Source organism: Roseivirga pacifica, from assembly GCF_900111145.1.
Classification (GTDB): domain Bacteria; phylum Bacteroidota; class Bacteroidia; order Cytophagales; family Cyclobacteriaceae; genus Roseivirga; species Roseivirga pacifica.
Genome location: NZ_FOIR01000002.1, coordinates 1,326,443 through 1,384,113 on the forward strand (window position 1 = coordinate 1,326,443; position 57,671 = coordinate 1,384,113).

The 57,671-nt window shown below is 40.2% G+C and carries 54 protein-coding genes and 1 tRNA gene (1 of these 55 cut by a window edge); 22 read left to right on the forward strand and 33 right to left on the reverse strand.

Going from position 1 to position 57,671, the window contains the following annotated elements; translation table 11 throughout:
* Positions 1-145: 145 nt before the first annotated feature.
* From BMW98_RS14535 to BMW98_RS14560, 6 genes are all read left to right on the forward strand, one after another.
* Positions 146-826, forward strand: coding sequence for a metal-dependent hydrolase (locus BMW98_RS14535; RefSeq protein WP_090259308.1), 681 nt, complete (start codon positions 146-148; stop codon positions 824-826).
* 3 nt (positions 827-829) lie between these two features.
* Entirely contained in the window at positions 830-1,597 is a 768-nt protein-coding gene (locus tag BMW98_RS14540; protein ID WP_090259309.1) for a ParA family protein, read from the forward strand.
* Positions 1,598-1,609: 12 nt separating this feature from the next.
* Positions 1,610-2,527 (forward strand): ParB/RepB/Spo0J family partition protein, encoded by a 918-nt coding sequence (locus tag BMW98_RS14545; RefSeq protein WP_090259310.1) that lies wholly within the window; start codon positions 1,610-1,612, stop codon positions 2,525-2,527.
* A complete protein-coding gene (locus BMW98_RS14550; RefSeq protein WP_090259311.1) occupies positions 2,527-3,096 on the forward strand; it encodes a DUF5683 domain-containing protein in 570 nt (189 codons plus the stop codon). The genes BMW98_RS14545 and BMW98_RS14550 overlap by 1 nt, the downstream gene beginning before the upstream one ends.
* Positions 3,093-3,809 carry a 4-hydroxy-tetrahydrodipicolinate reductase gene (gene dapB / locus BMW98_RS14555; protein WP_090259312.1) on the forward strand — a complete coding sequence of 239 codons (717 nt, stop codon included), beginning with the start codon at positions 3,093-3,095 and terminating at the stop codon, positions 3,807-3,809. Before BMW98_RS14550 ends, dapB begins: the two co-directional genes overlap by 4 nt.
* Positions 3,810-3,909: 100 nt before the next feature.
* Positions 3,910-5,064, forward strand: coding sequence for a 6-bladed beta-propeller (locus tag BMW98_RS14560; protein ID WP_090259313.1), 1,155 nt, complete (start codon positions 3,910-3,912; stop codon positions 5,062-5,064).
* On the opposite strand, the gene ung is transcribed toward BMW98_RS14560, so the two are convergent.
* The gene (gene ung / locus BMW98_RS14565; protein WP_090259314.1) at positions 5,065-5,727 is read right to left on the reverse strand and encodes a uracil-DNA glycosylase; all 663 of its coding nucleotides are present in this window, start codon (positions 5,725-5,727) and stop codon (positions 5,065-5,067) included.
* A gap of 74 nt (positions 5,728-5,801) precedes the next feature.
* Here ung and apaG point away from each other — a divergent pair, with 74 nt between their 5' ends.
* Both apaG and BMW98_RS14575 read left to right on the forward strand, forming a co-directional pair.
* Positions 5,802-6,188: a Co2+/Mg2+ efflux protein ApaG gene (gene apaG / locus BMW98_RS14570; protein ID WP_090259480.1), complete on the forward strand. Its 387-nt coding sequence runs from the start codon at positions 5,802-5,804 to the stop codon at positions 6,186-6,188.
* Between the two features lie 186 nt (positions 6,189-6,374).
* On the forward strand, positions 6,375-7,142 hold the full coding sequence (locus BMW98_RS14575; protein ID WP_162844718.1) for an O-methyltransferase: 768 nt from the start codon (positions 6,375-6,377) through the stop codon (positions 7,140-7,142).
* On the opposite strand, the gene BMW98_RS14580 is transcribed toward BMW98_RS14575, so the two are convergent.
* Positions 7,131-7,727, reverse strand: a complete 597-nt coding sequence (locus tag BMW98_RS14580; protein ID WP_245733601.1) for a methyltransferase domain-containing protein — start codon at positions 7,725-7,727, stop codon at positions 7,131-7,133. The genes BMW98_RS14575 and BMW98_RS14580 overlap by 12 nt on opposite strands.
* A gap of 100 nt (positions 7,728-7,827) precedes the next feature.
* Between BMW98_RS14580 and BMW98_RS14585 the strand changes: the two genes are divergently transcribed.
* The 3 genes from BMW98_RS14585 to pulA all read left to right on the forward strand — a co-directional run bounded on the left by BMW98_RS14585 (position 7,828) and on the right by pulA (position 12,189).
* Positions 7,828-8,739, forward strand: a complete 912-nt coding sequence (locus BMW98_RS14585) for a hypothetical protein (protein ID WP_090259316.1) — start codon at positions 7,828-7,830, stop codon at positions 8,737-8,739.
* A gap of 152 nt (positions 8,740-8,891) precedes the next feature.
* Positions 8,892-10,181 carry an MFS transporter gene (locus tag BMW98_RS14590; protein WP_090259317.1) on the forward strand — a complete coding sequence of 430 codons (1,290 nt, stop codon included), beginning with the start codon at positions 8,892-8,894 and terminating at the stop codon, positions 10,179-10,181.
* A 10-nt stretch (positions 10,182-10,191) separates the two neighbouring features.
* Positions 10,192-12,189, forward strand: a complete 1,998-nt coding sequence (pulA, locus tag BMW98_RS14595) for a type I pullulanase (RefSeq protein WP_222843649.1) — start codon at positions 10,192-10,194, stop codon at positions 12,187-12,189.
* 50 nt (positions 12,190-12,239) lie between these two features.
* Here the strand turns inward: pulA and BMW98_RS14600 are convergent, their stop codons facing one another.
* On the reverse strand, positions 12,240-13,028 hold the full coding sequence (locus BMW98_RS14600; protein WP_162844717.1) for a PhzF family phenazine biosynthesis protein: 789 nt from the start codon (positions 13,026-13,028) through the stop codon (positions 12,240-12,242).
* A complete protein-coding gene (locus BMW98_RS14605) occupies positions 12,985-13,890 on the reverse strand; it encodes a DMT family transporter (protein WP_338060840.1) in 906 nt (301 codons plus the stop codon). Before BMW98_RS14605 ends, BMW98_RS14600 begins: the two co-directional genes overlap by 44 nt.
* Before the next feature lie 165 nt (positions 13,891-14,055).
* On the opposite strand from BMW98_RS14605, the gene BMW98_RS14610 reads away from it, so the two are divergent.
* Complete coding sequence (locus tag BMW98_RS14610; RefSeq protein WP_090259320.1) at positions 14,056-14,931, forward strand: outer membrane beta-barrel protein; 876 nt, start codon at positions 14,056-14,058, stop codon at positions 14,929-14,931.
* On the opposite strand, the gene BMW98_RS14615 is transcribed toward BMW98_RS14610, so the two are convergent.
* Positions 14,912-15,580 carry an ABC transporter ATP-binding protein gene (locus BMW98_RS14615; RefSeq protein WP_222843650.1) on the reverse strand — a complete coding sequence of 223 codons (669 nt, stop codon included), beginning with the start codon at positions 15,578-15,580 and terminating at the stop codon, positions 14,912-14,914. The genes BMW98_RS14610 and BMW98_RS14615 overlap by 20 nt on opposite strands.
* A gap of 118 nt (positions 15,581-15,698) precedes the next feature.
* On the opposite strand from BMW98_RS14615, the gene sucC reads away from it, so the two are divergent.
* The 4 genes from sucC (at position 15,699) to BMW98_RS14635 (ending at position 19,272) form a co-directional block, all read left to right on the forward strand.
* Entirely contained in the window at positions 15,699-16,910 is a 1,212-nt protein-coding gene (sucC, locus tag BMW98_RS14620; protein ID WP_090259321.1) for an ADP-forming succinate--CoA ligase subunit beta, read from the forward strand.
* Between the two features lie 13 nt (positions 16,911-16,923).
* Positions 16,924-16,997: transfer RNA gene (locus BMW98_RS14625), tRNA-Arg, on the forward strand.
* Positions 16,998-17,133: 136 nt separating this feature from the next.
* Positions 17,134-18,063, forward strand: a complete 930-nt coding sequence (locus BMW98_RS14630; RefSeq protein WP_090259322.1) for a hypothetical protein — start codon at positions 17,134-17,136, stop codon at positions 18,061-18,063.
* Between the two features lie 273 nt (positions 18,064-18,336).
* Complete coding sequence (locus BMW98_RS14635) at positions 18,337-19,272, forward strand: hypothetical protein (RefSeq protein WP_090259323.1); 936 nt, start codon at positions 18,337-18,339, stop codon at positions 19,270-19,272.
* 84 nt (positions 19,273-19,356) lie between these two features.
* On the opposite strand, the gene BMW98_RS14640 is transcribed toward BMW98_RS14635, so the two are convergent.
* The 28 genes from BMW98_RS14640 to BMW98_RS14775 form a co-directional block, all read right to left on the reverse strand.
* Positions 19,357-21,246, reverse strand: a complete 1,890-nt coding sequence (locus BMW98_RS14640; RefSeq protein WP_090259324.1) for a polysaccharide biosynthesis protein — start codon at positions 21,244-21,246, stop codon at positions 19,357-19,359.
* Entirely contained in the window at positions 21,246-22,385 is a 1,140-nt protein-coding gene (locus BMW98_RS14645; protein ID WP_090259325.1) for a DegT/DnrJ/EryC1/StrS family aminotransferase, read from the reverse strand. The genes BMW98_RS14640 and BMW98_RS14645 overlap by 1 nt, the downstream gene beginning before the upstream one ends.
* Positions 22,372-22,980 carry an acetyltransferase gene (locus BMW98_RS14650; protein ID WP_090259326.1) on the reverse strand — a complete coding sequence of 203 codons (609 nt, stop codon included), beginning with the start codon at positions 22,978-22,980 and terminating at the stop codon, positions 22,372-22,374. The genes BMW98_RS14645 and BMW98_RS14650 overlap by 14 nt, the downstream gene beginning before the upstream one ends.
* On the reverse strand, positions 22,977-23,582 hold the full coding sequence (locus BMW98_RS14655) for a sugar transferase (protein ID WP_090259327.1): 606 nt from the start codon (positions 23,580-23,582) through the stop codon (positions 22,977-22,979). Before BMW98_RS14655 ends, BMW98_RS14650 begins: the two co-directional genes overlap by 4 nt.
* Positions 23,575-24,741, reverse strand: a complete 1,167-nt coding sequence (locus BMW98_RS14660; protein ID WP_090259328.1) for a glycosyltransferase family 4 protein — start codon at positions 24,739-24,741, stop codon at positions 23,575-23,577. Before BMW98_RS14660 ends, BMW98_RS14655 begins: the two co-directional genes overlap by 8 nt.
* A complete protein-coding gene (locus BMW98_RS14665) occupies positions 24,734-25,732 on the reverse strand; it encodes a polysaccharide deacetylase family protein (RefSeq protein ID WP_139177589.1) in 999 nt (332 codons plus the stop codon). The genes BMW98_RS14660 and BMW98_RS14665 overlap by 8 nt, the downstream gene beginning before the upstream one ends.
* On the reverse strand, positions 25,722-26,924 hold the full coding sequence (locus BMW98_RS14670) for a hypothetical protein (protein ID WP_090259330.1): 1,203 nt from the start codon (positions 26,922-26,924) through the stop codon (positions 25,722-25,724). The genes BMW98_RS14665 and BMW98_RS14670 overlap by 11 nt, the downstream gene beginning before the upstream one ends.
* Positions 26,924-27,817: a GNAT family N-acetyltransferase gene (locus tag BMW98_RS14675; protein ID WP_090259331.1), complete on the reverse strand. Its 894-nt coding sequence runs from the start codon at positions 27,815-27,817 to the stop codon at positions 26,924-26,926. The genes BMW98_RS14670 and BMW98_RS14675 overlap by 1 nt, the downstream gene beginning before the upstream one ends.
* Before the next feature lie 8 nt (positions 27,818-27,825).
* Positions 27,826-28,932 carry a glycosyltransferase gene (locus tag BMW98_RS14680; RefSeq protein ID WP_245733603.1) on the reverse strand — a complete coding sequence of 369 codons (1,107 nt, stop codon included), beginning with the start codon at positions 28,930-28,932 and terminating at the stop codon, positions 27,826-27,828.
* A gap of 127 nt (positions 28,933-29,059) precedes the next feature.
* Positions 29,060-30,166: a glycosyltransferase family 4 protein gene (locus BMW98_RS14685; RefSeq protein ID WP_090259332.1), complete on the reverse strand. Its 1,107-nt coding sequence runs from the start codon at positions 30,164-30,166 to the stop codon at positions 29,060-29,062.
* Positions 30,163-31,284 carry a glycosyltransferase family 4 protein gene (locus BMW98_RS14690; protein ID WP_222843651.1) on the reverse strand — a complete coding sequence of 374 codons (1,122 nt, stop codon included), beginning with the start codon at positions 31,282-31,284 and terminating at the stop codon, positions 30,163-30,165. The genes BMW98_RS14685 and BMW98_RS14690 overlap by 4 nt, the downstream gene beginning before the upstream one ends.
* Before the next feature lie 3 nt (positions 31,285-31,287).
* Positions 31,288-31,785: an LbetaH domain-containing protein gene (locus tag BMW98_RS14695; protein WP_090259334.1), complete on the reverse strand. Its 498-nt coding sequence runs from the start codon at positions 31,783-31,785 to the stop codon at positions 31,288-31,290.
* The gene (locus tag BMW98_RS14700) at positions 31,782-32,552 is read right to left on the reverse strand and encodes a glycosyltransferase family 29 protein (protein ID WP_090259335.1); all 771 of its coding nucleotides are present in this window, start codon (positions 32,550-32,552) and stop codon (positions 31,782-31,784) included. Before BMW98_RS14700 ends, BMW98_RS14695 begins: the two co-directional genes overlap by 4 nt.
* Position 32,553: 1 nt before the next feature.
* Positions 32,554-33,177 (reverse strand): HAD family hydrolase, encoded by a 624-nt coding sequence (locus BMW98_RS14705; protein ID WP_090259336.1) that lies wholly within the window; start codon positions 33,175-33,177, stop codon positions 32,554-32,556.
* On the reverse strand, positions 33,155-33,850 hold the full coding sequence (locus BMW98_RS14710; protein WP_090259337.1) for an acylneuraminate cytidylyltransferase family protein: 696 nt from the start codon (positions 33,848-33,850) through the stop codon (positions 33,155-33,157). Before BMW98_RS14710 ends, BMW98_RS14705 begins: the two co-directional genes overlap by 23 nt.
* Positions 33,850-35,391 carry an aldolase catalytic domain-containing protein gene (locus tag BMW98_RS14715; protein ID WP_222843652.1) on the reverse strand — a complete coding sequence of 514 codons (1,542 nt, stop codon included), beginning with the start codon at positions 35,389-35,391 and terminating at the stop codon, positions 33,850-33,852. The genes BMW98_RS14710 and BMW98_RS14715 overlap by 1 nt, the downstream gene beginning before the upstream one ends.
* Before the next feature lie 40 nt (positions 35,392-35,431).
* Positions 35,432-36,532 carry a glycosyltransferase gene (locus tag BMW98_RS14720; protein WP_090259338.1) on the reverse strand — a complete coding sequence of 367 codons (1,101 nt, stop codon included), beginning with the start codon at positions 36,530-36,532 and terminating at the stop codon, positions 35,432-35,434.
* The gene (locus BMW98_RS14725) at positions 36,522-37,184 is read right to left on the reverse strand and encodes a CatB-related O-acetyltransferase (protein WP_090259339.1); all 663 of its coding nucleotides are present in this window, start codon (positions 37,182-37,184) and stop codon (positions 36,522-36,524) included. Before BMW98_RS14725 ends, BMW98_RS14720 begins: the two co-directional genes overlap by 11 nt.
* Positions 37,185-37,190: 6 nt before the next feature.
* Complete coding sequence (locus BMW98_RS14730) at positions 37,191-38,300, reverse strand: TDP-N-acetylfucosamine:lipid II N-acetylfucosaminyltransferase family protein (RefSeq protein ID WP_090259340.1); 1,110 nt, start codon at positions 38,298-38,300, stop codon at positions 37,191-37,193.
* Positions 38,297-39,736, reverse strand: a complete 1,440-nt coding sequence (locus BMW98_RS14735) for an MOP flippase family protein (protein WP_090259341.1) — start codon at positions 39,734-39,736, stop codon at positions 38,297-38,299. Before BMW98_RS14735 ends, BMW98_RS14730 begins: the two co-directional genes overlap by 4 nt.
* 3 nt (positions 39,737-39,739) lie before the next feature.
* The gene (gene rffA, locus BMW98_RS14740; protein WP_090259342.1) at positions 39,740-40,852 is read right to left on the reverse strand and encodes a dTDP-4-amino-4,6-dideoxygalactose transaminase; all 1,113 of its coding nucleotides are present in this window, start codon (positions 40,850-40,852) and stop codon (positions 39,740-39,742) included.
* A 9-nt stretch (positions 40,853-40,861) separates the two neighbouring features.
* Positions 40,862-41,497 (reverse strand): NeuD/PglB/VioB family sugar acetyltransferase, encoded by a 636-nt coding sequence (locus BMW98_RS14745; protein WP_090259343.1) that lies wholly within the window; start codon positions 41,495-41,497, stop codon positions 40,862-40,864.
* On the reverse strand, positions 41,497-42,177 hold the full coding sequence (locus BMW98_RS14750; protein WP_090259344.1) for a WbqC family protein: 681 nt from the start codon (positions 42,175-42,177) through the stop codon (positions 41,497-41,499). Before BMW98_RS14750 ends, BMW98_RS14745 begins: the two co-directional genes overlap by 1 nt.
* Complete coding sequence (locus BMW98_RS14755; protein ID WP_090259345.1) at positions 42,174-43,946, reverse strand: HTTM domain-containing protein; 1,773 nt, start codon at positions 43,944-43,946, stop codon at positions 42,174-42,176. Before BMW98_RS14755 ends, BMW98_RS14750 begins: the two co-directional genes overlap by 4 nt.
* Before the next feature lie 49 nt (positions 43,947-43,995).
* Entirely contained in the window at positions 43,996-46,389 is a 2,394-nt protein-coding gene (locus tag BMW98_RS20545; RefSeq protein ID WP_090259346.1) for a polysaccharide biosynthesis tyrosine autokinase, read from the reverse strand.
* Positions 46,389-47,222: a polysaccharide biosynthesis/export family protein gene (locus tag BMW98_RS14765; protein WP_090259347.1), complete on the reverse strand. Its 834-nt coding sequence runs from the start codon at positions 47,220-47,222 to the stop codon at positions 46,389-46,391. Before BMW98_RS14765 ends, BMW98_RS20545 begins: the two co-directional genes overlap by 1 nt.
* Positions 47,219-48,064, reverse strand: a complete 846-nt coding sequence (gene kdsA / locus BMW98_RS14770; protein WP_090259348.1) for a 3-deoxy-8-phosphooctulonate synthase — start codon at positions 48,062-48,064, stop codon at positions 47,219-47,221. The genes BMW98_RS14765 and kdsA overlap by 4 nt, the downstream gene beginning before the upstream one ends.
* The gene (locus BMW98_RS14775; RefSeq protein ID WP_090259349.1) at positions 48,065-48,598 is read right to left on the reverse strand and encodes a KdsC family phosphatase; all 534 of its coding nucleotides are present in this window, start codon (positions 48,596-48,598) and stop codon (positions 48,065-48,067) included. It lies immediately after the preceding gene.
* Positions 48,599-48,717: 119 nt separating this feature from the next.
* Here BMW98_RS14775 and BMW98_RS14780 point away from each other — a divergent pair, with 119 nt between their 5' ends.
* The 6 genes from BMW98_RS14780 to BMW98_RS14810 form a co-directional block, all read left to right on the forward strand.
* A complete protein-coding gene (locus tag BMW98_RS14780) occupies positions 48,718-51,138 on the forward strand; it encodes a penicillin acylase family protein (RefSeq protein WP_090259350.1) in 2,421 nt (806 codons plus the stop codon).
* The gene (locus tag BMW98_RS14785; RefSeq protein ID WP_090259351.1) at positions 51,135-51,494 is read left to right on the forward strand and encodes a hypothetical protein; all 360 of its coding nucleotides are present in this window, start codon (positions 51,135-51,137) and stop codon (positions 51,492-51,494) included. Before BMW98_RS14780 ends, BMW98_RS14785 begins: the two co-directional genes overlap by 4 nt.
* Positions 51,491-53,392 carry a phosphoglycerate dehydrogenase gene (gene serA, locus BMW98_RS14790; RefSeq protein ID WP_090259352.1) on the forward strand — a complete coding sequence of 634 codons (1,902 nt, stop codon included), beginning with the start codon at positions 51,491-51,493 and terminating at the stop codon, positions 53,390-53,392. Before BMW98_RS14785 ends, serA begins: the two co-directional genes overlap by 4 nt.
* Before the next feature lie 137 nt (positions 53,393-53,529).
* Complete coding sequence (locus tag BMW98_RS14795; RefSeq protein WP_090259486.1) at positions 53,530-55,251, forward strand: amidohydrolase; 1,722 nt, start codon at positions 53,530-53,532, stop codon at positions 55,249-55,251.
* A 916-nt stretch (positions 55,252-56,167) separates the two neighbouring features.
* Entirely contained in the window at positions 56,168-56,887 is a 720-nt protein-coding gene (locus BMW98_RS14805) for a hypothetical protein (protein ID WP_090259354.1), read from the forward strand.
* Positions 56,888-57,025: 138 nt separating this feature from the next.
* A protein-coding gene (locus BMW98_RS14810; protein ID WP_090259355.1) for an MFS transporter crosses the window boundary here: on the forward strand, positions 57,026-57,671 show its 5' portion. Its footprint extends 536 nt past the window's final position; the window shows 646 of its 1,182 coding nt (coding positions 1-646); its start codon is at positions 57,026-57,028; its stop codon lies beyond the right edge, outside the window.

The window sequence follows — 57,671 nt, forward strand, 5'->3', positions numbered from 1 at the left end:
CCTTTTTCATCAGCAAAGAACTGCCACTCAACTGCTAATGAAAGCTTAATAAATACATGTTGATTAGAGATCAAATCTCATGCAATATCTTTGAGTGATTCTTATATCTTTGTACTTATCGGCAAGTAAAAAATCATCTCAACTTATGCAATTTACTTACTACGGACACTCTTCATTTTTAATTGAAACAATGGGCAAAAAGCTACTTTTCGACCCATTTATCAGCCCAAATGAAAAGGCAAAAGACATAGATATTTCGAGCATAAAGCCCGATTACATCTTGCTTAGCCACGGTCATGGCGACCACGTGGCCGATGTAGAAACCATTTACAACCAATCTGAAGCAACCATTATATCTACTTTCGAAGTAGCAAGTTGGTTTGGCAATAAAGGCTTAGAACGCAACCACCCTATGAATCACGGTGGCAGTTGGACTTTCGATTTTGGTACAGTAAAATTGGTAAATGCAGTACATTCAAGCTCAATGCCCGATGGTAGCTATGGCGGAAATCCGGCAGGCATTGTTGTTCAAAACGAAGAGGGATGCTTTTACTATGCGGGCGATACCGCTTTAACTAAAGACATGGAGTTGATTGGCGAAGAATTCGACTTAAACTTTGCGATCTTACCAGTTGGCGACAACTTTACCATGGGCGTAGCAGATGCCATGAAAGCCAGCAAAATGATTAAATGCGATAATATTATTGGTGTACACTTCGACACTTTTCCATATGTTGCCATAGACCACACAGAGGCTCAGGCCTTGGCTAAAGCAGCAAATACTCAACTAAAACTCCCTACCATAGGAGAATCACTTTCACTGTAACACATGGGCAAAATAATTGCAATAGCAAATCAAAAAGGTGGAGTTGGTAAAACAACAACCGCTATGAACCTAGCCGCCAGTTTGGCCGTGCTAGAATACAAAACACTTGTAGTGGATGCCGACCCGCAGGCAAATACAACCTCGGGCTTGGGGCACAACCCAAGAGAGGTAACCAATAGTATTTACGAATGTATGGTAGGTAAATGCACCATTGACGAGTGCTTGCTCGAAACGGACCTACCTTCCCTTACTCTGGTTCCTTCTCACATCAACTTAGTAGGTGCCGAAGTAGAAATGGTAAGCCTGAATAATCGTGAGGAGAAAATGCGCGAAGTACTCAATAGCGTGCAAGACAATTACGATTTTATTCTAATCGACTGTGCTCCTTCGCTAGGTTTAATTACTATTAACGCCCTAACAGCTTCAAATTCAGTAATCATTCCGGTTCAATGTGAATATTTTGCACTCGAAGGGCTCGGAAAATTGCTTAATACAATTACCATAATTCAAAAACGCTTAAATTCGGGGCTTGAAATTGAAGGGATACTACTAACAATGTATGACGTACGTCTGCGCTTGTCTAATCAGGTGGTAGAAGAAGTACACACGCACTTCAAAAACATGGTTTTTGAAACCATCATCCCTCGAAACGTAAAATTAAGTGAGTCGCCAAGTTTTGGTGCCCCAGTAATTGTACACGATGCAGAAAGTAAAGGAGCATTGGCGTACTTAAACTTGGCTAAAGAAATTGGCGACAAAGTAAAAGCATAAGAATACTATAGCATGGCAGCAGCAAAAACTCCAAAAAAGAAGAACGCATTAGGTAGAGGATTAGGAGCACTTTTGGAGGACTCTTCCCCATCATCGGAGAAAGAAAGCACTTTTTCAGGTGCTGCTGTTGGTTCTATAAATGAAATTCGCTTGGATCAAATCCAGGTAAACCCTTTTCAGCCACGTATTCACTTTGACAGAACAGCGCTTGAAGAACTTTCTGAATCCATTAAGGTTCAGGGAATCATTCAGCCGATTACTGTTCGAAAACTAAGCGAAAACGAATACCAGTTAATCTCAGGGGAAAGAAGGTTTCAGGCTTCAAAACTGGCGGGCTTAGAAACTATTCCCGCTTACATCCGCACAGCCGATGACCAGCAAATGCTGGAAATGGCGCTGATTGAAAACATTCAGCGTGAGAACCTTGATGCCATTGAAATTGCCTTGAGTTACCAGCGTTTGCTGGAAGAGTGTGACCTAAAGCAAGAGCAATTAGGTGAGCGCGTGGGTAAAAACCGTACTACGGTTAATAACTATTTGCGTTTGCTAAAGCTCCCTCCTGCTATTCAGGCTGGTATTCGCGATAAAAAGATTTCAATGGGGCATGCTCGTGCCATCATTAATATTGAAGATGTAGATAAGCAGCTGCACATTTACAACAAAGCTGTAAATGAGGAACTTTCTGTAAGAAAAGTAGAGCAATTGGTACGCGATTTGATGTCCAAGTCGACTGAAACGAAGGAAAAACCAGAACCAAAAGGCTCTAGCTCTCACCGCTCTTACGAGGTACAACAAGTAGAGCAAAAGCTATCTTCTCACTTCGGCACCAGAGTAGGCATAAAAACCGACTCGCAGTACCGTGGCGAGATCAAAATTCCGTTCGTTTCTACTGAAGACTTGAACAGAATTTTGGAGATTATCGATTTATAATGCGCTTTTTATTTTCTGCTATTTTACTAACTGCCCTTGCAACTACTGCTTGGGCTCAAACTGGTGACACCCTACAAACCAATAGAGGTTTTGTTGGTGGTGAAGTAGTAAAACCAAGCAAAAATCAAAAATACTACGATCCCAAAGTAGCCACTAAGCGCTCTGCGATCATCCCCGGCTGGGGGCAAATTTATAACGACAGTTGGTGGAAAGTACCCATTCTGTACGGTGGGTTTGGTGTAGCCGCTTATTACATAGACTTCAATAACGATTTATACCACGAATACTTAGACCTTTATAACGAAGAGATAGCAAAGGACGACCCTAACGAAGATTTTGTAAGGGTCTACAGCCGCAGGGCAGACACATGGCGCAAAAACCGCGACTTGGTGATACTGACAACTGTGGGCATTTATGCGCTGCAGATTATAGACGCATCGGTTGATGCGCACTTAAAAGGTTTTAATGTAGACGAAAACCTTGCACTGAACATAAAACCTAAAGTTGGCGTTATTAGCAACGGAACGCCATACATAGGTATGGGCATTACACTCCCAATAGGCAAATGAGAATATTACTTTTAGGATACGGCAAAATGGGTCAGTTGATCGATAAACTGGCCACTGAAGATGGACATACAATTGTGGGCAAAATCCACATTGACAACAGAGATGAGTTGAAAAGCATTACCCGCAACGAAGCTGATGTAGCCATTGACTTTAGCCAACCAAGTGCAGCCGTAGAAAATATAAAATGGTGTATTGACCAAGGAATACCTGTAGCAGTTGGCACTACTGGCTGGCTAGAGCAAAAAGAAGCGGTAGATAATTACTGTCTTAAAAATCATGGCACCTATTTGTACGCTTCTAACTTTAGTATTGGCGTAAACCTTTTCTTTAAGCTGAACGAGCAATTGGCCAAGCTAATGAACAGCCAAGAACAATACGCAGTTACCTCTAAAGAAATACATCATACCCAAAAACTTGACTCGCCAAGCGGTACATCTATTACCATTGCCGAAGGCATTATCAATAACTTAGGCAGAAAGACAAAATGGGTGAATAATGAAAGTGATAAAGCCGAAGAGCTAGAGATCATTTCAGAGCGCATTGACCCTACCCCAGGCACGCACCAAGTCACTTATTCTTCAACAGTCGATTCTATAGATATTACGCATACGGCCCACTCTCGCGAAGGCTTTGCCCGTGGCGCTATAGCAGTAGCACAGTGGCTTACACACCAAAAAGGTGTAAAGCAAATGAGCGATTTTATCGATCAGTAAAACGCAACTTCAACAAGAAATCACCAAAACCCACAGACAACTCTGTGGGTTTTGTGTTTTTAATAGATACTCATTATCATATAAAAATTAAACACACGGCATGCCCTATCCTATCCCCCCTAAAACCCTTTTTATTATTCTTGCGCTTTCCATTTGCAAGAACATCAATGCTCAGGAGAATAACTTTCAGCATTATCAAATCGACATTCATGGTAAGAGGCATGATTTCTTTGAGTTTATTGAACATGTGGAAATTATTCCTTTAGAAGAAACTGAACAATCATTACTAAGCCGGGTTGAAGCGTACTTCCCCACACCAAATGGCATTGGAATAATAGACAGAAAGAATAATCAGGTACAACTCTTTAACAAAGCTGGCAAGTACCTGAACACCATTAACAGGTTTGGAGAAGGCCCTGAAGAATACCGAAATTTGGTCGCATCTGTTTGGGTAGAAAATAATAAGATAAAACTATTCAGTAGTCTGTCTCGGTCAGTTCTAACTTTCAATTTACAGGGAACCTACCTTAAAACAACACCTGTAAATTATCCTGAAGAAATCTGGGGCGGAAGTTTAACTCCATACAATCACGGATATGTAGTTCAGATGTTAGATAGATCCAAAGCCAAAAGATCGAATTATGAACTAATGTTTCTAGATAAAAATCTCAAAGACTTGAGTTTTGCTTCACCTCGGCCTAACCCTCATCCCTTTCCCGTAAACATGGGAAATAGATTCAGTTACATCAACCAACAACTGATTTGGAAGAAACGGTTAAGCGATTCCATTTTCTTTATTAAAGAAAATAAGCCTATACCCTTGATGAGATTTGACTTTGGCGAAGATTGGACATGGAATAACCCTAATGCTAGATCGAAAATGAAATTAGCCTTCCACGAAATTTGGCGAGAAGAAGCTAAAGTATGGGAAGTTCTTTCTAAGGTAAATGAGCAATATGTTCTTACCACTTATAAATACACCGTTACCAAAGACGACAAAGGACTGATTGATAGAAAATCAGGTAAATTTTACCGTTTGGATACCCGAAAAGAAGACGGAGAGAATTTTAACCTATACTTTTTGGAATGGGAAAACGATAGACTCACAACATCTCTACAAGCCTATGATGTAGAAGAGTTTCTAGAAAACCTAGGTGAGGATCAATACAGCATTGCCGGTGGATTGAAGTACGAAGACTTTGCTTTTTCAGAAAACCCTGTCCTTCTGAGAATTAAGTTTAAAGTTCCCGACTAATCACCACTCAACCTCCTCTTTACCCAATTCTTTAAGGTAAGCATTAGCTTCGCTAAAGTGCTTGCTACCAAAAAAACCTCTATAAGCCGACAGCGGTGATGGGTGTGGCGATTTCAGCACCAAGTTTTCTTGCTTATTTACTATGCTAGCCTTTTTCTGGGCATAGCTTCCCCAGAGCATGTAAACCAACCCCTGCTTTTCGGTAGCTAGCTTTTGCACTACTGCATCGGTAAAGGTTTCCCAGCCCTTGTTTTGGTGCGAACCTGCTTGGTGCGCCCGCACGGTAAGCGTGGCATTAAGTAACAAAACGCCTTGTTCGGCCCAGCGATCGAGCGAACCATTTGGCGGCATATCCTTACCCAAATCCTCTTTTATTTCTTTGAAAATATTGACCAATGAAGGCGGAAAAGGCACTCCTTCATGCACGGAAAAACAAAGGCCATTGGCTTGGCCTGGCCCATGGTAAGGGTCTTGTCCAAGAATCACCACTTTTACCTTATCGAATGAACATTTATCAAAGGCACGAAAAATATCTTTACCCTTTGGATATATGGTATGCTTGCTATACTCACTTTTCACAAAGTCTGTCAAGGCATTGAAATAAGGCTTTTCGAACTCTTCCTTCAATACATTCTGCCAGCTTTCCTCAATTTTAACGGTCATTCAATTTTCGTTTTCAGGTCTAGTATATTTCAAACTAATCTATAACTTTAAATCACAGAAAAGAACCACTAGTGATAGTAACTGCCATTACCGCGGGAATTAAAGTCAGTGTAGAGACCAACTACCAACCGGAGTACTCAAGTCCGGCACAATATCACTATGTGTTTACCTACAAAATTACAATAGAAAACGATGGTGACTACACCATCAAACTACATCGTAGGCATTGGTTTATTCACGATGCAAACAACACTGTACGCGAAGTAGAAGGCGAAGGTGTGGTTGGCCAACAGCCGATACTCGAGCCGGGCGAAAAACACCAGTATGTTTCTGGCTGTAACCTACGTTCGGGCTATGGCAAAATGTACGGCACTTACCTTATGGAAAAAGTTGTAGATGGTAAGCAATTCGAGGTGGCCATACCAGAATTCACCATGGTTGTGCCTTACTTGTTTAATTGATTATTACCCCTATTACATTTCTAGGAGTTTTGATGATGGGTAGCGCCAGTTTTGGTGTCCTCACCAAAAACCTTCTGCTGAAGACATCCACAATCGTGATTTAATACTTTTCAACAAAAGTCCTTTTGCTCATGCTAGGTAATAACTGGCTAAGTGCTTTACTTCACACCTTATTCAAAAAACGCCTTGTTTCAATTACTAGCTTACATTAACTATTGGTTACGCCAAGTAGACGACCATTCGCTACACTCACCTTTTTTGTTCAGGTTCTACAATGAATTGATTAAGCAAGAACACAAAGTTGATGAGCAGATTGAGTCTTTAAGGGACAAGCTTAAGCAAAACACCGAATCAATCACCCTGCAGGATTTTGGTGCCGGGTCGCGCGTTTCAAACAGTAAAGAAAGAAACATAAGCCAAATTGCCAGGCATGCCAGTACACCCTCCAGCTTCTCGGTTTTCTTGCGCGAATTAATCGATTACATAAAACTGGAAACCGTGGTTGAACTCGGTACTTCGCTCGGATTAAACACGCTGTATCTCTCTGCTAACACAAGAACAAAGGTTTTCACCTTCGAAGGAGATCCATCAATAGCCAAGCTTGCTCAGCAAAATTTCGATGAGTGCAAGCGTAGTAATATTGAGCTCATCCAAGGGAATATTGATGATACTTATCAGGAAGTTTTACCTCGGATGGCCAGAATAGACTTAGCCTACTTGGATGCCAACCATCGCTACGAGCCAACACTAAAGTACTTTGACCTATCTCTGGAAAAGTGCCATGATAAATCCGTAATCGTTTTAGACGACATTCATTGGTCCAAAGAAATGCAACGCGCATGGGATGAACTAAGACAAAGACCTGAAGTTAGTCTATCGCTCGACCTTTTTGAAGCAGGCATACTCTTTCTGGACCCCGAGCTTCCAAACGAGCATTACATCCTAAAATTCTGACTTGGGAGTCAGCTTAATAAAAAGCTCATTACCGGCTCGTGGTGGAATTGAATTATGCGCCTCCTCCATTGTTTCAATATCAAAATAAGGATTGAAGAGCGTTTCATATTCATCTTTACTCCCTCCAAAAGGTGGTTCATTCTCATTTAGGGGAATATTGAACAGCAAGCCCACTAGCCTGCCCTTCGGCTTTAACAATCCAAGTATTTGCTGCACATAAGCCGGCCTAAACACAGGGTTCAGCGCACAGAAAAAAGTCTGTTCAAGTATTAAATCAAAAGCACCTTGGTAGGCAAAGAAATCGGCTTTAATCAGCTGTTCTGTTGGAAAATCAGGTACGCGTACCTTCAAATTACTCAATGGTTCGGCCGCCAAATCAACCACAGTCACGTTTATAAACCCATTGTTCCATAAATATTCGGCTTCGTAAGCATTGCCTGCCCCAGGAATTAATATGTGCAGACTCTTATCTTCGAGCTGATCAATATATTCCTTTAAAGGAGTAGATACATAGCCAATATCCCATCCGGTAGTTTCATTCAAATACCTACCCGACCAGAATTTCTCATCTAATTCGTTCATCATAAAGCGTTTTCCAAACGTTGAATAATTAGAAAAAGTTTTAGTACTTCGCCCCATATTCAATCTCGGCCACGTTATATTACTGGCTCAACTAAATTTTGAAATGACAGAGACGCCCGAAAATAAGAAAAGAGATCAAATCAGAATTATCTTAATCGTTGCCATTGTGGTGATTGCCCTAGGTGCCGGTGCCAAAATCTACATGGATTATACGGCCAAAGCAGCTTTGCAAACAGAGTATGAAGAAACAAAGCTCAGATTAGGCAATCAACTTGATAGCATTTCAACACAATTGAACGATCGCATTCTGGAAATCTCAAAATTGGGTGGGGACATTGACTCTTTGGTTGTGTTAAAAGACTCAATCACCTCTCAACGCGACCAATTACAAAGAACCAGAAGGGCCAACAAAGCGCTTATTCAGCGCCTCGACAGAAAAGTAACAGGCTACCAAGAATTGCTTGTTGCCAAAGATGAAGAAATAGCCGAATTGAAAGAGCTTAACACAAAACTGCTTTCAGAAAACAATGTATTGAAGGAAGAGCAGAATGAGTTGAATGCAACCATCAATAAAGCGGAGCAAAAGCAACAAGAATTGCAGCAACAAATTTCACTCGCAGCCAAATTGAAAGCCGAGAATATCAGCTTCTACAACATAAACAGCAGAGGCAAAGAACGTGAAGGCGATTTCCGTAGCCGACAAGCAGAAAAAGTAAAAGTCACCTTTAACCTAGCCGAAAACGATGTGGCGCCTGTCGCAGGTCATCAAATTATGATTCAGGTGATTGACCCGGCAGGCAACGTTATTTTTGATGTAGCAAGAGGCTCTGGTTCGTTCCAAATCGATGGAAAGGAGTTCTTCTACACCGCTATGCAAGAAATTGTGTTCGACAACTCTAAACAAGCCCTTAGCTTTGTTTACGACAAAGGCTCTGAATTCGAAAAAGGCGACCATAAAATCATCATCTGGTCCGACACCTACGAAATTGGCCGCACTAGCTTTAATGTAAAGTAGGCTAATTAGTCATTAGTTAACAGGTGAGTTCATTCAACCAACTTGTTAAACTTTGAACACAGAACCATGAACCACCCCTAATGCAAACGTTCGCATTTCAGATTGGATAGGAAAGCAGTAACTTCAAAGGCGTTAATTCATAACCCTACGAAATGCTCTCCTATCAGAAGAATTTAAGCCCATCGTTTTTTGCAACGTTGAGTTTACCAGCAACAGCCATGGGCTTTGCGTTATCCGTTCAAATTGCCGCCCTAAGCTGGATTCTCAACTCCAAATTTGGCTTTAATCTTAAAGAAATCGGCTTTGTGTGGTTGGCGGGTCCAGTCGCTGGTATACTTGGCCAAGTGATTATTGGACTAATAAGCGATAATGTCTGGTTTTGGGGCGGAAGAAGAAGACCCTTCATTTTAATAGGCGGTGTGATTGCTGCCCTCATGTTACTTGCCCTGCCAAATATTGGAGTTATAAGCGATGCCCTCGGGTTTGAAGAAGTAATTGGCGTAGCAATAGCAGTAGCCCTTTCTCTGGACCTGGCCATCAACATTAGCTTTAACCCTACCCGATCGCTAATTGCAGATGTTACTCCGGAAGGAACCATACGCACCAAGGGTTACACTTGGATGCAAACCATTTCTGGTTTTTTTGGTGTTGTGGCCTACCTTATTGGTGCTTTTGTAAGCAACTACACCCTTATTTATTTGGGAGCTATTCTCGTATTCATTTTCTCGGTATTCCCTACCCTATTCATAAGCGAACCAAAAAAATTAGACGAAACAGAAGAGGGGGAAGTAAAAGCAGGTAACACGGAAACGAACCTGCCCAAGTTTTTAAAAATCTGTTTTGCCCACGCCTTTACATGGGTTGGTGTACAAACCATGTTCATTTACACTTTCTCTTTTATAAAGGAAAACATTATGGGCTTTGGCACCACCGAAACGGTATCGCAAGCTCAAAACGATGAGATCGGATTCATCACAGGTATTTCATTCGCCATACTCAACACAGTTGGCTTTATACTGCCTGCCCTAGTTTTAGAACCTATTACTAAGAAAATCGGCAGGGTTAAAACCCACACCGTATGCATTGCCTTAATGGCCGTTGGTTATTTGCTCATTATCTTTTTCGGGCATAGTCAAACAGCACTTTTTGTACTAATGGCAGTTGTTGGTATTGGCTGGGCTGCTGTTGTAAGCCTGCCCTTCGCCATTATGTCTGAAACTGTAAACCAGCGAAAAATGGGTTTATTTATGGGGCTTTTCAACTTATCTGTAGTTATTCCCCAACTCATGTCATCTACCCTTGGCCGCTTTATAGATGCACAACCGAATAAGAATAGCATATTTATTATCAGTGCCGTATGTCTTGGTGTTTCAGCACTGCTCTGGACACTTGTGAAAGAAAGTAAATCAATCGAAAAGGAAATTATAGCCGAGAAGGCATAGCATTATGAAAATGAAAGCATTCAAAACTATATTAGGTTTAACCCTGCTATTTATGGCCATGGCTTGTAACACTACCCCAAAATATGAAACGCTAGAAGATTACCCCATTTATGATGGTAATGATTTAGGCATGACATATACGCCAGCATCAACACAGCTCAAAATTTGGTCACCTGCCGCTCAAAGTGTAAAGGTTAAGCTTTACGAAAAAGGCGATGGCGACAACTTAATTGATGAATTCAAGATGAAGCGCGACAAGCAAGGGGTTTGGTCTTACAAACTGAAGGGAGACCATGCTGGAGAATACTACACCTATCAGGTACAGCAAAACGGCCAATGGCTGCAAGAAAAGCCCGATTTATATGCTGTTGCGGTTGGTGTAAATGGTCAACGTTCAATGATCATCGACTTAAAGAACACCAACCCTGAGGGCTGGGAAGAAGACCAAAAACCAGCTCTAGCCAATTACAATGACATTATTATTTACGAGCTTCAAATTCGGGATGTGAGCATTTCTCCAAATTCTGGAATAACCCAAAAGGGCAAATATGCAGGGCTTGTTGAGACCGGCACTAAAAGTCCAGAAGGCCTTTCCACTGGGCTCGATCATATCAAAGACCTAGGCGTAACGCATGTGCATTTACTGCCTACATTCGATCATCGCTCAATTGACGAAACCAAGCTTGATGAGCCTCAATACAATTGGGGGTATGATCCGCTGAACTACAACGTGCCTGAAGGCAGTTTTTCAACCAATCCATACGATGGGGCTGTACGTATTAAGGAGTTCAAACAAATGGTAAAAACGCTGCACGAAAATGGCATCCGCGTAATTCTAGATGTAGTGTACAACCATACCGGGCAAACAGAAGATTCCAATTTCAACCAGCTGGTCCCTGACTACTACTACCGTCAAAATGCCGAAGGTGGTTTTTCTGATGCTTCAGCATGTGGAAATGAAACCGCCTCAGAACGCGCAATGATGCGCAAATACATCATCGAATCAGTAGCCTATTGGGCAAAGGAATATCACCTAGACGGCTTCCGTTTCGATTTAATGGGTATTCACGATATTGAAACCATGAACGAGGTGAGCCGAACGCTCCGCGAAATTGACCCAAGCATTTTTGTTTATGGTGAAGGCTGGACTGCCGGCAGCTCTCCGCTTCCGCAAGAAGAACAAGCACTGAAAGCAAACACCTATAAACTAGAACAAGTAGCCGCCTTTAGCGATGACCTGAGAGATGGTCTAAAAGGTAGCGTTTTCGAAGAAAAAGAAGGCGGTTTTGTCAGCCAAACCACAGGCTTGAAAGAAAGCATAAAGTTTGGCATTGTAGCGTCTACACAGCATCCCCAAGTTAATTACGACTCGGTTAACTACTCCAATGCACCGTGGGCCGCAGAGCCTTACCAAACCATTAGCTATGTTTCTTGCCACGACAATAATACGCTGTGGGACAAGCTTTTGCTTTCTCGCCCTGATGCTTCAGAGGCCGATCGCATTAAAATGCACAAGCTGGCCGAAACCATTGTACTGACCTCCCAAGGCGTGCCATTTATTCATGCTGGTATGGAAATGCTACGCAGCAAAGATGGTGTAGAAAACTCATATGAATCACCAGATGCTATCAACCAAATAGACTGGTCGAGAAAAGCACAGTATAAAGAGGTTTACGAATACTATAAAGGAATAATCGCCTTACGAAAAGCGCACCCTGCCTTTAGAATGACCAGCACCAAAGACATTCAATCAAACCTTGAATTCTTAGACTATGCAGGCGACAATTTTATTGGTTATAGACTGAAAAACAATGCCAATGGCGATCAGTGGGAAGAAATTCTGGTATTGCTCAATGGCGCTGACACGAACAAGACCATCAGTTTACCAGCCGGTAATTGGACGCTAGTGGCCGATGGCTCAAAAGTATCGGAAAAAGGGCTTAGAAAGCTTAGCTCGAAAACCTTAACCGTTCCAGGAATCACAGCTTACATTTTAAAGAAAGATTAATAAACAATATCAAGGCCTCGCTCAGAGCGAGGTCTTGACTTAATTCAATATCAAATGGCTATCTCGGTTTGAAAAACCGAAACGGCATGACCTTTAAGCACTACCCTATCTCCTTTTAATTCCGTTTGCATTTGCCCACCACGTGCCGAGGCTTGTCGAGCATTGAACTTGGACTGATCAAGCACTTCAGCCCAGTAAGATGTAAGAATGGTATGCATAAACCCAGTAACAGGGTCTTCCTTTATTCCTAGGTTCGGAGCAAAATAACGCGATACAAAATTGAAGTTAGCCGATTCAGATTTAGCCGAGGTGATCAATCCATTCTTTGCAAGCTTAGCCACTTTTTGTTCTTCGGGATCAAAGTCTAAAAGCGCCTCTTCCGATTTAAAGACAAATATCATTTCACCAGGCACCGTAAGCACTTGCTCCAAATCGACACCAAACAAGCTATTCATTTCATCAACCAATTCTGGTTTAGCCTGTGGCTTATTGGCCGGAAAATTCATCGACAGCATGCCGTCCACATAACTCACATAAAGTGGGCCGCTCAGCGTATTGAACTGAATGTTTTTTTCCTTCGGCCAATATCCTTCTTCAAACAAAACATAGGCTGTGGCCAAGGTTGCATGCCCACATAGCGGCACTTCTGCAGCAGGCGTAAACCAGCGCAAGTCACAGTAATCCTCTCCAATTTTCACATAGGCTGTTTCGGAAAGATTCATTTCCATGGCCAGCAACTGCATTTGTTGCTCGGTAAGTGCTCTCTCCACAATGCAAACCGCTGCCGGGTTTCCCTTAAACTTTTCCTTTGTGAACGAGTCGATCTGATAGAGCTTCATTTTCCTGCTTTTCCTGTTTGTTTTTGTAAACCACATTGAGCACCACGCCCAACATTACGGCTGTCATACCCAAATAGGTGAGCAAATTAAAGGTTTCTCCAAACAACACATAGCCAAAACCCAGTGCATAGATGATTCCCACAAAATTGATATTGGCTACTTTCGATAGCGACTCACTCTGGTAAGAAAGTGTCATAAAATATTGGGCAAACTGGGTAAGCACGCCAATGGCTATAAGCAAAAGCCACTCCCACCCTTGTGGCATCACCCAATTGAAATAGGAATACGTACCAACTATTGGCAGAGTAACTAAAGGAAAATAGAAAATAATAACCAGCGGATGTTCACTGGTTTTGAGCTTTCTGATCATATTATAGGCTACGCCTGAAAAGAATGCAGCGCCAACGCCAAGCAGCGCCATAAATGGAGTTACCCGAGTATCGAAGCCCTTTATCATTAAAATTCCAGCGAAAGAAAGCGCAAAAAACACCCACTGAAGTGGATATACTTTCTCTTTTACAATCCAAACGCCTAGCATTGCTGTGAAGATTGGCCCAAGGAACATAATAGTTACCGCACTGGCCAGAGGAATCTCCTGTAAAGTAGTGAAGAACATCATGAGGGCTAATGCTCCTGCAAGGCCACGAATAAACAATATAGGCTTGTTTTTACCCAAAAGAGGAACACTCTTCATTTTTAATGTAACGCCCGACATAACAAAAGAAACGATCGAACGGAAGAGGATAATTTCTATGGCGGGAATATTGTCTACGTACTTCACCAGCACATTCATTACCGCGAAAATGAATGTTGCCAAAAGCATATAAAGTACCCCTTTTGAAAGCATGCGCGAATTTGGCACATTTTATTCTTTTAAGCCTCCATTTCTTAGCTTAAAGCTGCTATCGATTGACTAGTTTTCACCTAATAAAGGATTGATTCTTTTCATTTTTGAACTAAATGGTGAATAATACTCGCTTTTGAACGTTTGAATTTTAAATTTGTAGGCTTTAGACCTTGCCGCCTAATGAGAAAAATACTTTTCCCATTCCTTTTAGTTGTGCTAATTGCATCACAGAGCCATGCACAACGCTTCGTAACCACTGGTGATTTTGATCGAATATCGAAGGTCACAGTAGGGCCAGGACTCAATACCTACTTTGGAGAACTAAGAAGACTAGGAGACCAGAAACTTCAAGCCGGACTTAGCTTTTCGTTAGGCTACGAACACCTAATGACGGATCGGTTGGCAATAAGAACGAATCTCTCGGTTTACAAAATTCAGGCTGACGATTCCTTTTCAAGAGTTCCATACAAGCAAGACAGAAACTTGAACTTTAAGGCCACTAACTTTGAACTGGCTGTTCAGGGGATGTATTACATGTTCCGACACCCACACACGGGCTATAGAGACAGGGCATTCCTCAATCCATACTTTCACCTAGGTTTAGGCGTAACTAGTAACAACCCTAAAGCAGAATTGAACGGCCAGATTTATGAACTTAGACCATTGGCTTTGGAAGGCGAGCAATACGGAAGTATCGCTGTGATTGTTCCGCTTGGTGCAGGTTTCAATTTTTACGTAACACGAAACATTGATTTTCAACTAGATTTTCAATACACCGTTGCCCTTACTGGCTATTTAGATGATGTAAGTACGGTTTACCGAGACCAAGCTTCTTTCTCTGACACCAACGGTGTTGATGCTGCAACAATGGCTATTTTGTCAGACCCAAGAACAATTTTGGATCCGCCACTACCTGCTGAGCCAGGAGGTGCCGCCAGAGGTGATGATACATTTGACTCCTACTTCAGGTTAGGCTTCAAGATAGGTTTTTATCTACCTAAGTCGCTTTATGGCAAATCGTCTATCCGTTGTAGAATTACAAAGAAGACACGATAAGCCCGTCTTTTAGAATCACCTGTCTATCCGACATTTCAGCAAGCTCTTTGTTGTGCGTAACAATCACAAAGGTTTGGCCTAACTCATCGCGAAGCTTAAAGAATAGTTCGTGAAGTTCGTCAGCATTTTTTGAGTCCAAGTTACCACTTGGTTCATCGGCAAAAACCACCTTAGGTTTGTTAATGAGGGCACGGGCCACAGCTACGCGCTGCTGCTCTCCACCCGACAGTTCAGAAGGTTTATGATCAATTCTAGCAGAAAGACCAAGCGTACCCAGCAACTCTGCTGCACGTTGCTTTACCTCCTCTGTATTTTTGTTACCAATAAAACCAGGCAAACACACGTTCTCAAAGGCAGTAAACTCTGGTAATAAATTGTGGAACTGAAACACAAAGCCGACCGCACTGTTTCTAAATGCTGACAGCTGCGATCTGTTAAGTTGATCAATCCTCTTCGACTCAAAAGCAAGCGTGCCGTTATCCGGCACATCAAGGGTACCCAAAATATGAAGCAAGGTGCTTTTCCCGGCTCCAGAAGCACCAACAATGCTCAAAACCTCGCCTGTATTTACAGAAACATCTATACCACTGAGCACCTGCAAGTCGCCATACGACTTTGTAATATTGGTGGCTTTTATCAACTCCTTCATGCTAACATTTCAAACATAAGTATTATCGTGCAATTGGTAATTACTTCACGGCTTATTCATTATAAAATCTTGTTATTATACCCCCAATGGTTTAGCTTCGCACAAAATTCTAGAAGACATGAATATTCACGAATACCAAGCGAAAGAATTACTTAAAAAGTACGGTGTAAAGATTCAGGAAGGAATTGTAGCAGATACACCTGACGAAGCAACAAGTGCAGCAAAAACGCTAAACGAACAAACCGGAACTAGCTGGTATGTTGTGAAGGCACAAATTCATGCCGGAGGTAGAGGAAAAGGTAAGGTACAAGAAACTCGATCTAACGGTGTTGTGCTTGCTAAAAGCCTAGAAGAAGTAGCACCAAAAGCAGAGGCTATTCTTGGTGGTACCCTTGTAACACACCAAACTGGTGCTGAAGGTAAAAAAGTAAACAAGGTTTTGATTGCTCAAGACGTTTACTACCCTGGCGACTCTGAGCCGAAAGAATACTACCTATCTATTTTGTTAGATAGAGCCAAAGGATGCAACGTAATTATGGCTTCTACCGAAGGTGGAATGGACATTGAAACTGTTGCAGAGGAAACTCCTGAAAAAATTATTAAAGAGTGGATTGATCCTCGCGTTGGACTTCAAGGTTTCCAAGCAAGAAAAGTAGCTTTCAAACTTGGTTTGGAAGGTCAGGCTTTCAAAGAAATGGTGAAATTCATCTACTCTCTTTACAAAGCTTACGAAGATTCTGATGCATCTCAGTTTGAGATCAACCCTGTATTGAAAACATCGGACAACCAAATCTTGGCAGTAGATGCTAAAGTGAACCTTGATGACAACGGCTTGTTCCGTCACAAAGACTTGGTTGAATTAAGAGATATTACTGAAGAAGACCCTTCTGAAGTAGAAGCTGGAAAGTACGGCCTTAGCTACGTTAAGTTAGACGGTAACGTTGGTTGTATGGTAAACGGTGCTGGTCTTGCAATGGCTACTATGGATATCATTAAACTTTCTGGTGGTGAGCCTGCCAACTTCCTTGATGTAGGAGGTACGGCAAATGCAGAGACTGTTGAAGCAGGTTTCAGAATCATTATGAAAGACCCTAACGTGAAAGCTATCTTAATTAACATCTTCGGTGGAATTGTAAGATGCGACAGAGTAGCTAACGGTGTGGTTGAAGCTTACAAGAAAATCGGCAATATTGACATTCCGATTATTGTAAGACTACAAGGAACAAATGCTGAAGAAGCAGCTAAAATTATAGACGAAAGTGGTTTGGCAGTTCAATCGGCAATTATGCTGAAAGACGCTGCTAACCGTGTTCAAGACGCGTTAAGCTAAGCTGGAACGGGGAGCACCCGTAGCTCAACTGGATAGAGCGCTGGATTTCGGCTCCAGAGGTTGAGGGTTCGACTCCTTCCGGGTGTACAAAATGACCTTTCAAGTATTAATTGAAAGGTCATTTTTATTTAGAACCAAAAAAATATTACTTTTAAGTTATCCTTTATCAGAATACTTGCGACTACCCCTGTTTTCTTTAGATTTGTACCATTGAGACCTTAGAATGAAGCAATTCACCTTAACCTTACTGCTTTTAATTGGCCTAACAGAATTCACTTACGCCCAAAACTTCTACGCAAGAAGAAGAGACAGAAACTGGGCGCTTTCTGCTGGTATAGGACAGTCAATATATGTTGGGGAGTTGTATACGCCACTTTTTGATAAATCAGCAGGCTTTACTCCTAATGTGGGAGTTGGTCTTAGAAGAAAAATCACCGATCAGTTAAGCGTAAGATTTGATATCAATTATTATCAGATTGCCGCAGCAGATTCTTTAGCAGCTCAAGCAAGCTTTACACTAGGTGGTGGAGATCAAGAGAACGACTCGAGAAATGAGCGAAATCTCTCCTTTAGATCACACAACTTCGAATTTTCTTCTCAATTCATCTTTAATCTTATTCCTATTGATGGCCCCTATTCTTACCGGCCAGATTTAAACATTTATGCCATTGCCGGAATTGGTGTGACCACAAACAACCCTAGAGGTTTAGACATAGCTAGCGGCAATATGGTCAACCTGCGAAAATTAAATACAGAGGCGCTTGAAGAACCCTACAGTGGACTTGCTCTAGTAATACCTCTGGGTATGGGGATTAGAATAAAAGCCAATCAATTTACAGACATTGTACTCGAAGGCACGGGCAGAATTACATTCAACGATTACTTGGATGATGCGAGTACACTCTACCCTAGTGAGCAAGAAGTAAGGGATTACCATGTGGCCAACGGTACCGGACTGGCAGATTTAGCCGCAAGAATGTACGACCGAGCCCCAGAAAAGGGGTTTGGAGAAAGAGAAAAAGGTAGTATTAGAGGCAACCCTGAATACAATGATTACTACTTCTTCTTTCAAGTAAGACTAGAAATGTATTTGTCTGATACAGCATTTGGAGGTATATTTGCTTCTAAGAAAACGGCAAGACGCCTGAGGTAACTCATCGCTAAATTTCCGATTCCTCCAAAAATAACCTTAGTAGACTAACTTCTAAAAGGAATTAGTTTCACTGCCTACATAAAATAGGCGCCTCCCTCATCCAAAAATCATGTACCATCAACTTACGCCTTAGGTGGAGTTTCAGTACATCTATTAAAATGCAAAGAACATTTTTAATGTTATCAACATTGCATTATTATATCTGAACGATAAATTAATAGATGTTTGAACCCACGGTTGATTTATTTAGATTTGTGTGTCCGTGATAATGTCATGAGAAAACTTTCAGTCACCCTACTACTCATAATTGCACTAATGGAGACCATAAGTGCACAAAATTTCTACTCTAAACGTAGAGACAGAACATTAATGTTCTCTTATGGCGCTGGTATATCTACCTATCATGGTGACATGTACGATATTTTGTATGACGGCCTTTCTCCTGGCCCTAATGTGGGATTAGGATTAAGAAAGAAGCTTGGCAGCCAGTTAAGTATGCGTCTAGATCTAAACTGGTACCAGATCTCAGCTGCAGACTCACTAACAGGAGCTTCAGGAACACTTGGAAGATCTAGAGGTAGAACAATTTCGACCGATTCTCGAGAAATCAGAAACCTTTCGTTTAGAGCAAGAAATTTTGAGTTATCGGCACAGTTCATTTTCAACCTGATTCCTATTAAAGGTAGTTACTCAAGAAGGCCCTTGATAAACCCCTACATTATTGCAGGACTGGGTATTTCAACCAATAACCCTAAAGGATTGGATTCCACTGGAAGTGGCGAATGGGTTAATTTAAGAGAATTAAATACGGAAGTCTTAAGCGAACCCTACAGTGGAGTAGTAATGGTTGTCCCCTTTGGCTTTGGACTAAGGCTCCGTGCAAATCAATTTATTGATATTCTTGTTGAAGGTGCTAGAAGGTTTACTTTTAGTGACCATCTAGATGATGTGAGTTCGGACTATCCAAGTATAGACCAAGTAAGACAGTACCATATAGATAACGGTACAGGTTTGGAGGAATTAGCTGTTAGAATGTATGATCGTTCTGCAGAGGCTGGGTTCGCCCCTCGAAAAGAACGTAATACTCGCGGCAACCCTGAATACAATGACGCCTATTACATTTTTCAATTGAGGCTAGAAATGTATTTGCCGGACAATTTCCTAGGTGAGATTTTCTCTCCAAGTAGAAAGAAGCCTAAATTTAGATAAGTCTTCTCCAACAATAAGGCAGAGGCTTGCCTGAAGTTTCATAGTGTTTTTGATAGCCCCATCTACTAGGTCAGCGACAGCTGGTTAATCAAGTGTTTCGAACTTAGAGGCTTTGCTCTTATATTCTACAAGAATGCCCTTAAGCGTTCTTACCAAGGCGTGTTCTTGATCCAAATCGCGAGTGGCCAGAATATCTAACAAGCTATCTGTGGTAGATTTGATCGTTGAAAACTCCACTCTTCGCGTTTGAGCAATCATGATTTTAGGATGGTGTGTAGCAAGATTGTTCTCAGCATCATCCAACAGTTCCTCATAAAGCTTTTCGCCAGGCCTTAAGCCCGTAAATACAATTTCAATATCCCTTCCTTCCTCTAAGCCCGATAGCTGAATCATACGCTTTGCGAGGTCTACAATCTTAACAGAGCGTCCCATATCGAAGACAAATATTTCGCCCCCTTTTCCCATTGTTTCGGCTTCTAGTACCAAGCTACAGGCCTCTGGTATAGTCATAAAGTAGCGCGTGATATCTGGGTGAGTAACGGTTATAGGCCCACCGTTTTGAATCTGCCTTTTGAAAATTGGAATCACAGAACCGTTCGAACCAAGTACATTGCCAAACCTTGTGGTAATGAATTTAGTCGCACCAGAATCTATCTCACGTAAAAACTCATTGAGGGACTGAACATAAACCTCAGCCATTCTTTTAGTTGCTCCCATTACACTTGTTGGGTTAACTGCTTTATCGGTCGAGATCATCACAAACTTATCAACCTCGAATTCAACAGAATGATCAGCCAAATTTTTCGTGCCGATGATATTACAGTTTACTGCTTCGGCAACATTGTTTTCCATCATAGGCACATGCTTGTACGCTGCGGCATGAAAAACAATATTCGGTTTGTATGTGGCAAAACAATCTCTGACCCTACTGGCGTTAGAAACATCGGCTACATAACTCACCAGCCTATCATCGAGTTTCTTTATGGCTCGAATCTCATTTTCAATCTCAAACAGGCCAGTCTCCGACTGATCCAATAAAATCACCTTAGCAGGGTTGTATCCGATTACCTGCCTTACAATTTCGCTACCAATAGACCCTGCTGCCCCAGTTATCAAAACACACTTATTATTCAGCTCTTGGGCAATGAACTTGTTCTTCAGCTGAATTGTATTTCGACCTAAGAGGTCTTCAATTTTAACTTCTTGAATTTGGTTAATGTCAAATTCTCCACCTATCCATTTATCTGTCGATGGAACGGTAGACACTTTAATTCCAAACTCCAAACACCGGTCTACCACTTCGTTTTTACGCTCAATAGTCATGTTGGAAGTAGCGATAATTAATTCTGATGGGCTATGCTTAAGTATCAGTTTTTCAAAGTCGTTTACGGCCGAATGAATCTTGACTCCTGCCATAACGTTGCCAATCTTTCTGGCATTATCTTCCAAAAACCCAACAACCTTCACATTCTGTTTAGTATCATTATCGATTAATTGCTTGGTGATCATACCAGAACGCCCAGCACCAAAAATGAGCACTCTTTTTTGTGCCTTGGGAACAGTTCTGTAGAAAGCGAATAACTCCTTTACTAGAAGCCTGTAACTGATGGAAATGACCAAAGAAACCAAAAACGCAATGAGCGCTATGGAATAAGGGAATGTATTCTCCGAAAGATAATTTATGGTGAAAACTATAAACAGTGTGGTCAAGTTGGCATAAAGCACCCTTAAAGTATCTTGAATACCTGTATAACGAATTATTCCTGCAAAGCTCCTCGTAATTAAACTGGCCATTAGGCCTGCAACAGTATAAACTGTTATCCCCCTTAGAAAATCGAACTCATAAAGCTGGTCTACCTGAAAGTTTAACCTAAGTAGGTAGGCCACCAAGGCAGACAACGAAAATATCGTTAGGTCAATCATTACAATGATCCACCTTGGCAATACATTAAGTGTTTTGAACTTGTTTAGCATTACTTGTTAAAAATACGCCTTAAAGCCGATTCTACCCTATCTAATTCAGTCTTTGTAAGATTGGAGCCTGAGGGTAGGCACAAACCATTTTCAAACAACCTTTCTGCGCAGCCATTACCATATTGTGGATAGTCCATGAAAACAGGCTGCATATGCATTGGTTTCCACAAAGGCCTTGACTCAATATTTTCCTTTAACAACTCTTCCCTCACAAACTCTCTATTGACTCCAGCCTTGGCTTCATCAATTAGAATGGTAGTTAGCCAGTAGTTTGAGAAGTAGTCTTCGTTCGGTTCTGTTAAAAAAGTAGCCCCATCTACTCCAGAGAGTACTTCTCTGTAGAACTTATTTATAGCCCTTCTTTTCTCTACCCATTCATCCAACACCTTCATTTGCCCACGGCCTATTCCGGCTACAATATTCGACATACGGTAGTTGTAGCCTATTTCTGAATGCTGATAATGAGGCGCGTTATCTCGTGCCTGTGTAGCAAGAAATCTTGCTTTCTTTATCCATTCTTCATTTTCTGAGAGCAAAGCCCCACCTCCCGAGGTGGTGATAATTTTATTTCCGTTAAAGGAGTAAATGCTCAAATCGCCAAAAGCACCAAGCTTTTTCCCTTTATATGAACTCCCCAAAGCTTCGGCCGCATCCTCGATTAAGACCACATTATACTTTTCGCAAATAGCCACAATCTCATCCAGCTTAGCAGGCATTCCATACAAATGGACGAGCACCAATGCTTTAGGCACCTTACCGGTTAGTTTAATTCTTTCAGTGATGGCTTGCTCTAAATATTCAGGCGAAAGGTTCCAAGTGTCAGGCTCACTATCGACCGTTATAGGTACTGCCCCCTGATAAACTATTGGGTTGATCGAACCAGAAAAAGTAAAAGTTGAAACCAGTACTTCATCACCCCTCTCAATACCCAAAATTATAAGTGCTAAATGAATAGCTGCTGTACCGCTCGTTAGCGCAGCGGCATTAGCAACACCAGCGTAGTTTTGTAAATCATGTTCAAATCCATCAACATTTGGTCCCAATGGCGCCACCCAGTTGGTATCAAAAGCTTCTTTTACAAATTGCTGCTCTTTGCCCCCCATATGTGGGGAAGAAAGCCAAATTCTACTTTTCTCCATCCTTAGTTTTAATAACAACAGCCGGGTTACCCACAACGGTAGCGTAATCCGGCACATCTTTAATTACCACAGCCCCAGCGCCTACGGTTGCCCATTTACCTATTTTAATACCAGGTATTATTGTGGCACCAGCACCAACTTGTGTCCCTTCACCAACCATAATACCTCCACAAAGTGTAGTATTTGGGCTAATGTGAACATAGTCATGAATCTCACAATCGTGATCCACCGAAGCAGAGGTATTAATAATACAGTGATTCCCAATTTGCGTTGAAGGATTGACAATAGCTCCCGCCATTATCACGGTACCCTGTCCCACTGTCACATAATCGCCCAAAATAGCATTAGGGTGAATCGCCCAGCCATAAGGTACTTCAAACTGCTCAGCCAACTTCTTTCTAATAGGGTTGGCACCAATCGAAATAATATGTTCTACCTCTGAAAGTGGCACATAACCCCGTTCATTCAAAACCCTGTACCCAACCAGTTCTTTGATATCTGGGTTCGCATCAACCAAATAGTCGACCTCCACGTCAGATTTTTCCAGTATATCTATAATCACTTTTGCGTGACCAGAAGCGCCTATTAATATCATTGATTACCTGTAAATTTTTCCATCGTGACCGAACTAACTGAGCTAATTCCCTCGCGCACGAACACCTTCTTCATCGTCAAAAATAAGATTTTTATATCGAGCCAAAAGTCTAAATGTTCTACATACCAAACATCCAACTCGAACTTGGTTTGCCAGTCAATGGCGTTCCGCCCATTAACCTGCGCCCAACCTGTAATACCTGGTCTTACATTGTGTCGCATCGCTTGCCTTTCATTATACAATGGCAAGTATTCAACCAGTAGCGGCCGAGGACCAACCAAGGACATATCCCCCTTGATTACATTAAGCAACTGCGGAATTTCATCAAGTGAAAGTTTCCTCACTAGTTCGCCAACAACAGTCAGCCTATCCGCATCAGGCAACAAGTTACCTTCGCTATCCCGCTTGTCGTTCATGGTTTTAAACTTGAAAATTTTGAACAAGCGACCATTTCTCCCCGGCCTAGTTTGAAAGAAAAAAGGCTTACCATCATTCACAATCGCCAGTAAAATTGTGGTGAGTAAGAATAGCGGGAACAACAATAAAAAAGCTGCCAAGGCAGCCAGAAAATCGAATAGTCTTTTGGTGAAGGATTTATACATGCTGGTCACTACTATTGATCAAAGATAGATATTCTTGGTACAATTCTTCCCACACTACCTGTTGATCAAACCTTTCCACAATCATTCTTCTGGCATTGCTCTTTAAACCATCCATTAAGCTCGTATCAGTGGTTAACTTACTCATTGCCTCTGCAAGAGCATTTGTGTCTTTGGGAGGAACGATCAAACCATTCAACCCATGTTCAATTATCTCATTGCAACCATTAATATCAGATACTATGGCTGGTAAACCCATGGCTCCTGCTTGCATAGGCACATTTGGAAAGCCTTCTCGATAGGTAGGAAACACAAGTGCATTGGAAAGCTTGAGAAACGGCCGAACATCATTCTGATAACCAACTGCGTGAACTCGACTATCACCATTGAAAAACTCCCTAGTTTCATGAGACACTGGGTCTAACTCATCTTCGAAGGGACCTACTAAAACGAGTTTAACATGCTCTGGCAAGTCCTTGAAAGCGGCTGCCAATTCATTCAATCCCTTGTCCTTCACAACTCGACCAATAAAACAAAAGACAAAATCAGTTGCTTCAACCCCTAACTCCGCCCTTAATTCACCACTTGATTGAGAAACTGCATCTGCTGAAAAATAGGAAGTATTGATTCCATTAGAGCTCCCTTGACCGATTACCTTCAGTTTAGACTCCGCAACCAGCCCCTCTTTTTTAACAAAGTCATTTAGCCCAGTTGAGTTGGGATAAACGTTTGTGGCTGCTCTATATGCTAACTGATCAACAAACTTTAACAGCTTTCTCTTACTACCTGTTGCTTCCATCCATGGAATACCAGCAATGGTATGCATTCGAACAGGTACTTTGGCAAACCGAGCGGCAAGCATGGCCAGAAGCCCTGCCTTGGGTGTGTGAGAATGTACTATATCAAACCGTTCTCTTCTCATCCACCGAGTTAATTGAATGAGTGTCAGAAGGTCTGTGATTGGCGTAATAGCTCTAGTAATGTTAAATGCGTAATGAGGCACTCCTTCATACGTTACAACATCCTCTACTTCTTTACCATCTGCACTGGCCATGAGCACTTCAAAACCTTTGGAAGAAAGGAACTTCATATGTCCTCTGAGTAGAAAACGAAGCGACATTGGCACGGTAGTAATGCGAAGAAGCTTAACCGGCTTAGCCATTCAACTCAGTATAGATATCGGCTATTTCGCCCATTGTATGACTTCCCATTTTATACGCATCTTTAAGAGTTTGAAAGTGAGCTAGTATTATTTCCAAATCGGAAAAAGACTGTGCTGGATTAACACTGAAATTATGCGGATGCCACCATAAATGATAAACCTTGTTGTGTTTGGCAGCATGGCTCATCTCCTGTAAGATTCGCTGAAGTTTACGTTTACCAAACGCTTTATCAATAGCGCTATATGGACGAAAGAAACGGCTGGCTGGCAATAAGAGTGGTTGTCCCTCCTTCTTTTCAAGCTCATTCAGATTAAAAGAGGTGTCCTTCCCTAAAGCAAAATAATGATCTAACGTTCGGATTACTTTCTTGCTCAAACGTTCTTTAGATTGGGCTTCAGTTTGCCAAAACCAGTCTTCTGGATTAATCCTCGCAACAGCAATTCCTTCTTGCGCACATATCTCTAAATGATCATCGCTATACTGATTTCTAGGAAAAACCAAAGACTTTACTTCTTGCCCTTCACTTTGAAGGGATTTGATAGATAAAGCCAAGTCCCTTTGAAAAGCACTTAGTGTGCTTCCTGGTTCTAGTGTATAAAAGTGAGAAAACGTATGGGTACCTATTTCTTGTGCTTTAGTTCCAGCAATCTTTTCAATAATAGAATTAGCAAAGTGCAATGGGTCATCTTGCTCATTTGCACCCACTACTTTGTTCTCAAGGAGCATTGAAGGCAGGTATGAACTTTCGCTGTATTGTGCATCAATCAGTGCAATAGCTTCTGCTAATTCAATTTGGCTTTTGGCATTTAAAGCACCTACCGTGGCCCAGGTGGCACGTATTTTATACTGCTCAAAAAGAGCAAGCATCCTATCAATATGCTTTCTAGTATTAAGGAAATAATCCCTAGAGGCATCAGCAGTTTGCTTGTCGAAAACACCCCAGTGCAGTTCAAAATCTAATGATATGCAGAAGATACCTTTAGGCTGCACCTCTTAGCTCCTCCATTCTTTTTTTCTTTCGCTGCCATTTTTTGAACTTGATGTACTTCTTCATTTTCTCATCATCCATGTATTGAATCACTACAAAAAGCATAAAGTAAACAATCATGGTTTTAAGTCTAATCACAATACCTAGGTTTCCGGCAATTGTAGACAAGCCAACAGCAGCACCTATGTAGGCTATGATTGACATTTTAACCATATAATCGGCTCTTAATAGGTACTTAACGGCCTTAATACTGAATAATTTAAAAGTCATTATCAGCAAAAATAAATTCTCAACTGAAACCACTAGGCCCAAGGCATTCACCCCATCAATAAAAAGAGGCCGGTATAGAAATGTAAATATCTTTTGAGCAAAGTTATAGTTTTGGATATTTACTCCAGATCCAGCCCCTCTAGACAGCTCATTTCCTCTATTATCAAAATAAGCTCCTACATCATTGATTTCATCCAACTGCAAAAAGCTACTAGTAAACTGAGCGGAGTAAATAAGACCTACTACCCCGACAACAATCCCCAAAGCCTTTTGTCCACCACTCAAGTTTTTCGCTCCAATAAAAAAACCTATTGCCGTCCCCATAACCATCACCAAAAGAATCGGGACTCGGATTCCCCAAATAATAAACGCGCCCAAAAGCAGTGGCACCCATCGTGTATTAAACTTATTAAGCCCGTAGGTAAACATACCAATCCCCATAAAAATTAGCGAACCCTTACCTAAGGAACCAGTCCAAAAGTGCATGTTGGGCAGGAAAAGAAAAATTGTAAGTAAATCAACACCGAAGAACTGATGCTTGAACTTGATTCTTTCTTTGAAGAATAAAAAATAAAAGTAGAACCCAATAAAACCAAAAAAGCAGAACAAAGCCATACTCGCTTCATAGGTAAAACCAAAAAACTTAATGAAAGGCCAAATACTCCATTCAACGAAAGGTGTCCCCGGACTAAAGTAATCAAACCAGTTAATTCCCTTTTCGTCAAAAATAACTGCCCTAAAATACCCTCTAGAGTCCGACCTATTGAACTGTACATAAGTAAAGTAGACAAACCCCATAAAGAGGTGAAAGAAATAGAGGTTCTGAAGAAGCTTCTTATCATTATTATTCAACCGCGTATTCGCGCTAATCATGGAAAAGGCGATAACAGCAGTGAGTATGATAATGGCTATCCCGTAAATCATTAGAACAACTCGAAAGTACCTAAGTCTAGGTCTATTTGGCCTTTTTGTAAAAAGTAATCTTCCGGATTCGTGTTTAAACTTCGTGCAGTAAGGCTTAACCCCCTATCCATTTTAGGTAAAAAGCCAGCTTTACCTAATACTTGTCTGTAAGTACCTTGATAGTGACCAACACTGGCCAATCTGGCTTTAAAGCTATTCATAGCATAATGTAAGGCTTTTTTAAACGGCTTAGCAAAATCACCCTTGGCATAGATATCACAAATGCGTAACTCGTTAAAATACTTTCCTTCCTTTATCCTAAAAAATGCAAACCCATTGTCAAAACTCAATTGGTAGTATTTCGCTAATGGATTGTTTTTGTAGCGCCAGTGGACGTAGGCCCCTTCTGCTCCATTTAACTTCAAGCAAGTGGCTTCATTAATTTCATAATCAGTAATAGCCAACTGTTTTCCAAATAACAACTTAGGTTTAATGCGGATAGGAACATTGTAAATTTCATTCCATCCCATTTTTAGATAACCTGGTTTTGATTGAGCATTGGGGGTATTGAAAATAAAATCATAACCTTCAGCCGTAAGTTGATCAATCAAGGCAAGTGTAAGCTTTTTAAACACACCTCTACCCTGATGCTCGGGATGTGTGGCCGTATCCACCGCCCTAACCGCTCGATATATTCGGCCATTCAGTTCAAAACTCCATTGCATCATGGCCCTGACACCAATTAATTGATCATTTTCTTCGGCTACCAAAACCGGTGATTCACCAAACGGATTTTCAATATGCTTCCAGCGCCACGCCTCCTCCGATTTCTTTATCAAACCTTCACCCAAAGACAGTCTGAGCAACTCTACAATTGCTGGTATATCTTTTTCTGTGGCCTTACGTATCTCCATGGATTATTTCAATTGAGCTTATTCTTTGCCAAACTCAAATATTCGGCCTCAAGCTGATTAACCATTTTTTGGAGGCTGAATTGATCAATAACGCGCTCTCTTGCTTTTGCTCCCATTTCAGACAAATTTTGTCTATCTGCATACTTCAAAAGTGCTACGCTCAAATTAGGCCACTGATCAATATTTACACAAATACCAGTTCGCTCGGTCACCACCTCTTTAATTCCTCCAGCATTGGTGGTAAAGATCGCACACTGCATACTCATAGCCTCCAAAAGTGCAATTGGTAAGCCTTCAAATTCCGAGGTCATCATGAATACATCCATCGCATTAAAATATGGACGAACCTCCTCTTGGAGTCCCACAAAAAAAACGCGGTCTTTTAGCCCCAAACGTTGATGCGCAGCCATAATCTCCTCTTTTAAAGGGCCATCTCCTACAACCACTCCATAAAAATAAGGGTTTGCTTGACAAACCTCGGCCATCACCTCCAACCACTCGACCAATCGTTTTTGAAAACGAAAGACAGCTACTGCACCTACCAGCACCGCCTCAGCGGGAACGCCTAACTCATACCGAACGGCATTGTCTGCTGTATTGCGCATAAACTTATCGGTGTTTACGCCATTAAGTAGGGTTTGTACAGGAACTTCAGGAGCAATGTGCTGCTGTATAGAACCAGCCACATCAGCTGAAACAGCAATCGCTTTACTTTGCCAGTTAAAAGTAGCTTTGTTAAGCACTTTGGTAACCTTGTGATACCTTTCCTGCTTATTGTGCTCCGTGTAAATAGTTGGTACCCGAGTTTTTCTAAACACTAATCGTCCCAAAAAACCAGCCCATGGCAAATGGCAGTGAATTAAATCAATTCGATGCCTTTTGACATATGCGATTACCTCGTTACGCTTAGCTAAAATCTTAAGATTATTTGTTGCCTTAAAACAACTCACTTTTCCGCCTTGCGACTCAATAGCTGACACCATTTGATCCTTCCATGGCAAAAAATAGATGTAGTGGAACTCAAAATGTTCCTGATCGTGTAAGGCCAGCGTTTCTGGCAGCAACATTTCTGCCCCACCTCTACCTAGCGATTTAATAATGTGAAGTATCTTCAATTTCGACTTTTGGGTCATATGCTAATTTAATTGTAGAATGTTGAGATACGTAGAAGGAGCTTCAGCCTAGGAGCAGTGATGCTGGCGCTTTTCGATTATTCCAGCCCTGAAGAGTTAAAATTGGGCTTCACTTTTTCTCTTCCTGACTTATGATTTCTTTGTAAAAGGAGACGAACCGTTCAGCAATGACGCGGTTATCATACTCCTTTTTAACCAAATTGAAAGCACTAGTGGTAAGCTGATTTGACAAAATCTTGTTTTCCAGAACAGCTAAACAGGCAGCTACAAACTTGTCAGCACTATTTGCATCAACCAACATGCCTGTATCCCCATCCCGAACGACTTCTGAAATTCCCCCAACATTATTCGCAATTACCGGAGTCTTCATCATAAAGGCCTCAAGTATCACACCAGGCAAACCTTCTATTTTGGAAGGAAGCACAAAAAGATCAGCACATTGAAGTATTGCTGCAGCGTCATTTCGATAACCCAAGAGTTTCACAGAATCCTGAAGCCCCAAACTTTCAACCTGGTTCAACACACTTTGCCGAAGTTTACCATCGCCCACAATCAATAATTTTGCGCTTGACCACTTAACTTGGACTTTCTCAAATAAGCTAATCAAACCAAGGTGATTCTTTTCGGGTACCAGGCTTGCTATATTAACTAATATTGGACCATCGCTGCAATACTCCTTCAAATCATCAGGCCAGCTAAAGTTATCGGTAGTAATACTGGTTCCTATGGGTAGGTTACGAGTTCGTGATTCTTTAAATTTAAAGGTGTTCACAAAGTCCTGCCTACAGAGTTCACTAACCGAGGCAACACCATCACATTTATTAACTAAAAACTGATTAAATATTTTCTTGGGAGTTGAATCAATAAAATCTCCCATTTTATTCGCGTTTCTGAAAACTAAAGGTTGCCTCCATCCAAACAAGCGCTTTGAAAGGCTCGCGTATTTCAGCGTATCTCCAGCATTAGCCTGAACAATATCAGGATCAAACTCATTGATTATATTTGATAAAGCTTTAAATCCATAAAAATCGAACAAACGCTTTTTCTGGTTTGCCCCTAAATTTAGTACCTCAGGAAAAGGCAACTTTGCTTCTCCATCAAAAAGTGCTACAACCTTTACTTGATTACCGCTTTTCATCAACTCATTCGACAGCTGGCAAGCAAACATCTCGGCACCGCGTAGTTGTGACTTTTGGATGAGTTGGAGGATTTTCAACGATCAATGAAGTTTAAAATGTTCTTTGCTCTTTTGCTCCATGTAAACTCATTTGTAAACGTTCTATAAGCATTTTCAGCTATTTTGGATGCCTCAAGAGGATTACTAGATAACAGGTTTATTGCATTCACCCACTCTTGAAGATTATCAGGATTACATAGGATGGCGGACTCATTATTTTTCAACACCTCTCTTATCACCTCTAAATCACTAGTAATTATGGGTTTTTGAACGGCCATATATTCGAAAATCTTTAGTGGAGACATCCATTTAGCAATGTTGTTAGAATTGGATTCTTCTTTTACAAAAACCTCTGTCTTATAAGGCGCGATTAAAATATCAAATGCCTTAAGATACTCTACAGTTCTGGCGTGCTCTATAAATCCATGAAAAACTAATTCCTGAGATGGTAGTGTTCGGTTCTTCCAATCTAACAACTGTTCTTCAGTTCCTCCCACAACATGGAAATTCACATTTGATAAGACTTTGCTCAACTCAAATATTAAATCCATTCCTTTACCTTTCAATAGAGAACCAACATAGCCAACATGAATTTCATTAGGAGCTAATCCAAAGACCCCATGGGAGTCATCAACTTCATCAGCCCCATCATGAGCCACCAAGATTTCAGATTGAGGTATATTGAAACTTTCTATCAAATAGTTCTTAATAGGACTAGATATTACTACCCATTTTTTAACTACCTCCCTTTTTACTATAAACCTAAATAAGTTGGCTAGCCATTTGCTTTTGGTATCAAACGGTTCATGAATTTCAAAAGAGATTGGCTTTCCAAAAAGTGAATACCAAAAAGCTGGGTAGATAGCTCTAGTGTAAACCAAATCGAAATTCCCAAAAGAAAAAAAAGGTAATAATAAATTATAGACTCTTCCCGACCCCGAGAAAGGCTTAGAAGGGAAAAATTTTATCTCAAAACATTTAGTTACACCATAGAATGAGAATATGTCTTCTACATTATCTAAACACGCATTGGTCTTTTTAGCCAACAAAGTCACTGCATGCCCTTGTTCCCCCCAGGCCTGACACATCTTCATTACGTGGATGCCATTGGCAGAATAAGACGGAATAGAAGAATCTGAGATATATAGAATCCTCAACCTTTAAGCTTTATTAAAGTAGACTTGATTTGACTTTATGGATTTATTGACAAATGATAAGGCTCCGATTGTAGCACCTTCTCCAATAATCACACTTCCAACTATAATTGATGACGGATAGATGGTTACTCCCTTTTTAATATGAGGATATTCGTTTCCCCTCTTTCTACCGAGAGTGCAGTTTTGGTATAAACTTACATTGTCATCAATCTGTACACCCTTTCCTATCACAATACCTACTGGGTGGGGTAAATTCAGTTTTCTTCCAATTTTTGTCTCATAGGAAATTTGACAAGAATTATACTTCAGTTGTCTGTGCTTAAGGTAAATCAATATTGGACCAGAAATAAAGGACCGATGGTAAAAAAAGTAATTACCCAACCTATAATTCCTCATTAGCCTAAAAGCAGGCTTAAAGAAAAAAGTCATTACTTTCTTTCCAAATGTACTTCCACTGTAGAAAGCTAAATCATCAAAAATAATTTTCAGTAGCTCTTTCAATTGATTTTCAAAACCTTGTTCACTGTCTCATACCCCTCTAGCGTAAGAATCCGATGTAATTGAGTATCAACTCTTATAGTTTTAACCCTAGCGGTTTTAAGGGTTTTTAAAAAATTATTAAACTCCATGTTAATGTCATGTAACCCTTGACTGGCAATATGATTTCTGTTTGACTCAACATCCCTAATATTATCTCTATACCCTTTAGCATATGGCGTTTTAAAAAACGTAAAGCCAGTAATAAAAACTTCTTTACATTCTGAGTTTAAGGCACAGTATAAAGCACAAAAACCTTTCGTAGGGTGGTAGTCATGAAAAAGACGGGTGATATTCCGATAATACTTATTGGGAAGAATAAAAATAGGATCCCTATAATTCAGATATTTTTTAAAGTAATTAAACATTGAACGCCACCCATCTTTGTCAAACCTTGGTTGAACTAGAAACTTCAGACCGAAATTTCTAAATACGTCCCAGTCTATCTTTCCGGCCCCTCCTCGATCCATATTCTCATGGAAATTATGAATTAAAACATCGCACTTAGTTCCTAAGTACTTCTCATTCCCCTTATTCCACGTGATTAGGGATTTATTAACACGCACTACATAATCGAAACCATCAATATAAGCACCATTCTCTGTATCAAAAGCCGAGTCCGCAGCACCAATAATCGCCACTCGTTTACCTTTAAATATCTTTTCAGGACGAAAAATACGCACCTTAAATGGCATAATGAGCAAACCGAGAATAGCATTGAGTATACGCATCTTACTTAAAGCTTTTTATATACGATGTACCCATGTCCATTAAATTACTATTATTGAAGCCCATGAAATCGACCGAATTTGATTCAGCCGCCTCAAAGTCATTTATTGAGTCTCCAATCAAAACGCAGTCTTCTTGAGCGTAGCCGAATTGGGAGAGAACAGACTTCACCAATTGCTTTTTGGGGGTTGGAGAACCATCGATTGTAAGAAAATATTGATCTATATCGAGTTGCTCACAAAGGTATCTTAATTCATTACCATCGGAACCAGAGACTATGTGCATCTTATATCTCTGAACGTTTTCTATAATAAAATTCAAACTATCAGAAATAAGAAGGCTTGGGTTAATGAGCAATGATTTCATCACATTTGAGAATTGCTCGGCTAAACCATTAACGCTATCATTTGAAATTTCCTCACCACGAATTTCCTCAAAAAAGTACCGGAACTTAACATACCTTGATAATCCTCCATTCTTACGGTGATAAACGAGTAGCTCATTTACTTGGGCTTCAGAATACTCCTTTAATACTTCTACAAACCCCTGATCTCTAATGGCCATAGAGTCCAGAATCACACCATCGAAATCCCAGAGTATTACTTTATAATTCTCCAAACTTTTCATAGAGCACTTCTGCAATTTTAAAATCCTCTTCCCAATCGATATCCGTGGATGTTAGTCTATCCATTTCATAGAAAAATGGCTTAAGCCCAACTCTATTTTGACGCTTTATATAAATGTCCCTATGTGCTAAAAATATCGCATGATTGACTTCAAATAAATCTGGTAAGTCTTGTGTTCTTGGCCATTGCAAACCCGACTGCTGTTCCTTAATGAGTTTATTATCCTTCCTTCTAAACAGAAAATTCTTAAACGAACAACCAGATATTAATGAGTCATAACCATTTTGAATAGCCTCTTTATATTCAAGTATCGCCTTATCGTAAATTGCAGCACTCGCCAGAGGTGTGGTCGCATGCCCCCAAAGAATTAGATCATGACTAACGACAGAGGGTACATAATTGATCAAATCGGTCAACGAAGTAGTATCGAGGCACAATGCCTGTGGTCTTTCAACCACTTTTATTCTTTCAGATTTCGGGTCAAGGTCAGCGGCAAGTTTTATAGCTGAAGGGTCATTTGTTGATAACAAAACCTCATCAATGGCAACAGACTTTAAGAGTTGCCTAAGCTTAAGTTCCAAAATACCATTTTCAAAGCCTGCAAAAAGCCTCAAATTTTTATTGATAACACGCTGGCTTCCCGTTCTAATAGGTAAAAAAAAGGAAACTTTCATTAAACTAGTTTACCGTAAACTGATTGCACATCTAGTCCTTTATAGTTTGTAGGCGTTAGTGAAACAATTGAATTTTCAGCAATGTCACTGAAGTCTTTAAATACTAGTTCATTTTCCTCAGATAGGCTTTTCTCTTGTTGAGAAATATTACCCTCCATATAGCCATCGTAGCCTACCATAAACACCTGCGTTGCTCCTAAGTCTATCGCAGCTTGAATTGCCAAAACAGTATGGGTATCTTTGTTCACCTTAGTGAAAGTTACCTCTTTAAGTTCATTGGATTTACCAGATAAGGCGGATGGAATATACGTCCCCATTTCCCTCGGATAAGGCGGCAAGATGCATTGCCCCTTAAAATCAACCATTTGATCAAATACCTTTTCCAATCTATGGCCTTCGCTACCCACTAAGCAGAAAAACTGAGGTGTATCAGCGAGTTCTTCATAATGCTTAGCATTTTTAGAACTAGCATGTACAATAGCTACACTTTCCTGTTTACCAATCCAATGTTTTATGGCCTCTGCATGATCAACCGCATTAGGCCCGCCCCCGACAATTAATACGTTTTGATATGAGCTTGATTGCTCAAAAATCGGGAGCTTCTCATTGTCTTGGCTTCCTTTCTTTCTGTTCTGAAGTGCCCTGATGATACTATTAAAAGAATAGAATCTTCTAGTCACCCACTCCATTACATCTTTTTGCGGTAATGAATTAGCTCCTGAAACCATATAAGGCAAATTGGTTCCCCAGCCATGTTGCGATTGTAATTGCTCAAAAGCCTCTACCACTGATGTTAGGGCATTAAAATTCACATCTAGCTCATGTTTAGCATTCAAGGCAGTTAATAGAAGTTCGGTCTTGAGATTTCCCGCACCTCTTCCCATCCCAGTGATGGTTGCATCTACTATTTCAACTCCTTCTTCAATAGCCGTAAGGGTATTAATCAAGCCTAACTCTAGGTTGTTATGACCATGAAAGCCCAGTGCTACATCGGTTTCATTCCGTACCATTTTAATGGTTTGCTTAATATCTCCTGGGAATACTCCTCCAAATGAATCAACCATGTAGAAATAATCAACCAAACCAGCCGTTCGAGGTAACTCTTTAATAAAGGCTCCATTCTCTGACCATGATGACATATACATCACATTAAAGGCCACTTTAAATCCATGACTCTTTAATTCCGTTGCAAGTATCAATGCCTCATCAAAGTTATCTGGATTTACCGCTACACGCACCAAGTCAAGGTAATCCTTTACCGGCACCAAAACTTCCTTTACATCTGATACCGGGAAGTCCTTCTGATTTAAGATTACGGCTAGTTTCTTGTCTGTTAATCTTCTAGCATTCTCGAGTACATATTCTGGACAGTAAAAGTATTGTCCTAAATAATTGGCCAACTCTCTACTCCTATATCCTATTTCCAGATACTCAATTGGCAATTGCTGCATTGCCCTAAAGTAGGTTTCAACAAGTGCTGGTTTAAAATCCCAATTGGTGTAGTAACCACCATCTCGAAGGGTGCAGTCTAGTATTTTCAAAGTTTATTCTAATTTATCGCCAATTGAACCTAAAGATCGTTTATTCGGTAATCTTCTTCAACCAATCATCAACAGTAGTCTCAATACTATACTTAAACCGGGAAGCATAAGCATTTAGCTTCATTTCACTATATAGTTCTTGCCGATCAATAAAGTAGTCCAGTGATTCTACTATATTTTCAAAATTAGTTGAATCGTAAAGAATGCCATTCTTCTCGTGTTCTATAATATGTCTTGGACCAAAATCACAATCATTGCTGATTACTAGAGTTCCAGCAGCAAATGATTCAATAAACACGTTTCCGAAACTTTCATGACTTGTATTCAAAATAAAGTAGAAAGCCTTACTGAAATAAGGATATGGATTTTTAACAAAACCTAACAGCTTTACTCTCGAATCGAGGCCATTAGTATTAATCTGATTCATTAATTTCTGATGCAACTCCCCTTCTCCCAAAATCAATAAACGATGAGTTCTTGAAATTTGACTTTGTGAAAAGGCATCTATTAAAGCCTCAAACCCCTTACTTTTCGATAACCTGCCTGCCGAGACAATAAATGGTTGATCAAGAAAATCTGTGCTCTCAAAATCGGTGCATGATTTTTCTATTTTTTCCGTGTCTATTGGATTATTAACCTGAACCAACTTTTCTCCAGATTTACCAAAGTAAGCCTTACAGGCTTGAAAGAGACCTTCAGAAGGGACCACAACTTTCCTAACATGAGGAAAGGCAACCATATATTTTTGTAAGTACCTCCGGTATAGCTTCTTTTTGTAAATAAATATATTGCTTTCTATTCTAAAAATAGTCTTAGGGTAAAAGAGAAAAAAAATAAGCTTGTTAATTCCTAATGAAAATGAAACTAGCTTATCAGGTCGATGAAGGTAGACCAATTTAAACAGTTTGAGATAAACCAGAAAAAACCTTGTAACTCTAGACCAGCGCTTTTCTGGACTAAGAATAACGGAGTTCTCTTTTAAACCGAAATCATCATAATCAAATACTCCATTAATCAATAAAAAAGTAACACTGTACCCTCTTTTTATCAGTTCTAGACCTATTCTGGAAGCGGTGCGTTCAGTGCCTCCAGACTTAAAAGAGCCTACAACCAAAAATATTGTTTTTCCTTTACCTGACATTCTTGAGTGAATCCAATGTCACGGATGAGTTAAAAAAATCAGCATTTGCCAAAACCTTGGCCTCATCCCAGTCCCACCACTTTAATTTATTAAGTTCTTCAATAATCACATTATCAAACCTGTACTTAATGACTTTCGCTGGGTTCCCCCCGACTATAGAATACGGAGGAACATCTTTTGTAACAATGCTACCCGCGCCAATAATGGCCCCATTTCCTACCTTTATTCCAGAGAGCAGTACAGAATAGGCTCCTATCCAAACATCATTACCTATTTCAACACTCCCCTTGCTTATCAGTTCTCTCTTATGGTTAGTTTTAAGAATATGTTTGTTAATGAAATATGTAGAGGGTCTATTTATTGGATGATTATACTCTTGAATTAACACGCCCTTTGCTATCGAGCAGTAATTACCAATTGTAATCGGGTTAATTTTTGAAAGTATACTGGTATTAGGCCCATTGATAGTGTTAAAAGACCCTATATTCACCTCACCGTAAACCTCTAAGTGCTTTAGAACATTATTCTTACCAATCCTAACGTTTCCAGCAAGAGTCAGCCCTCTAGCCAAATTACTTGAGTCAAAATTATTACTTCCAAGGCTATTCTGATTATTAAGAAAGTTACTTAATCTCTTAATAAGCTTTGACATAAGGCATTATTTATGAGTAAATAAGAATCGATACATCTTCTCTATTTCTTCTTCACTAAATAGCGAGTTTAAAATAACTCTGTTTCTTTCTTTCCGATCATGGAAGTCCCTATCATATTTTTTAAGATCACTAATGGATTTTAACTCCTTATATGAAACCACACTCAAGCCTTGTTCACTGAAAAATCTAAATAAAGTACTGTCGGGGTGCATTACCAATATTTTCCCCATCCACAATACCGACAATGAGTTGTTAGCCGCTTGCTGCCTTAAATGAAAGAACACAACGATATCACAATTATTTATAATATCTAAATATTCGTGAATTGGCATAAAGGACTCTAAGTATTTCATTGGCAGAAGGCTCTTTGCCACATACTGTTTAATCCGCGACTTATAAGTCTCAGATCCAGAATAAGAAATAGGCATAACTACCCTACTTACATTATTAAAAGAAGATTCAATATAATCGACTAATTCAAAATGATTATTCGTAGCATTCAATGAGTTACCGGCCATTATATGCAAATCATCATAATTAATATCCGAACTTACTACATCACTTCTAAAAAGATCGATTGCCGATAAGTAAGAAAAAAAATGGAATTTCAATTCGCAAGGTATTGTACTTTTAATGAGTTCATAGTCCCCGTGAACCCAAGTACAACAATAATCGATATGCTTTAATGCCCTTCTCTTTCTTGCGTCCATCTGTTTTATCAAACGGATCACCATCCTTCGGTATTTAGAAAAAACCGAACTAGCTACTTTCGCATTTCTTTTTGTTTTAGGCAACAGAACATTTTCTCTTAAACCTTTCAACGAATAGCCATCAGCTCCCCAAAAGAACCAAAAATAGGTTCCCAATTTTGGATTATCTAGAATGAAATCCACGGCATAACCGCCTAAATAGTGAACAAATATTTTCTTAACTTCTCTAAGATTAATGTTACTTTTCTTTAATTCCGAGTAGGATCTAAAGTGATAGATAGAAGTGCTTTTCACTAACTTTATTGATGGAGAAAACACTATAAATATATTTCCCTCCCCATACTCCTCACACTTTGGTATTATTTTATCAACAAATACACTATCAGTAAACAAATGGAGATTCATTTCAACATTTTCTTTTTAATTAAATCATACAAATCAATAAAAGCAGCTAGTCTTAAAAACTTACAAGAAGAAACATAAATCACTGCAAAGGCCAAACCTGAAATCAAAAACTCAACCCATGAAGCTAAAGGGAGTTGAATAAAGTTGATCGGTATAGCACACACCAGTGCTATGAAAAAGTAGGGGATAAAATTTTTTACAATAGACCAAAGTTTCAGCCCAATGATATTACCCATAAAAAACAACTCAGGAATAAAGGCCAAAAAAGAAGAAATACAATATCCATAAACCATTCCCATAAGCCCTCCCTTCCACAAGCCTATCACAATTCCTGCTATCATGAGCAATCTAGAAAAAACACCTACTTTAAACATCAGCATAGTTTTGCCCTGGGCTAAATAAATATTACCGCTAAGTGTACCAATGGCCTGAAACATACCCAAAATGCTTAATACTCTAAATATGGGAATCACCGGTTTCCATTGATCACCATAAATTATCATTACGACAATATCTGCTTTCATTGCCAATAAAAACATCACAGGAAAAGAAACAAAAGCTATAACTCTGGATATTTTTAAATATGCCCTCCCCATTCTTGAAGGGTCTTCTTGAATTAATGAAAATGACGGAAACAAAACTTTTGTTATTGTTCCTGACAGTTGCCTAACCGGCAAGAGCATTAATGAATAAGCCTTCGTATAAAAAGCGAGTTCACCTTTGCCTAGAAATTTCCCAATAAGCAAATTATCTACGTTTCTCATCCAATAATTAACGGACTTATCCGCCAACAGAGGAAGACTGAACTTGAAAACATCAGATATAAAGACTTTTTTAAATACTATAGAGGGCACCCACCTGACTCTCAAAAAGTTAAAAAACTGATTGGAAATAATCTTAACATAAACCTGAACTACTAAAGCCCAATAACCGTAGCCTTTTAGCGCCAAAAAAACAGCCACTACACTAGATAATAGCGTGGAAAGAAAATTTCTGTAAAATATCTGTTTGAATTCCACATTCTTTAAAAGAATATTACCCCAAACTACCCCCACAGAGTTTAAAAGAAAGGAGAACGACACAAACTCCATAATTGCCTTTAACCTATCATCTTTAAAAAAAGAGGCTATAGGCTGCGCTAGCAAATAGACACCCAACGTTAGGGCAAGACCAATTCCAAGATTTAACCAAAAAACCGTACTATACTCATCATTGTTAACTTCCTTTTTTTGGACTAATGACGCCCCTATACCGAAATCTCTAATAATATTAACAAAACCAGTAGCAATGGTCACCATAGCCATTAGTCCAAAATCTTCGGGTACGAGGAGTCTAGCCAATATGGCCATTGTCGCCAGCTGTAGGACTTGAACACCTACTTGGTTTACAAACGACCAGAAGACTCCTTTAAAGACGAGTGCTCTAAGTTTAACCATAAACTAACTAATGGCCTCAATCACTTGTGAGAGCATTTGGTCATCTAATTCATAAAACAAAGGAAGCCTAAACAGACAATCTGTATAGTGGTCAGCGTTGTTTAAAACCCTGCCATCATGCTTGGTATTATAAAATGGACTTTTATGTAAAGAAAGGTAATGGAAAACTGGATGCACCTCTTTTTCTCTCATCCTAGCAAGGAGGTTCTCTCTGATAAATAAATCGTTTGCTACCAAATAAAACATATGTGCGTTGTTAGAGGCAAATTCTGGTATTGCCGGAAGCTGTACTTCTAGCTTTTCCACCACATTAATTAATCTATTAAAGTAATAGTCCCAAATATATTTTCGCTTTCGTTGTATATCGTCCAACTGCTCGAGCTGAGCATACAAAAATGCAGCTATTACTTCGGAAGGTAGAAACGATGAGCCAATATCAACCCAACCATATTTATCTACCTCTCCTCTAAAAAAAGCACTTCTATTCGTCCCTTTTTCCCAAATCACTTCAGCCCTATCAATAAAGCGTTCATCATTTATTACCAGCATTCCACCCTCTCCAGCAATTATATTTTTAGTCTCATGGAAGGAGAAGGCCGAAAGGTGTCCAATACCTCCGAGCGGCTTGCCTTTGTAATAACTATCAATGGCCTGCGCTGCATCTTCAACTACAAACAAGTTATGCCTACTTGCAATATCCATTATAGTATCCATATCACAGGCCACTCCTGCATAATGCACCACAACAATTGCTTTTGTATTAGTTGTAACCAGTGCTTCTATACTAGCCTCATTTATCCCAGGGTGGTCTTCCCTAGAGTCTGCGAAGACCAACTTTGCTCCCCGTAAGACAAAAGCATTAGCCGTTGAAACAAAGGTATAAGAAGGTAAAATCACCTCATCACCAGGAGCTATATCTAACAATATAGCGGCCATTTCTAAAGCATCTGTACAAGAGGTAGTAAGCAAGCACTTTTTAAAAGCATACTTTTCCTCAAAAAAAACCTGACACTTTTTAGTAAACCCGCCATTACCAGAGATTTTTCCTGAGCGTACGGCCTCTTCTATATACTTGGTTTCCTTACCAGATAAGTAAGGCTTATTGAATGGAATCATCCGAGAAAACTATTTATTAATTAGTTTAGCAGGCACACCTAAGTAGAGTCCCGAAGACTCTATGTTCTTTGTAACAACAGCGCCACCACCCGTTCGAGTGTTTGCACAGATATCGATATTATCTATGACGATAGTATTTATTCCTAAATTCACTTTGGGTCCAACATTTATGAACCCCGCCAGTGCTACCCGGGGAGATAAAAAAGAATGCGCACCAATGGTAGTATCATGGGCGATTGTACAACCCAAGTTTAAAATGCAATTTACCCCGACTTTTACTCTTTGATCAATAATACAACCTGGGTATAAAATTACACCATCAGCAATAGAAGCAGAACTATCTATAAAAGAAGTTGAATGGATAAAAGTAGCAAACGGAATATCAGTCGACAACTCTTCGTACAGCTGCTCCCTTAACACCATATGGTTATAGCCAATACCTAACAATACGCTATCAAATGTCCCTTTTGTAAAATGCTCTTTCAAACTAGCTATATTACCCATGACCTGAAAGCCATACTTTTTTGTACCAACCTTTTCAAAATCATCATAAAAACCTATAAAATCAAATCGGTCATCTTCCATCAACATTCTGGAAATTTGAAAACCCAAATCACCAGAACCAATTACCGCTACTCTTTCCATTAGTTTTTTAGGAACATCCTGGCCTGATCCCCCTCATTAAATAAAAGGTCTAATATTGTTACGGCATGATCAAAAGGAGGAAATAACTGATTGTATTCTATATAACCATTATAGTCCATCCATTCCACATTGATCTTACGTTCTGCGAACCGAGCTGGGTCAAGATAGTTTTTTGCGCTGGCACCGCTCAGATAAGTATCAGCACCTAACTTTGTACAAGCATCTATCAATTTTTCTACCCTGTCACCCCTCAATGATAATTCTCTCGAATCAATAATCTTTGTATCAATGTCCAAAAGCTTGCAAATAGCCTCTATAAAAGTCAAATTAATAGATGATAAAGATTTAGATTCTAATTTGTCATAGATAGCAAATACATAATCTCTCATTTCTTTGAAGCATTTAGCCTTAGCATAGTTAGCCTGAATTGAAGACTTGTGCTTTTTAACCCAAAGATCATGTGCCGTTTCTACTTCATAAATTTTACTCTCAAGACCTACTTTAGAAACAGGTATGGTCAGCCATGTTTTACCACTTTGACTCTTGATTTGATTTCTATTTCGCCAATCATTCTTAGTGTATTGAACCTCATCGTAAATAACAAACACATCAGACTTGGCAATTATATCAAAGTAGCCTTTCCATGGAATATAATTTGACTGAAGAATTGATACTATCATTGAATGTAATTTAAAGAAAAGTCATTCTGTTCCCATATGCCAATAGCGACATGTTTCCATGGTTTTTCTTTTTGCTTTTTTAGAAAGTCATACTCCCATTTATTTGGAACCTCAATGTTCTTTAAATAAATATTCAACTTTAACCCTTCAAGAGGAACATCATTCTTGGCAGCCCAGAACAAAGAGAAGTCCTTTATTCCTTTTTCAAGGTTTCTCTGATTCAGTTTAGGTCCATTAACTCTAAAAGTCCATTTTACCCAGTTAAAGGAATATGCATATTTATCGACATGACCTTCTTTGTCAATAATAGGTAACCACAATCTATCACCATTATGTAATTCAGCCTCTACACCATAGATATGATCATAGCCATCCATGTGTGCGTCCATAAAAACTGGGTGATTTGTTATACCAAAAAATACCTTACTAAAGTATTTTACTCTCAAAGACACACTATTCACAACCCGACCTATAGTTGTCTCATCAACTCCAGAAACCTCTCTAAGTTCTTTAACCAACAGTGAGTGATACGTAACATTAACTTGCAGTAGACTAACTATAAGTAAAAAACATGTAACAACCACTACCTTTAAACTCAATACTCTTCTTTTCCAATCATTGCCCCCCTTTATAGGTCTAACCAATTTAAAATCACCATCATACAGCGCCTTTAGAAATACTTCCTTGGCTCCAATCAAGTTAAGAAACCTTAGAAAAACGAAAGTAAACAGGTTACAATTAAGGACCTTTTCCAAAGCTTCTTGGCCAACGAATTTTTTCCCTTTGTTATCCAAGGCAAAACAACCGTAGTCCTTTTCGCCATCAGTAATTAATTCTACTCTAACTTTACCAAAACTTGAAATTTGCGATGCAATACTCTCATAATAATTACTTCGCTCGATTGAGTGATTACAATAGAATGTTAATTTAGGCGCCTTTAATCGAATTTTTTGTGATATATATTGCCACCATGAGAATGGCACCATAAGCATGTATATGCTCATCACTCCCAAGCCAAACCAAGGAATCGGGAACTCTAAAAATATTCCAAAATGTAGGCCTACTCCAATAAGAAATAATGATCCTCTCCACTTTTTTCTAAAAAACGTAAAAATAAAGACAGTTTCAAAAATTAACGTGAGGTAGCCCAACCCCATAACTAACCACCTAGTATTGAGTAATAGAGAACCATCAATATGAGTGAAGTGCGGTAGCGAAGCTGGTCTCCACATACCTAAACCTCCCATCCATGTTGGGGACATTGTCTTATAAAAAACAGAATCAAAATACACAAAAGCGATAGCCAAAAGAATAAAAACATGGTAGTTTAAAACACTCACCTGCCTACCTTCTCTATTTACACCACTAATAAGCTTAATCAGGTTATCTATAGACAAGGCATTAGAAATACTAGTAAAAATCAACAAGAAATTCACCCCCATATACACATAGAACATATGGTATTCATAGGTCTTAATAGTAGCGATAAAAACAACCGAAAATGCATAATTCAAGATGGTTGCTATTCGTGTATAAAAGCCAAAAATGATCATTACAATCACCAGCATCCATATGATGAGCGCAAACCTTAAATCAATATCTGCCGATTCAATGAAAGGGATTTTGTCAAATATTAACTCTTTGAAATAAAATATTTGCCCCACTTCACAAAGCAGTATTACCGAATAGAAGATTCTAAAAATAGCTAGGCCGGTAGCATCTACTTTTTTATTTAAAAGCCCACCTATAAATCCTTGTAAACGTTTCATGAAAAAATACTATTGATACCCAGCTTAATTAAAAGGTCGAAAGAAAGCATTAAAGAGTCTTATTAGACTTCCCTTCGTCTTCGTAATACCCACCTTCGTAGTTGCCATAACCGTAACCATAGCCATAGCCATAGCCATAACCATAACCATAGCCGTAACCATAGCCATACCCCTTATTCACCTTAAAGTCATTCAGTAATAAAGTGGCATTTTTTACAAGACCCTTTTTGGTAACATCATTCAAGAATGGAAATACCTGCTTTACAGTGTAGTTTTGGCGTACTACAAAAATATTCAAGTCGGCCAAAGTAGTGAGGTTAAAGGTGTCTGCTACTACGCCAATTGGCGGAGTATCAATCACAATTTGGTCATAGTCTTTTTTTAGTGATTCAATCAAGGCCTTCATCTCATCGGAGATAAGGAGTTCAGCTGGGTTAGGCGGTACAGGCCCCGCAGCAATTAAATCCAAATTTTCGTATTGCGTGCGTTGAATAATTTTTTCCTTTTCAACAAATCCAGCTAAAAAGTTAGACACCCCAAAGTCGTTACTCAACTCAAAATCGTCATAAAGCTTTGGCTTTCTAAGGTCTAAACCAACCAACACAGTTTTCTTTCCAGAAACAGCCAACATAGAGGCTAAATTCAAAGAGCAAAAAGACTTGCCTTCTCCAGAAGCATTAGAAGTAACCAAAATTGTTTGGACTTTCTTTTCCCGACCAAAAAAGGCAAGATTGGATCGTATAGCCCTAAAAGATTCCGACATAATGGACTTTGGGTGTTGCAATACAGCCAAGTTGCCCTGATACTTGTTATGCCCAATCATGCCTATAATCGGAATAGCTGTTTCATGTTCGACCTGCTTCCTAAATTCTATTTTATCGTTAAGTACTTCTTTAAGCAGCACGAACAAAAACGGCAATGCAAAACCTATCACTCCTCCAAGTGCATAATCGAATGGCTTGTTTGGAAAAAAAGGAGCCACACTACTTACCGCATGATCTACGACCTGCGCATTGGCCTCATTTGAGGCTTTTACGATACCAGCTTCGGCCTTCTTTTGCCTAAAGTATAAGAACATATTATAATACAGAGAATACACACGTTCTATATCTCCATACTCTCTTTGTGCAACCGGATAGTTCTGTAGTTCCGCGTCTAACGCTCGCAAATCGCCATCTACTTCATTCAGTTGCTTTTGAAGTTCGCCTTTTTTATTCCTTATATTTTGTGAAAGCAGTCCTACCAACTGACGAATCTCCAAATTGCGTGTTTGAATCTCTTCATTAAATTCAGCCAGCGTTTTACGCTTTTCCCTACGCTCAATAAGTACCTGCTGCAACCTGTCCGCTAAAACCTGAAAGTCAGAAGATTCATCAAATGCCAAAGGCACATATAGATTATCAAACTGTGCCGTATCTTGTAAATAGGATAAGTTATCATCCAGCGAACGAATGTTTCTTCCCAACAGACTCTTCTCCGTTTGTAAAGCAGTGATTCTTGAAGTTATATCCGAGCCTACCTGATTAAAATCAACCACCCTGTTTTCTACCTTTTTTTCATCAAGCTGAGAGGCGTAAATAGACAAGGTGTCTTGCAAAGCGCGCATCTCACGATCGATATACCTAATGGTGCGTTCGGCCGACAGGTTCTTCCTTTCCAATTCTTTGGACTGATATATTTCCATCAGTTTATTGAGGAAGTCTGCCCCTTTTTTGGGTTCTTTAGATTCAAGGGTTAGTACTGCTATAGAAGTAAATTCTCGTAGGTATGTAACATGAAGGTTCCCATTCCACTCTTTAACCTGACTATTAAAATCGCGTAGCTTAAAGTAAAATGTTTGCCCTGATAAGTTCGCACTGCGGTTAAAAGAAAGTGTGAAACTATACTGATCTGTTTCAATTAACTCATAAGGCTTATAAATCGGTCCTGATTCGTGGTTTTCATCATCTGCCAATGATACGCGGAACTGGTTATTTTCGAGAAAAGAAATCTGAAATTCTATTTCCTTAATTTGTGGTTTTTCGAGTGTGGGCTTGATTATAAAAGGCAAGGAATGATACTCTTCAATCGTTTTAATTCTGCCTTTGGTATAGTACTCCACATCAAAATCTAATTCCCGTAGCGTTGATGCTGTGATTTCGTCACTCTTTAGTCTTTCAATCTCATTTAAAAAGTTCACATTAAAGTCGAAGCCAAACTGATCGATAATGGATTGATCGATGTTCACATTCGTCTCGGGAATCAGAATAGTCGACCTCAACCTAAATTTTTCCGTGCTATAACGATGAAAAACAAAGGCACATAAAAGTCCAACAAGTATGGTAATAACAAATACCGGCCAATTCCTTATTATTTTTATCAATAATAATTTAGGGTCGAAAGGCGCACCTCCTCCTTTATTAGGAGAATCATCCTCAAAAAAATCGAAATCCTTATCAGTCATTAATTGTTGATTATACTAATGATAAGTGCAGTACCAGAAACTACGCCAACGATAGCCGCAAAAGTTTGAAGTGCTGATTCTCCTGTACCCAGTTCTCTAATCTTCAATGGCGGAACATAAATAATATCGTTGGGTTGTAAAAAATACAATGGTGATTGTAACAATTTACGTTCTGTCACATCCACCTCATGAATCCTTACACCATCAGGATATTGCCTGATAATTTGAACATGTGCCCTGTTCGCATTTAGGGTTAAGTCACCAGACGTTGCAATTGCTTCAATTAAGTTGGCTTCATACTGTTGTAATGTTTGCGGTCCTGGCGCGTTCACTTCACCAAAAATGGTATAACGAATTCCATCCAACTTAACATTGACCAAAATATCGTTTACACCTTCTTGTTCGCGAATTAAGTCTTCAAGCTTATACTTCAATTCCTCTGTTGTGAGCCCAGCTGCCTCAATTCTCCCCAAGGCATTAATTTCAACATTACCATCTTTATCTACATTGTAGCCAGTAAAATAAAGGTTTTGCTGGCCTCCATTTCCACCACCTCCCCCTCTTGCCATATTAGACCCCAGTGCATTCGTTCTCAACAATAGTGGATAAAATTTCTCTACTGCTGTCTGCTCGCGAGAGTAGAAATTAATCAGAAGAATATCATTCGGTTGTAATCTGTAATCTTGTCTACTAAGTTCTATAAGTGTATCCAAGCCCAACTCTGCTACATCTTCCTTATTTTGGATATAGATAACCTTCTCATTAGGGATACAACTACTGGCTGCGGCTACAATTACAACTAATAAGAGTAGTTGTTTAAATAGTTTGATCATTCTACTTCGTTTTTGGCTTGCTGGCCTAATTCAAAGGCTTGCTTGGCCATAGTTAAAAAGTCTTCCATTTTATGAAGCGGAATCATATTTGGCCCATCACTTTTTGCTTCTGATGGGGTTGGGTGCGTTTCAATAAAGAAACCGTCAACTCCAGTAGCACCTGCTGCTCTTGCTAAATATGGTGCAAATTGCTTTTTACCTCCTGAACTTCCCCCCATACCACCAGGCTGCTGCACACTATGCGTAACATCAAAAATCACAGGTGCAAACTGGCGCATAATCGGCAAAGCACGCATATCTACCACAAGATTATGATAGCCAAAAGAAACACCTCTTTCGGTTAAGCAAATTTTCTCGTTTCCGGTAGACTTCACCTTGTTCACTGCATACTGCATGTCTTCAGGTGCCATAAACTGTCCGCGCTTGATTTTCACCGTTTTTCCTGTCTCGCCTGCCGCCACCAACAAGTCTGTTTGTCGGCATAAATAAGCGGGTATTTGCAATGCTTGCGCCACGTCACTCACAGGTTTTGCCTGTTGTGACTCGTGGATGTCGGTAACAATTGGTAGGCCAAATTCCTGCTTAATATTGTCTAATACGCGCAGTCCTTCTTCGAACCCTAAACCTCTGTAAGAATCTACAGAAGTTCGGTTAGCCTTATCGAATGATGCCTTAAAGATATATTGAATGTCGAGCCTATCGCAAATCTTTTGAAGGCTTTCTGCCACCTTAGCACAAACTTCATACGACTCTACAGCACAAGGCCCTGAAAACAAGACCATTCGGCCATCCCCTATTGTTATTGAATCATTTAGGTTAAAGCCTTTGTTAAATTTCTCCATTTAGGTCAATTGTTGAATTATCTCTCCGTAATTGTCTTTTGCCGTTAATATGATATCTCCAAGCTCTCTCAGCGTTCCTTTTCCACCTTCTGCTTCAAGCACCAAATCCACGAACTCTTTTACTTTAAAGTGTCCATCATTTGGTGTGGCGGCCAAGCCCACCTTGGTAATTACAGGCAGGTCGTTAATATCGTCTCCAATGTACGCTACTTCTTCCGCTTCCAGCTTATAATCTTTTAGTATTGCAGCAAGCACTTCAGCTTTATTGCTAATTCCATGATAATGAAAATCCATTTTTAGCTCTTCGCACCTGTTTTTCACTACCTGAGAAGCTCGCCCTGTAATCACACCAACTAATATTCCGTACTGCTTTAGGTACTTCACTATCTGGCCATCCTTTACATTGAACCGTTTTAATTCCAGGCCATTGTTATCGTAAATGATGCCGCCATCGGTTAATACACCATCAACATCGCAAATAACTGCTTTTATCAGTTGTGCTTTTTGAATTATAGGGGAGGAAATTTCTTTCATAACTAACTCAGCAAAAGTAAACTTTCTGGGCCTTCTACCCTAACGCCCTATATCGTTTTGAAATTTTATTCCTTGTAAAAGCACCAAATCGCTATATTAAAACCCACAAATCAACACCTATGCGATACTTCAAACTTGTGCTTTCACTGATTCTAACAATTGGAATCTTTTATGGACTAAACTCTAAATTCGACCCGCTACCTCCATTAGGAAAGTTCTTAGCCCCAAACCAAGGCATTTGGCAGAACGACAAAACATATGATGGTATGGCGGATGAACTCTCAATTCCAGGTTTGAAAGCCCCCGTAACAGTGCACTACGATGATCATTTGATTCCCCATGTTTTCGCCCAAAACGATGAAGACCTTTACAGAACGCAAGGCTTTATAACTGCGCAGCATCGTTTGTGGCAAATGGAGTTTCAAACACATGCTGCTGCCGGTAGGCTATCGGAAGTTGTAGGTGCCGCAGCCATTGACTACGACCGTACGCAAAGAAGAAAGGGCATGATTTACGGAGCCGAAAAGGCCGTAGAAACAATGCGTAAAGATCCAATTATGTTGGCACAACTTGAGGCATACAGAGATGGTATTAATATGTACATAAACTCACTAAACAGTGCTAGCTATCCGGTAGAATACAAATTATTGGACTATGCGCCAGAACCTTGGACAATAGAAAAGACTGCGCTCCTACTTATGTACATGACCGACATGCTGGCAGGAAGAGATTCCGACCTAGAGTACACCAACTTCATTGCCAAATTCGGAAAAGAGCGCTTCGACTTTCTTTTCCCTGATTTTTTTGATGTAAACGACCCAATTATACCTAAAGAAAGAGACTGGAGCGATTGGGAGGTAAATACACCAGAAGTACCCGATGGTGATTTTCCGCTTGATCAATTAGATGAGATCATGGCAAAACCCCACCCCGACAACGGCAGTAACAACTGGGCTGTTGGTCCTGAGAAATCTTACTCTGGTAATCCTATTCTGGCAAACGACCCGCACCTACAATTGAACCTTCCTTCCATTTGGTACGCCATGCAATTGGCTACGCCAGAAAAAAATACTTTTGGAGTAACCTTGCCTGGTGCTATGGGCATAGTCATCGGTTTCAATCAAGATATCTCTTGGGGTGTAACCAATGCCACACGAGATGTAAAGGATTGGTATAAGATTACTTTTAAAGATGATGCGAAAGATGAGTACTGGCACGACAATCAATGGAAGGCAACTACCAAGCGTATTGAAGAGATAAAAATTAAAGGCGAAAAGCCATTCTACGATACCGTTGTTTACACTCACCATGGTCCGGTGAGTTACGATGAAACCTTTATGGGCAATGGTAACAAAGGCGTAGGTTATGCCATGAAATGGGCCGGACATTTGGGCGGAAATAACCAAAAAACCCTGATTGAACTAAACGCAGCCAAAAACTACGAGGACTATAAAGCCGCGATAGTACACTTTGCGGCACCAGCTCAAAACTTCATTTTCTCATCGCGCGAAGGAGACATAGCGCTTTGGGTGCAAGGTCAGTTACCGAATAAATGGAAAGGCCAGGGTAAATTCCTAATGGACGGATCTAACCCAGCTCACGACTGGCAGGGCTTTATTCCACAAGAACACAATGCCCATGTACTAAACCCAGAAAGAGGCTTTGTGAGCTCAGCCAACCAGCATCCGGTTGACGTTTCTTATCCTTATTATATTTTCAACGATGGGTACGAAATGTACCGAAACAGAGTGATTAATGACTTTTTCAGGTCGAAGGAGAAGTTCGATATTCAAGATTTTAAAGACTTACACAACAACAACTATAACTTAAAAGCAGCCGAACTTCTTCCAACTATGATAGCAAGTCTTAGAGGGCAAAACCTTTCTAAACAAGAAAGCGATCTTCTAGATGAAGTGGCCAATTGGGACTACTATAACGACATTGACAAGCTTGGCCCTACGATTTGGGAGATTTGGTGGAACAAACTTCGCTACTCAGTTTGGGATGAAATAAGAAATGAAGAAGCACCAATGGATGCGCCTTTCCAATACCAAACTATTTACTTGTTGAAGAACCACCCCGAAGATCCAGCGATGGACATTCAAGAAACCCCAGAAGTTGAAACAGCAACCGATTTGTTCTTAAAAAGCTTTAAAGCAACAGCCAGTAGTATTGCTGATCTCAGCGCTAGCGGAGAATCAATTAGCTGGGGTGACTACAAAGCGACTTACGCTGGGCACCTGCTTCAGGCATTACCTGCCTTCTCTCGCTTCGACTTGCCAATTGGCGGCAACAGCGGCATTGTAAACGCTACTAGCCAAAACCATGGCCCCTCTTGGCGCATGATCGTAGAAATGACCGACCCACCAACAGCATACGGGGTGTACCCTGGTGGTCAATCGGGCAACCCAGGCAGCAAATATTACGATGACCTGGTAGATATTTGGGCTGCAGGGGAATACCTATCCATCAAGTTTATGCAAAACGCCCAAGATAATTCGGGCATTCAATTCTCTCAAACTTTGACTCCACTACAATGAAAAAGATTATAGAAAGCCTAATTCTTACAACCGTACTTGCCATAGTACTTTCAGCATTTCTTCCTTGGTGGGCTATTATGGTTGCGGGGCTTTTGTCAGGTGCAATCGTTCGCCTACGAAATGTAGCCGCCTTCTTTGTTCCCTTTCTAGCAATCAGCTTATTTTGGATTGTATACGCGTACATGCTTAGCAGTGCTAATGACTTTACGCTAGCCAGCAAAATCGCAACTCTATTAAAGCTCAACGGAAATGTAGTTTTGCTTTTAATTGTTACAGGGATTGTCGGTGGTCTGGCAGGCGGAATTTCAGCACTCTTGGGCAACTCAATTAGTGCCGTGCTAGCCAAAGAAAAATGAATCAGACCACAGTAGTTCCGCATTTTGTAATCGACTTCGATAGTACTTTCACCAAAGTTGAGGCTTTGGACATTTTGGGTGAAATATCATTAGAAAATCACCCTGAAAAAGTAGAGAGGCTACAAAAGATTAAAGATGTAACCGATTTAGGAATGGCGGGTGAGCTTTCGCTTCGCGAATCTTTAGAGGCTAGAATTCAAATTTTAGATGCCAAACAAAGCCACTTGGCCGAATTGGTAAAAAGGCTGAGCAAACTCGTTTCTAATTCTATTTCAAGGAATAAGGAGTTTTTCGAACAAAATGCCGGCAATACTTACATTGTAAGCAATGGCTTCAAAGATTTCATTGTGCCGGTTGTCACCCAAATGGGCATAAAACCAGAGCATGTTTTTGCCAACGACTTTGTGTTTGATGAAGCCGGGAATATCATCGACTTCAACAAGGAAAATGTTCTGTCTTCCAATGGTGGAAAAGTAAAGCAAATTGAACAACTTGGCCTTGAAGGCGAAATCTATATGATTGGCGATGGCTACACCGATTATGAAGTAAAAAAAGCTGGTGTTGCCAATAAATTTTACGCCTACACAGAAAATATTGAGCGTGACAATGTAAAGGCCAATGCCGACCACATTGCACCTAGTTTTGACGAAATACTATTTAAAAATAAAATGAGCGGAGCGCTTTCTTACCCGAAAAACAGAATCAAGATGCTGCTGTTGGAAAACGTGCATCCACATGCCTTGGAGAAACTAAGAGCCGATGGTTTCTCGGTAGAAAGCTACCCTGCCGGGCTTGATGAGGATGAACTTTGCGAAAAGATCAAAGGCATTCATGTTTTAGGTATTCGCTCCAAAACGCAGGTAACCGCTAAAGTGCTTAAAAAGGCCGATAAGCTGATGGCCATTGGTGCCTTCTGTATTGGCACCAACCAAATCGATCTGGACGCTGCGCTTGAAAAAGGTATCGCTGTTTTCAATGCACCATTTAGCAACACACGTTCTGTGGTTGAATTAGCCATTGCCGAAATCATAATGCTTATGCGTGGCATTCCTGATAAGAATGCAGACATGCACGTTGGCAAGTGGTCTAAAACTGCTGCCAATAGCTACGAAATAAGAGGTAAGAAACTGGGCATTATAGGTTACGGCAACATCGGTTCGCAACTTTCTGTTTTGGCCGAAAATATGGGCATGCAGGTTTACTACTATGACATTGAGGAAAGGCTTGCTCTTGGTAATGCCACCAAATGCGATAGTCTGGAAGAATTGCTTGGCCTTGCCGATGTAATTACCCTACACATTGACGGCCGCCCAGAAAATAAGAACATCTTCCGCAAAGAGCACTTCGATATGATTAAAGATGGTGCTGTTTTCTTAAACTTGGCCCGAGGCCCTGTGGTTGAAATACCAGCATTGAAAGATGCACTCGCTTCCGGCAAATTGCGCGGAGCTGGAGTAGACGTATTTCCTGAAGAACCAAAAAGCAACAATGACCCTTTCGAGTCGGAATTGAAAGGTTTGAAAAATACGATTCTAACCCCACACGTTGGAGGAAGCACACAAGAGGCACAGGAAAACATTGCAGATTTTGTTCCGAACAAGATTATGGACTACATCAATACAGGTAACACTGCTTTGAGTGTAAACTTCCCTAACCTTACGCTCCCTCCTTTGAAAAACGCGCACAGGTTATTGCACATCCACTTGAACAAACCGGGTGTTTTGGCTACCATAAACCGCGTTTTGGCAGAACACGATGCCAACATTGTAGGTCAGTATTTGAAAACCAACGAAACAGTTGGCTATGTAATTACCGACATTAACAAGGCATACGATAAGGAGTTAACCACTGCTTTGAAGAAGATTGAGCATACGATTAAGTTTAGAGTGCTTTATTAAGGAAGTAGTTCAATGCCTTTGACAATTCCCCTCCTAAATTAGGAGGGGTTAGGGGTGGTTTTAATTTCATGCCATCAAACAGTAATTGCAAGCAGCCGAGAAATGTATTAGCTTTTGGGTTCCAAAAAATAGAACCTATGAAATACATTCGCCAGCGCGTACTTGCTGCTTTTGCAATACTCGCACTAGCCATTTCTGGCTGTTCCACTCACGAAACAGCCGACACCATCTTTATTAACGGAACCGTTTATACTGTTGATGAAACCAATCCTAAAGTTGAAGCAGTAGCTGTAAAAGACGGAATGATTCAGGCCGTAGGCAACCTACAAGACATCCTCAAATTTCAAGGAGACGAGACCAAGGTAGTTGACCTAAATGGCATGACCATGACACCTGGGTTCATCGAATCACATGCACATATGATGGGTGTGGGCTACAACAAGCTCGAGATTGACCTGATGTACGTAAAAACCTACGATGAACTAGTTGAGAAAGTAGCTGAGGCTGTTGAAAAAGCGGAACCAGGGGACTGGATTACTGGCCGTGGCTGGCATCAAGACAAGTGGATAGAAAAGCCTGACAACATGGTAAAAGGCTTTCAAACTCACGAAAAACTAAGTGCAGTTAGCCCCGATAATCCTGTTTGGCTTAGACATGCCAGCGGCCATGCAGCTTTCGGCAATGCCAAAGCCATGGAATTGGCAGGAGTGAATAACCTTAGCATAGAAAGCCTTCAAGGTGAAGTAGAAGGTGGTGAAATCATTAAAGATGACCTGGGCAATCCAACTGGCATTTTCACCGAAAGAGCTGAAGGAATAATTGGCAAACTGGTACCCCAAGAGACCGAAGAAAGAGCAGAGCAGGCATTAGAACTAGCCATTCAGGAGTGTTTAAGGCTTGGCATCACTTCTTTTCACGATGCTGGCTCTGGCCAGGCCTATGTTGACAGGTTACTTCGATTTAAAGAACAAGGCCGCCTAAAAATCAGGACTTATACCATGCTGACGGGTACACAGCCAGAACTACTGAAGGAATGGGCAGATAAAGGCCCAATGATTGACCCTGATCACCAAGTGACTGTAAGGGCATTCAAGCTGCATACTGATGGTGCTTTGGGTTCTCGTGGTGCTTGGTTATTAGAAGAGTATTCGGATCGACCGGGACATTTTGGTCATGAAACCGTACCAATGGAGCGCGTTGGCCAAGTTGCTTTAATGGCGCTAGAATCTGGCTTTCAACTTTGCTCTCACGCCATTGGTGACAGAGCCAATCAGGAAGTGCTAGACCAATATGAAATGGCCTTCAATAAATTTCCTGACTTGAACCCGAAAGATCAACGCTTTAGAATTGAGCACGCGCAACACCTCAGCTTGGATGATATTGCGCGCTTTGGTGAAATGAATGTGATTGCCGCCATGCAAGCCATTCATATGAGTTCAGACAGGCCTTGGGCCATTGACCGATTGGGCGAAAGACGCATAGTAGAAGGCGCTTATGTTTGGCAAAAACTTATGGAAGCAGATGCTACCGTTGCCAATGGCACGGATGCCCCTGTAGAGCCGCTCGATCCTTTACCTTCTTTCTACGCATCGATTGCCCGTAAAACTTTGCAAGGCACCCCTGAAGGAGGCTATGAAGCCGACCAGGCCATGACGAGAGCACAAGCACTTAAATCTTATACTTTAGATGGCGCCTATGCTGAGTTTGAAGAAGACTTTAAAGGCTCCATTGAAGTAGGCAAAGCAGCCGACTTTACCGTTTTCGATAAAGACATTATGACAATTCCCGAAATGGAGATTTTGAATACCAAAGCCATGATGACCGTGGTAGGTGGTGAAATTGTATATGAGGGGAAATAGTTTAATGGTGAATTGGTCATTAGACATTAGTGAATTAGTAGAATAGTCATTAATTAATGAACCAATTGTTTCTAAGGCTTTTGTTAATTCTGAGCACTATAGCAGTGGTTGCAAGCTGTTCATATGATACCCCTAATAAATATGCGGTTGAAAGATGGCAAAGTTGCTATGGCGGATTAGAAGTATTGGATTCTCATTTTATGTCGGGAGGCTTAGAATTACAAAAAGCTCAGCCAATATCACCACAAAAGCCTACACCATGGTTAGAATATAGAAACTTCCAACCGTTATTTGAAAGAGGCGGAATATCTAGAAACTGCCAACCAAATCGGCTAATGGTTGTAAAGGGAGTTCGAATCTATGAATTGGACAACTATAAGAGGAACCCTAGTGATCGGCCTTCAACAATGGGGATAGACGAAAAACATATTCTAATAAAAGGTAGCTTTTCGGCTATTAAAAGGGAAGAAATTCCTTACATAGAAAGTTGGAAAATAATCTATAGTGTAACAGTTAATGACACAACCAAACACCTCATTCTACAGCATTAAAAAAAAGCCACTCAATTGAGTGGCTTTTATATTAAACCCATAAGAACCTAAAGGTTGATCGAACCTCTATAAAAGACAAGGTTTGGGCTATCCTTTTGCTCGCAACAGTCCACTGTTATCCTGCACTAAGTACGAGGCCATGAAGTTATTACACTTCACGGTGAGGCCTTGTTTTGAGATGGACTCACCCGGTATTTGAGTTAAATTTGTAAAGTTCGAAAACTAGTCTAAGCTCAAATGGGTATGTCTTTGTACTACAAAGGTACCAAGTATTTAAGTTCCATTAAACCTAAATAACATTGAGTTTTCCACATTAGGGTCGTACTTTCATTAACTTACCACTAGAGTAATATATATTCACCAAAATGAAACAACTCACACTCCTTTTACTTGTTATTCCTTATTACGCATTTGGTCAAAAAATGAGTATATCTGAGGAGGCAAACATGGTAGCTAAGCTTCAACTAATCGAAGAAATTGAGAAATTCGATTCTGCTCCACTTGAAAACTATTACCCGAAAGAGCACAATAAATCTCCACTAGTATTTGAAAATTGGAAAACCGTAAAAATTAATCTCCACTCTGGAGAGTCCTTCGACTCGATTTCCGTCAACATAGATGGCCAGCTAAATAAGTTAGTAGCCGATTTCGGTGTTTATGATGTTCCTATTGAATTGAACTCCGAGATAATCTATTCCTTCTCTACCTATGACACACAGCCCACAACATTTTTAGTTCTGACTAACAAAGAAGCCCCGATGATCGATACTGAATATGGCTTTTTTGAAATATTGACAAGTAAGCCGGATCTGAAAATCCTGAAGCATACAGAAAAGATTTTAAAGAAAGCTGAATATACCATTACCTATGGCTCTGAGAGCACCAAAGACAGGTATGTCTATTTCGAAACCTACTACTTAAAAACCGAGAATGGCGAATACCAAGAAATATCACTTACTAAAAACAATCTTAGAAAAATGCTTGGGAAATCAAACTTCCGAAAAGCGCAGGCATTTGTAAATCAGAAGTCGTTAGACTGGAGGAATGACGCACACTTGGCAAAAGTTATTAGCGAGTTCTACTAATCAGCCTACTTAACTTGTAATTCACATCAATCCCAACTGTAACAAAAACACGCCTCACACCATCTATTTAAGAAATTACGAGGTAGTTCTGCCATAGAATTACTTAGTTTGTACGATTAATCAGACAACACAAGGCATTTGGCTTCAGCAAACAACAAAATTCTAACAAGAGACTTTAACCTACATTTCGTTTCTTACTTTTTAATGGCTGCGGCCTTTTACTTTCTACTCCCCACTCTACCGGTTTATGCAGTAAATGCACTTGATGCCAACAAAAACCAGGTCGGTTATATCATTGGCGTTTATGCATTATCGGCACTACTTATTCGCCCATTCTGTGGCTATGTGCTCGATGCCTACGGCAGACGTTCCGTTTACCTTTGGGCGCTGGGGATTTTCACCTTGCTAATGGCTGCCTACCATTTCTCGTCTACCTTTTTTATTCTGTTGCTTATTCGTGTATTCCATGGTTTTACATGGGGAACAATTACTACAGGAGGTAGCACAATTGCAGCCGACCTAATTCCGGAAAGCAGGCGTGCCGAAGGCATTGGCTATTTTGGACTTGCCATGACATTCTCTATTGCCCTTGCACCATACGGTGGCGACCAAATTATGGGGCAAAACAATTTCACCAACTTGTTTAATGTAGCAACTGCATTTTCAGTGGCGGCCTTTGTATTGGCCCTATTCGTAAAAATGCCCAATATAAAAACTGGGCAAACTAAAATTAGCTTATCAAAAATGTTCGATAAGCGCGTAAACCGAATCGCCATTGTGATGT

Excerpts from the sequence above, each read along its gene's own strand:
- BMW98_RS14615 (WP_222843650.1), bottom strand. The coding sequence starts at position 15,580 with ATGAAGGAGTTGATAAAAGCCACCAATATTACAAAGTCGTATGGCGAC.
- BMW98_RS14635 (WP_090259323.1), top strand. The coding sequence starts at position 18,337 with ATGAGAAAACTTTCAGTCACCCTACTACTCATAATTGCACTAATGGAG.
- BMW98_RS14745 (WP_090259343.1), bottom strand. The coding sequence starts at position 41,497 with ATGGAAAGAGTAGCGGTAATTGGTTCTGGTGATTTGGGTTTTCAAATT.
- BMW98_RS14655 (WP_090259327.1), bottom strand. The coding sequence starts at position 23,582 with ATGTATAAATCCTTCACCAAAAGACTATTCGATTTTCTGGCTGCCTTG.
- BMW98_RS14560 (WP_090259313.1), top strand. The coding sequence starts at position 3,910 with ATGCCCTATCCTATCCCCCCTAAAACCCTTTTTATTATTCTTGCGCTT.
- BMW98_RS14725 (WP_090259339.1), bottom strand. The coding sequence starts at position 37,184 with ATGTCAAAGCTTATTAAGAGATTAAGTAACTTTCTTAATAATCAGAAT.
- BMW98_RS14710 (WP_090259337.1), bottom strand. The coding sequence starts at position 33,850 with ATGAAAGTTTCCTTTTTTTTACCTATTAGAACGGGAAGCCAGCGTGTT.
- BMW98_RS14735 (WP_090259341.1), bottom strand. The coding sequence starts at position 39,736 with ATGGTTAAACTTAGAGCACTCGTCTTTAAAGGAGTCTTCTGGTCGTTT.
- BMW98_RS14670 (WP_090259330.1), bottom strand. The coding sequence starts at position 26,924 with ATGATTTACGGGATAGCCATTATCATACTCACTGCTGTTATCGCCTTT.
- BMW98_RS14645 (WP_090259325.1), bottom strand. The coding sequence starts at position 22,385 with ATGGAGAAAAGTAGAATTTGGCTTTCTTCCCCACATATGGGGGGCAAA.
- BMW98_RS14535 (WP_090259308.1), top strand. The coding sequence starts at position 146 with ATGCAATTTACTTACTACGGACACTCTTCATTTTTAATTGAAACAATG.
- kdsA (WP_090259348.1), bottom strand. The coding sequence starts at position 48,064 with ATGGAGAAATTTAACAAAGGCTTTAACCTAAATGATTCAATAACAATA.
- sucC (WP_090259321.1), top strand. The coding sequence starts at position 15,699 with ATGAATATTCACGAATACCAAGCGAAAGAATTACTTAAAAAGTACGGT.
- BMW98_RS14775 (WP_090259349.1), bottom strand. The coding sequence starts at position 48,598 with ATGAAAGAAATTTCCTCCCCTATAATTCAAAAAGCACAACTGATAAAA.
- BMW98_RS14750 (WP_090259344.1), bottom strand. The coding sequence starts at position 42,177 with ATGATAGTATCAATTCTTCAGTCAAATTATATTCCATGGAAAGGCTAC.
- BMW98_RS14600 (WP_162844717.1), bottom strand. The coding sequence starts at position 13,028 with ATGAAGCTCTATCAGATCGACTCGTTCACAAAGGAAAAGTTTAAGGGA.
- BMW98_RS14630 (WP_090259322.1), top strand. The coding sequence starts at position 17,134 with ATGAAGCAATTCACCTTAACCTTACTGCTTTTAATTGGCCTAACAGAA.
- BMW98_RS14805 (WP_090259354.1), top strand. The coding sequence starts at position 56,168 with ATGAAACAACTCACACTCCTTTTACTTGTTATTCCTTATTACGCATTT.
- BMW98_RS14755 (WP_090259345.1), bottom strand. The coding sequence starts at position 43,946 with ATGAAACGTTTACAAGGATTTATAGGTGGGCTTTTAAATAAAAAAGTA.
- BMW98_RS14795 (WP_090259486.1), top strand. The coding sequence starts at position 53,530 with ATGAAATACATTCGCCAGCGCGTACTTGCTGCTTTTGCAATACTCGCA.
- BMW98_RS14675 (WP_090259331.1), bottom strand. The coding sequence starts at position 27,817 with ATGGAGATACGTAAGGCCACAGAAAAAGATATACCAGCAATTGTAGAG.
- BMW98_RS14610 (WP_090259320.1), top strand. The coding sequence starts at position 14,056 with ATGAGAAAAATACTTTTCCCATTCCTTTTAGTTGTGCTAATTGCATCA.
- BMW98_RS14780 (WP_090259350.1), top strand. The coding sequence starts at position 48,718 with ATGCGATACTTCAAACTTGTGCTTTCACTGATTCTAACAATTGGAATC.
- BMW98_RS14540 (WP_090259309.1), top strand. The coding sequence starts at position 830 with ATGGGCAAAATAATTGCAATAGCAAATCAAAAAGGTGGAGTTGGTAAA.
- BMW98_RS14590 (WP_090259317.1), top strand. The coding sequence starts at position 8,892 with ATGCTCTCCTATCAGAAGAATTTAAGCCCATCGTTTTTTGCAACGTTG.
- BMW98_RS20545 (WP_090259346.1), bottom strand. The coding sequence starts at position 46,389 with ATGACTGATAAGGATTTCGATTTTTTTGAGGATGATTCTCCTAATAAA.
- dapB (WP_090259312.1), top strand. The coding sequence starts at position 3,093 with ATGAGAATATTACTTTTAGGATACGGCAAAATGGGTCAGTTGATCGAT.
- BMW98_RS14785 (WP_090259351.1), top strand. The coding sequence starts at position 51,135 with ATGAAAAAGATTATAGAAAGCCTAATTCTTACAACCGTACTTGCCATA.
- BMW98_RS14705 (WP_090259336.1), bottom strand. The coding sequence starts at position 33,177 with ATGAAAAGTTTGGAGAATTATAAAGTAATACTCTGGGATTTCGATGGT.
- BMW98_RS14700 (WP_090259335.1), bottom strand. The coding sequence starts at position 32,552 with ATGCGTATACTCAATGCTATTCTCGGTTTGCTCATTATGCCATTTAAG.
- pulA (WP_222843649.1), top strand. The coding sequence starts at position 10,192 with ATGAAAGCATTCAAAACTATATTAGGTTTAACCCTGCTATTTATGGCC.
- BMW98_RS14580 (WP_245733601.1), bottom strand. The coding sequence starts at position 7,727 with ATGATGAACGAATTAGATGAGAAATTCTGGTCGGGTAGGTATTTGAAT.
- BMW98_RS14720 (WP_090259338.1), bottom strand. The coding sequence starts at position 36,532 with ATGTCAGGTAAAGGAAAAACAATATTTTTGGTTGTAGGCTCTTTTAAG.
- BMW98_RS14660 (WP_090259328.1), bottom strand. The coding sequence starts at position 24,741 with ATGGCTAAGCCGGTTAAGCTTCTTCGCATTACTACCGTGCCAATGTCG.
- BMW98_RS14730 (WP_090259340.1), bottom strand. The coding sequence starts at position 38,300 with ATGAATCTCCATTTGTTTACTGATAGTGTATTTGTTGATAAAATAATA.
- BMW98_RS14550 (WP_090259311.1), top strand. The coding sequence starts at position 2,527 with ATGCGCTTTTTATTTTCTGCTATTTTACTAACTGCCCTTGCAACTACT.
- rffA (WP_090259342.1), bottom strand. The coding sequence starts at position 40,852 with ATGATTCCATTCAATAAGCCTTACTTATCTGGTAAGGAAACCAAGTAT.
- serA (WP_090259352.1), top strand. The coding sequence starts at position 51,491 with ATGAATCAGACCACAGTAGTTCCGCATTTTGTAATCGACTTCGATAGT.
- BMW98_RS14765 (WP_090259347.1), bottom strand. The coding sequence starts at position 47,222 with ATGATCAAACTATTTAAACAACTACTCTTATTAGTTGTAATTGTAGCC.
- ung (WP_090259314.1), bottom strand. The coding sequence starts at position 5,727 with ATGACCGTTAAAATTGAGGAAAGCTGGCAGAATGTATTGAAGGAAGAG.
- BMW98_RS14650 (WP_090259326.1), bottom strand. The coding sequence starts at position 22,980 with ATGATATTAATAGGCGCTTCTGGTCACGCAAAAGTGATTATAGATATA.
- BMW98_RS14545 (WP_090259310.1), top strand. The coding sequence starts at position 1,610 with ATGGCAGCAGCAAAAACTCCAAAAAAGAAGAACGCATTAGGTAGAGGA.
- BMW98_RS14585 (WP_090259316.1), top strand. The coding sequence starts at position 7,828 with ATGACAGAGACGCCCGAAAATAAGAAAAGAGATCAAATCAGAATTATC.
- BMW98_RS14640 (WP_090259324.1), bottom strand. The coding sequence starts at position 21,246 with ATGCTAAACAAGTTCAAAACACTTAATGTATTGCCAAGGTGGATCATT.